Origin of the sequence: Embleya sp. NPDC050493, from assembly GCF_044458105.1 — a bacterium.
GTDB lineage: Bacteria > Actinomycetota > Actinomycetes > Streptomycetales > Streptomycetaceae > Embleya.
Genome location: NZ_JBITHP010000002.1, coordinates 162,548 through 203,956 on the forward strand (window position 1 = coordinate 162,548; position 41,409 = coordinate 203,956).

The window sequence follows — 41,409 nt, forward strand, 5'->3', positions numbered from 1 at the left end:
CCCGCCCCCCCCGCGCCCGGGGCGCGCCCCGCCCGCACCCCCCCCGCGTCCGCGTCCGGCGGCCCGGGCGGGGGGGGGCCCCCCGCCCCGCCCCCCCCCCCCCCCCCCCCCACACACGTGTTCGGTCGGCCGTCGCGGCCGGTTCGTCCGACCCGGCGCTCGGCCGGGCGGAGCGCGCGGCGGCGGAAGCCGTTCGCCACCGATCGTGCGTGTCCGCCGACATGGTTCCGGCCGGGAACCTTGCGCCCGTAATGACCACTTGAGGCCGTCATATGTACGCAACCTGATCGAAACGGGGAAAGGTCAGGATGCAGGACAGGTAATGGAGGAGGTGTCGCGTGTTGTACCGACTGAGGGTGTCGCTGCCCGATCGGCCCGGATCGCTCGCGCGGGTCACGCAGTTGCTGGGTGCGGCGGGCGCCGACGTGATGCAGATGACCGTGCTCGAACAGCTCGGCGGCCGTGCGGTCGACGAGTTCACGCTCTCCTGGGATGGCGAGCGGGACATCGCCGCGCTGGTCGCGGCCATGCAGCGCTCCGTGGGGGTTCGCGTCGAGGGCTGCTGGGCGGCCGGCGAGGTGCCGGGATCCGCGCCGGAGCTGGACGTGCTGGGTCAGGTGGCGCGCGATCCGGGACGGGCGGTGGCCACCCTGATCGACGCGGCGCCCACGCTCTTCCACGCCGACTGGGCGGTCGCCACGCGCGGCGGACGGGGCCGGCAGTTGGTACACCAGAGTTGGCGGGCCCCGGAGGCGCCTGCGCTGCCCGCGCTCACCCCGATGCGGCCGCTGGCCTTCGCCTATGAGGGTGACGCGATCGGTCACGGCGCGGCGGCGCCGATCGGCGCGTCCTGGCTGACCCTGTACGTGGTCCGGCACGAGGGCCCCGCCTTCCACCGCACCGAACTCGAACGCCTGGGTCGCATCGTGGACGTCGCCCTGGGCGTGCTCGGCGAACGCGGCGCGGCGAAGGCCGCGGGCGGCACCGGGTAGGAGCCCGGTCGGGCGTGTCCCGTGCCGCCTGCATGCCCATGCCCGGCACCATGTCCGACGCCCCCTTCCGCGCCGCCCTCGCGGGTTTTGGGATGCCCGGGATGGGAACCATTCGCTGCTATTCGGCGTGTAACGATCGGAACAACTATGATTGTGTAATTGTGCGCGCACTTCGGGCATCGAGCCGAGCGCACATCGAGCGCGGGGGCCCGACGAAGGCGACGACGACGTGCAGGACAAGGATGGGACGTCCCCGGCGGCCGACGCCGTCCCGGGGGCGTCGGGCGGGGAGCCGGGGCCGGGAGGTCCGGGTCGGATAGAACGGCGCGTCCGGGATCGGCGGCGTCGTCGCCGTCGCATCCTCGCGTGGACCGCCGCGGGGCTCGTCACCGTACTGCTTGCCGCCGGGGGCTTCGGCTGGTGGTTGTACGACCGTCTCAACGGCAACATCCGCACCCAGGACTTCGCCGATCAGCTGACCGATCGACCGCCGCCCACCGGCGGGATGAACGTGCTGCTCGTGGGCTCCGACTCGCGCGCCGGCGACAACGCCGAGTACGGCCGGGACGAGGGCGGCACCCAGCGCTCGGACACCACGATCCTGCTGCACGTGCCGGAGGGGCGGAAGACCGCGATCGCGGTCAGCTTCCCGCGTGACCTGATGGTGAACGTGCCCGCCTGTCGGACCACGGCGGGCGGCACCCAGCGCGCCTACTTCGGCCAGTTCAACAGCGCGATGGAGGTCGGTGGCGTGCCGTGTGTGGCGGCCACCGTGGAACGGCTCACCGGCGCCCGCATCGACCACCAGATCACCGTCGACTTCACCGGCTTCAAGAAGGTCGTGGACGCGCTCGGCGGTGTGCCGATGCACATCGACCAGCCGATCGACGACAGGGCCGCACATCTGCAACTGCCCGCGGGCGACGTCAATCTCGACGGCGAGCAGGCGCTCGGCTTCGTGCGGGTGCGCAAGAGCATGGGCGACGGCAGCGACATCCAGCGCATCGCCCGTCAGCAGGAGTTCCTCAAGGCCCTGATCAAGAAGGTCCAGGACGAGAACCTGCTGACCAACCCGGCCAGGGCGTACAACGTGATGGATGCCGCCACCAAGGCGATCACCACCGACTCCGGGATCAACTCGCTGGTCAGCCTGTACGACTTCGCCAACGGCCTGCGCAGCATCCCGTTGGACCGGATCGAGTTCACCACCACACCGCTGGTCGACTACGCGCCGGATCCCAACCGGGTCGCGCTCAAGCAGCCCGACGGGGCTCAGTTGTTCACCCGGCTTCGCGACGGTGCGCCGGCGCCCATTCCGCCGGCGCCCGGAACTGCCGCGCCGGGTAGCACGAATCCGGGCACTGCGGGACGTTAACCGTCACCCGGCCGTGACCCCTGGTCGTTGAACTGTACGGTGCAGGGGTCCACCGACGACGCAGCGTCCGGGCCCTCGGGGCAGACCCGGTAATGGGGCCGCCCGCGACGCTTTACGGTGGACTCGCGAGGGTGCTGGGTGCGGACCGAGGGGCTGGTGGCAGGGGCGCCATGACGGGTCGGGTTCTTCAGGTGGTGCAGGGCACTCGTTGGCGACGGCGCGCGGGTGAGTACACCTCGATCGGGGCCGCGGTCGGTGCCGCGGCGGCGGGCGACTCGATCCTGGTCGCGCCCGGGACATACCGCGAGGACGTGTCGATCGCCGTCCCGGTGACGGTGGTCGGCTCGGACGGTCCAGGGACGGTGGTGCTGACCGCAGCCGACGGCGTCGCGCTGACGATCACGTCGGACGCGGCCGTGCACGGTCTGGTCGTCGAGGGCGGCGCCGGCGTGTTGTCGCCGGCCATCGTGATCGAGGGCTGCGCGCCGATACTGGAGGAGTGCGTGGTCCGCGCCGCCTCGGTGGTCGGCGTCGAACTGCGCGCGGGAGCCGACCCGATGGTGCGCCGCTGCCGGGTGAGCAACCCGCAGGGGGTGGGCATCGGGGTGACCGGCCGCTCGCGCGGCACCTTCGAGGACTGCGAGATCGGCGACACCGGTCGCGAGGGCTTCGACGTGCGCGAGGGCAGCGCGCCGATCCTGCGTCGCGGGCGGGTGCGCGACGCGTCCGGGCACGGGCTGCGATTCACCGGCCCGGGGACCACCGGCAGCGTGCAGGAGTGCGAGATCCACGACGGCTCCGACGCGGAGCCCGCGGTGTTCGTCGGCGACCAGGCCTCGCCGCACCTGACCGGCCTGCACATCCACGACGTGGGCGGCGGCGGCATCTGCGTCGCCGGCGGCGCCGCGCCGATCATCGCCGACTCGCGGATCGAGCGGGTCGGCTGGGCGGGCATCTCGGTCGGCGGGCAGGGCAGCGCCGGATCGCTCTCGCGTACCGAGATCACCTCGGTCAAGGGCACCGGCGTCCAAGCCGACGACCTGGCCACGTTCTCGCTCGACGACTGCACGATCCGTGATGCCGAGGGCAACGGCGTATCGGTCGACCGCGGCGCCAACCTGACCCTGGTCGGTTGTCGGCTGCGCGACATGGGCCGCAACGGCGTCGACGTGCACGGCCACTCCGAGGTCACCCTCAGCGGCTGCACGATCCGCAGCTTCGGCCGCAACGGCCTCTCCCTCGCCGACCACGGCGCCCGCGCGTCCGCGATCGACTGCGAGTTCCACGACTCCACGGGCGGCAAGCCGGCCGTGTGGGTGGCCGACGGTGCCGACGCCGCGCTGGGCGAGTGCCGCATCCACGACGTGCTGGACGGGGTCAAGGTGGCCGGCTCCGGCACCGGCCTGTCCATGCACGACTGCGAGATCCACGACGTGGACGAGACCGGCATCGGGATCGGCGCGGGCGCGGTGGTCTCGGTCAAGTCCTGCAAGGTCCGCAAGGCCACCACCGGAGTGTGGTTCATGGAGTCGGACTGCGGCGGCATCATCGCCGACTGCACGATCGAGGACACCACCGACGGCGTCTCGGTCACCGGCGCGGCCGGTCCCACCGTGCGCCGGGTCCGGGTGGACCGGGCGACCGGTGAGGGCATTCGCATCTCCGGCGGCGGGCGCGGCGACTTCGAGGACTGCGAGGTGCTCGGCGGGCGCGGCTACGGCGTCAACGTGCGCGAGGGCTGCCACCCGGTGTTCACCCGCTGCACCACGCGCGACAACGCCAAGGGCGGCTTCGAGTTCGCCGGCCCGGGCCCGGTGGCGGTCGAGTGCACGTCGCAGGGGGACGGGGCGAGCGGCGCCGAGACACCGGCCGCCGGCGGGATTCTGGGTACGCCGAGCCCGGTCGCGGCGGCCGGCGCGCAGCCGCAGGGCGTGGCCAGGCTCACCGCCACACTGCCGATCCCGGGCGCGCGCGACGGCGTGGCCGCCGACGAACACGTCGCCCAGACGTCCGGGCGCACCGTGGACGAATTGCTCGCCGAATTGGACGGCCTGGTCGGGCTGGCCGGCGTCAAGACCGAGGTGCGCAACCTGATCGACCTGATCTCGGTCGGCCGGCGGCGCGAGGAGGCCGGCCTCAAGGCGCCGACGCTGCGCCGGCACCTGGTCTTCACCGGTTCCCCGGGCACCGGCAAGACCACGGTGGCCCGGTTGTACGGCGAGATCGCGCAGGCGCTCGGCGTGTTGCGGATGGGCCACCTGGTCGAGGTCTCCCGGGTCGACCTGGTCGGCGAACACATCGGCTCGACCGCGCCGCGCACCAAGGAGGTCTTCGACCGGGCCCGCGGTGGCGTGCTGTTCATCGACGAGGCCTACAGCCTGGCTCCGCCGGATCCCTCGCGCGACTTCGGCCGGGAGGCGATCGACACGCTGGTGAAGATGATGGAGGACCACCGCGACGACGTCGTGGTGATCGTGGCCGGCTACACCGACGAGATGGAACGCTTCCTGGGCGCCAACCCCGGCTTCGGGTCCCGGTTCTCGCGCACCATCACCTTCCAGGACTACTCGGCCGACGAACTGGTCGAGATCACCCGCAAGCAGGTGAGCGAGCACGAGTACGTGCTCACCGACGACGCCTGCGACGCGCTGCTCGGCTACTTCCGCCGGCTTCCGCGCGGTGCCGCGTTCGGCAACGCGCGTGAGGCGCGACGTACGTTCGAGGCGATGATCGAGCGGCATGCGACCCGGTTGGCCCAACTGCCGGGCGCGGGCATGGAGGAGTTGCGCACGTTGCATCCGGAGGATCTCCCCGAGTTGCGGTGAATCGGCCCGCGTGGGCGGGGTAACGGCCGATGAGTGCGGTCGTCCCGCGCCGCAGGGGGATGGTGCGCAAGGTTGTGGATGGTTTGCGACGGCGAAGGAGCCTCACGTGCCGGTCATGGGCATCGACATCGGCGGGACCGGGATCAAGGGCGCGCCGGTGGACACCGACGCGGGACGGCTGACCCACGAGCGGGTGCGGCTGCTCACGCCCGAACCGTCCGAGCCGCAGGCGGTGATCGGTGTGGTCCGCGAGGTGCTGGAGCAGTTCGCCGACACCGACGGGCCGGTCGGCATCACCTTCCCGGGCGTGGTCCGGGACGGCATCGTGCGCACCGCGGCGAACGTGGACAAGTCGTGGATCGACCTGGACGCCGACGCGCTGTTCACCGCGACGCTGGGCCGACCGGTATCGATGGTCAACGACGCGGACGCGGCCGGGGTGGCCGAGATGCGCTTCGGCGCGGGCGCGGGGAAGCGCGGCACGGTGCTGATGCTGACCTTCGGCACCGGCATCGGCAGCGCGCTGTTCGTGGACGGCAGGCTGGTGCCCAACACCGAGCTGGGCCACCTGGAGCTGGGCGGCCACGAGGCCGAGCACCGGGCCTCGGCGGTGGTCCGGGAGACGCACGATCTGTCCTGGGAGAAGTGGGCCGGGCGGGTACAGGACTACCTGCGGCACGTGGAGATGCTCTTCTCCCCGTCGTTGATCATCATCGGCGGCGGGATCAGCAAGAAGCCGGAGAAGTTCCTGCCGTACATCAAGGTCCGCGCCGACCTGGTGCCCGCGAAGCTGCACAACGACGCGGGCATCGTGGGCGCGGCGATGCTGGTGACCGGCGACTGACGACCGACGCCGAGGCCTTGCGCGCCGACGCACTCAGAGTGGATCGCCGTGGGTCTGCTCGCCCGCCAGGAAGGTGGCGAGCACGTCGAGGTCGGTGATCGCGCTCGGCGCGACCGTGTACGGGTCGGCGGACAGCACCACCAGGTCGGCGTACTTGCCCGGGGTGATCGAGCCCGCGATGTCGTCGGCGAAGAGTTGGTAGGCCGCGTCCAGGGTCTGCGCGCGGATCGCCTGGGCCACCGTCAGCCGCTCCTCGGGGGCGAGCACCCTGCCCCGGCGCGAGCGTCGGGTGGTGGCGACGGTGATGTTGTGCAGCGGGTTCTCCGGCGTGCTGGGCGGGTCGTTGTGCAGCGAGATCCGCATGCCGGCGGCCACCGCGGACCCGGCCGCCGCCCAGCGGGCGCCGTACTTGGGGCCGAACAGCTCGTCGGTGAGCACCTCGCCCCAGAAGTAGACGTGGTCCATGAACACGCTCGCGGTCACCCCGAGGGCCGCCGCGCGGGTGAACTGGTCCGGGCGCATCGCGCCGACGTGCTCGATCCGCAGCCGGTGGTCCGGGCGCGGGTAGCGGGTGAGCACGCTCTCGTACACGTCCAGGATCATGTCGATGGCGAGGTCGCCGTGTGCGTGGCAGGCGAGTTGCCAGCCGTGCGGGAAGTACGCCTCGACCACTTCGGCGAGTTGGTCCCACGTGTAATTGGTGCTCGCGTGCGGGCGTTCGCCGCCGCCGAGTCGGTGGGTCAGCTCGGTGTCCAGGTACGGGAAGGACACCGCGATCGTGCCCGCCCAGGGCGAGCCGTCGACCCACACCTTGATGCCGTTCTGCCGGATCAGGTCGTCGCCGGCGTCGGGTCGGCCGGTGCTGCGCAGGGCGGCGGAGGCCGGTTCGTACAGGCGCAGTCGGGTGCTCGGCGCGGGCCTGCGGGCGGGGTCGAGCAGCGCGTCGCGCCACGGCGCCAGACAGGCCATCTCGCCGGCCATGGTCAGGCCGACGGCGCTCATCCGGGCCAGGGTGTCGGCCAGGCCGGGCGGCAGCACGTCGCGGCGGCCGGGGAGCGGTCCGGTGGGCGTGGTGATCTCGGCGATCGCCTCGATGCCGTAGGCCGAGCCGTCCGGCTCGCCGTGCGGGTCGCGCCCGTATCGGCCGCCGGGTGGGTCCGGGCTGTTCCGGTCGATGCCGTGTCGACGGCCGGATTCGCGGTTGTACCAGGCCAGATGTCCCGAGTGGTGCACCACCACCAGCGGGCGATCGGGGGCGAGTCGGTCCAGGAAGTCCTGGTCGGCGAGCGGCAGATCGGGAAACGAGAGCGGGTCCCAGCCGTACATCAGCTCGTGCCCGTTCGCGACGCCCGCCCGGATCGTGGCGAGCACGGCCTCGGCGGAGTCCATCGACGCGGCCCGGATGTCCGCGACGGATCCCTTGCCGAACAGCAGTGCCTCGGCCACCGCGTGGCCGTGCGCCTCGACGAATCCGGGGAGCACGCAGCGCTCGCCCAGCTCGACCACGCGGGTGGCGGGCCCGATCGGCATGTCGGCGGCGTCTCCGACGGCCAGGATGCGACCCGCGCCGATCGCCACGGCCTCGGCGCGGGGTCGGTCCTCGTCCACCGTGATCACGGTTCCGATCAGGACCAGGTCGGCGCTCGGGGTGTCCTGGGCCATGGTGCGGCTGCTCCTGTCGGGACTTTCGGAACTTTCGAGATCCCGGGCGATCCTGGGGATGTGTGGGATCTGCGGGATCTGCGTGGGCTCGGCCGTGGTCGGTGCGCCGGGGTCGTGGGCCCGATGGGGCGGGTGTGGTCTACGGGGCGGATGGTGCCACCGATCGGGTACCCGGTCGATCCCGGCGCGAAGCACGCAGTATGCCGCCCAGCAGCTCGGCGATGTTCCACGCGTCGTCGATGCCTCGGTGGTGGGTGCCCTCCAGCGGGAGGCCGGCGTGCTCCAGGGCGGCGGCCATGCCGAGTTCGCGGTCCAGGCCGTGCGCGAGCGAGTACAGCGACTTGGCGTTGAGGTGGCGGGTGCCGAACGGGTACGGGACGCCCTCGGCGGCGCACTGGCGCTCGAACTGCTGCCGGTCGTAGTCGCCCCAGCTCGCCCAGACGCGCTGGTGGGTCCTGAACTCGCCGCGCAGCAGGGCGCATGCGTCGGCGAAGGTGTGACCGGTCGCCACATCCGCCTGGGTCAGCGTGGTCAGCTCGGTGCAGAACGCGCCGACGGTGGAGTGGGTGGGGCGAACCAGGATGCCGTGCCGGTCGACGCGCTCACCGGTGGCGATGTCGAGGGTGGCGAGGCCGATCTCGATGATCTCGTTGCGTTGCCCCTCCGGGGTCGGGCCGTCCCAGCAGGTCGCCTCGACATCGATCACCAGCAGCAGGTCCATCAGTCGTTTTGCCATGCCGGTCAGCACAACACCTCGGTGGGCGTGCTACCACTGGTTTTGTTCTGACGGTACGTCAGATGTTTGGTCCACCCGTCCACGGAGGAGTTCGAAATGGGTACGCACAAGACATCACCCGAGACCGGCGTCGTGATCACCGGCGGTGCCTCGGGCATCGGGCGGGCCACCGCGCGGGCGCTGGCGGCGACCGGCCGACCCGTCGCGCTGTGGGACATCGCGGCGGGCCCGGTCGAGGAGGCGGCCAAGGAGATCGAGGCCGAGCACGGGGTGCCGGCGCTCGGTCTGGCCCTGGACGTCACCGACACCGAGGCCCATCCGGCCGCGATCCACGCCTCGGCCGAGGCGCTGGGCACGATCGGCGGCTTCGTGCACGCGGCGGGCATCGTCGACTCGACCCCGATCACCGAGGTCACCGCGGAGAACTGGGACCGCGTCCTGGACGTCAACCTGCGCTCGTTCGCGCTGCTGGTCCAGGCCCTGACCCCGCACCTGCGCGAACACGCCGGGTCCGCGATCGTCGGCATCGCCTCGCTGAACGCGATCGTCGGCAACGCGCTCAACCCGTCCTACTGCGCATCCAAGTCGGGCATGCTCGGCCTGAACCGCTCGATCGCCGCCAAGCTCGCCGAGTACCACATCCGCAGCAACGTGGTCTGCCCCGGCTACATCGAGACCCCGATGCTCGCCCGCTCCTTCGCCCGCCCCGGCACCCGGGAGCGGATGGAGAACAGCTCCCCGCTGCGCAGGCTGGGCCGCCCGGAGGAAATCGCCGGCGCGGTCCGCTTCCTCCTCAGCGACGAGGCCTCCTTCGTGACCGGCACCCACCTGATGGTCGACGGAGGCATGACGGAGACCGTCTGAGCTCACGTCTCCCGGCGGTCGCGGCGCCCCCTCAAGGCCCCACGACCGCCGGGAGGCGTAGCTCGGACGGGTGAGCCGAGGAGCGACGAGCCGACGCGGGCAGGTGGCGCTGCCAGAATTACGGTGAACCGGCGAGGGAGCCGACGTCCTCGGGAGTGCGCGCCGAGCCGGGCACTGTGACCATGCTGCCGGCGTTCGCGCCGATCGTGCTCGACCCGGGCACGTTGCTGCGGATGCGGTGACGGGGCGCCGATCAGGGTTCGGTTTCGGTCCGTCTACTTCGGGTGGAGTTCCACCATCGTGACCTCCGGGGGAGCGCCGATGCGGACCGGTGGGCCCCAGAAGCCGGCGCCTCTGGTGATGTAGAGCATCGTGTCGTCGACCCTGTGCAGGCCGGCGACGGCCGGCTGGTCGAGCTTGACCAGGAGTTGGACCGGGAACATCTGGCCGCCGTGGGTGTGGCCGGAGAGTTGTACGTCGACGTCGTACTTGGCGGCGTCGTCCACCTGGACCGGCTGGTGGGCGAGCAGCACCACCGGGCGGGACGGGTCGCGATTGCCCAGTGCCTTGGCGAAGTTCGGGCCGTCGTGGTGGGACTTGCCGGTGACATCGTTGACCCCGGCCAGGTCGAAGGCGGCGCCGCCCCGGGCGATCTCCAGCCGGTCGTTGGCCAGCGTGCGTACGTTCAACTCGGCGAGTTCGGCGACCCAGTCCGCCGCACCGGACATGTAGTCGTGGTTGCCGGTGACGAAGAAGCTGCCGTATCGGCTGGTCAGCCGGCGCAACGGTGCGGCGTCGCCGCCCAGTTGCCCGGCCGTGCCGTCGGCCAGGTCGCCGACGATGGCGACCAGGTCCGGATTGGTCCGGTTGATCGTCTCCACCACCCGCGTGGTGTGCGCGCGCCCGAGCAGCGGACCCAGGTGGATGTCGCCGACCACCGCGATCCGGAACCCGGCCAGGCGCGGATCCAGCCGCGCGACCGGTATGCGCACCCGCACCGTGCGCGGCGCGCCCAGAGCCTGGGTCATCCCGTAGCCGACGGTGCCCAGCGAGGTGCCCGCCGCCAACAGCGCGACCGACCGGCTCAGCACCAGGCGGCGATCCGGCCCCAGGGGCGTGCCGGAAGCGGCGGCCGGGGGCGCGGGGGCCGGTGGGGCGGGCTCCCCGCGGTCCGGATCCGGCCCGTCCGCGCCGACGGGCACCGCGACCGGCAGGTCGGCCGACGCCTGCTCGGCCGTCGCGCGCCGCCGCAGCGCCCGCAGCGCGAGCACCCGGGGCACCTCCAGCACCCCGAGCGCGAGCACCACGTACAACAGCAGGGCCATCCAGACGAAGCCCGGCCACGCGATCCACTCCGTGCCGCGCGGGCCGAACGCCTTGGGCAGGACCAGCGCACCCACCATCGACAGTCCGAGCGCGATCACCGCGCCCGCGCCGATCCGCCGCACGAGCCCCGACCGGGTGGTGTCGCGCACGAGCCGCCGCCACACGTAGAGGTGCACGCCGACCAGCAGCGCGAGCACGGCCACGGCCGCGACGATCACCAGGACAACGGTCAAGGCAGGACTCCCGGACGAATGGACGTTTCCCGGGAAGCGTGTCACGCCCGCGCCGGCACCGGCATCCGGCCCGCGGAGTATCCGAACCTGCTCCCGTGGGAGCAATGCTCACCCGGCCGGGCATCCGGCGAGGGCGCGGTGGCCGGGTCCCCGGTCGCGTACAAGCTCGCGGGTCTGCTCCGACGGCGGGTCCTATGCTCGGTGCCATGGTGCGTGTACGAACGTCGCTGGGCGGCCTGATCGGCGAGGAGTCGGACGGTGTTCGGATCTTTCGGGGGGTGCCCTTCGCCGCGCCGCCGCTGGGACCGGCCCGGTTTCGGCCGGCCGGGCCGCCCGCGGCCTGGGACGGGGATCGGGACGCCCGCGAGTTCGCCCGCGCGGCGCCGCAGCCGATGGGCCAGTACGGGGCCGCCCCGGTGGCCGTCGACGAGGACTGCCTGTACCTGAACATCCACGCGCCCGCCGAACCCGGCCCGCATCCGGTGCTCGTGTGGGTGCACGGCGGCGGATACACCGGCGGCGCGTCGTTCGAGGGCATCTACGACGGCAGCGGGTTCGCCCGGCGCGGCGTGGTGGTGGTCACGCTCGCCTACCGGCTCGGCGTACTGGGGCTGTTGCACCTGCGGCACCTGTTGGGCGACGAGTACGCCGCCTCCTCGGCCAATGCGCTCCTGGACGTGGTGCAAGGGCTGCGCTGGGTGCGCGAGCACATCGGCGCATTCGGCGGGGATCCCCGCCGGGTCACCCTCGGCGGGGTCTCGGCCGGGGCCAAGCTCACCGCCAACCTGCTCGCGCTGCCCGCCGCGCGCGGGCTCTTCCGGCGGGCGATCGTGCAGAGCGGCGGGGCGCAGACGTTGCGCAGCGTGCCCGAGGCCGAGCAGGCCACCGGTGACGTGCTGGCCGCGCTCGGGATCACCCCGGACCGGGCCGCGGAGCTGATCGAGGTGCCCGTGGCCGACCTGCTCGACGCACAGGCCGAGGCGATCGGGCGCGGCACGGCGCGGTTCGTGTTCCGGCCGGTGGTCGACCCGGCCGGGCCGCTGCCGGTGGCCCCGCTGCGGGCGATCCGGGGCGACGTGCCGATCCTGCTCGGGTCCAACCAGGACGAGGAGCAGATGTTCGTGGTCACGGAGGGCACGGACGCACGCGAGCCGGTACCCGCCGACCTGGCCAACCTGCGCCGTCCGGACGTGCTGGCCGACCTGGTGCGCACGTACGCAAAGCTCTACCCGGAGCTGAACGGACGCTCGCGGCGGATCCGGCTGCTCACCGCCGAGTCCTACGGGATACCGACCGTCCGGCTCGCCGAGGCGCAGCTCGCGGCCGGCGGCACGGCCTACATGTACCGCTTCCGCTGGGCGCCCAGGGCGCATCCGCAACGACTCGGGTCGCCGCACGCGATCGACATCCCGTTCGTGTTCGGCACGCTCGACACGCCACTCGGCCGCTGGCTGACCGGGGGTGTGCCGCCCGCGGCACGGGAGTTGTCCGACCGGATCCAGCAGGCGTGGGCCGCGTTCGTCCGGGGCGGGCCGCCGGTGGCCGACGGGCTGCCGGAGTGGCCCGAGTACGACCCGATCGAGCGGCACACGATGCTGCTCGACGTGCCGGCGACGGTGGCCGGGGATCCGGATCGGGAGGAGCGGCGGGTGTGGGACCACGCGATGTGAGCCCGGTCGGGACGGCCGCGCTCGCCGACCTGATGCCGTGGGGGACGAGCGGGATCGGCACGGGACGGACCTGGGTGTACGCGCCCGAACGGGAGACGCTGCGTCGGCGCTGGGCCCGGTTGGCCGCCGCCGAGGACCGGAACGCCCTTTTGCAGCCGACCCGTTCGCGGAACGAGACGTCCCGGCCCGCGCCGTTGCCCGGGTGTGACGCGCCGGCCGGGCCGCTGGCGCGTGAGGTCGGTGCGACGCCTCGGCTGGTGCGGGTCGCCCGGCGGCCGTTCGATCGGCAGTGGTTGGTCGCCGACCACCGTGTGGTGGACTTCGCCCGGCCCGAGTTGTGGCGGGTGCGCGGGGATCGGCAGGTCTACCTGACGCAACGTCAAGCGGGGGACCCCTGGCCGCTGTTGTGCAGTGCCCTGCTGCCGGATGCGGCCCACCACGGCGGTCGCGGCGGGCGGGTCGCGCCGCTGTATCGGGACCCGGCGGGCCGAGAGCCCAACCTGGCGCCCGGACTGGTCGAACTGCTCGCGGCCCGGCTCGCGGTCCCGGTCGCGGCCGAGGACCTGTTCGCCTGGATCGTGGCCGTGACGGTGGACCCGGCGCGGGTGCCGCTGACCGCCGACCCGCGACTGTGGGCGGCGGGCGTCGAGCTCGGCCGTCGACTGATCGCCCTGTACACGTTCGGCGCGCGGTTCGGCCGCCCCGGCGAGGGCAAACCCCGACTGCCGGGCGGCCGGCGCCCGTTCGTGCGCGAACCGGTGCCGGCCCGGCCGATCGGCGCGACCTACGACGAGGAGAGCCGTTCGCTGCTGCTGGGCACCGGCCGGATCGGGCCCGTCCCGCGCGAGGTGTGGGACCTGGGCATCCTCGAACCGTGGATCGCGGCCCGCACCGAGCCCCCGGGCGAGGGCCTGGAACGCATCCGCGAGCGCACCTGGTCGACCGATCTGACCAGCGAACTGATCGACCTGCTGCACGTGTTGGGCCTGCTCGCCGACCTGACCGAGGAGCAGACCACGCTCCGCACCCGGGCCGCCGAAGCCCCCACCCTCGACCCCTGCGCCCTGCTCCCGCCCGCCCCCGCGACCCGCCGCCCACCGACGGTCCTCGACATCACCGAGGAGGGCCCGGGCGGCCAGGCCGTCCTGGTCTGACCACCCGGCGCGTTCAGCGAGAGAAGATCGACGTGTCCAGGACTGCGTCGAAGGGGTCGGGCGCGGGAATGCGGCCACCGAAGGGGACGGTGTGCCGCTCCTGGTACTTGCCGTCCGAAGGGGATGCCAACCACTTTCCCGATATGTGACAAACCGGGAAGATGTTCCGTTGCGTGGGGGTGCCGGGCTCAGATCGGACGCGGGGTGTTCAGTTCCCTGGCGTTTTCGCCCATGATCATGGCTTTGGTGCGTTCGTCGAAGGGTTCGAGTTCGCTTTCGTAGTCCCTCGGGTCGGGGAGGCCCTCGATGTGCGGCCAGTCGGAGCCGAAGACGACGCGACCGGGGCCCATCAGGTCGACCACCTCGGTGAGGTCGTCCTCCCAGAACGGGTTGATCCAGACGTGTCGCCTGAAGGTCTCCACCGGGTCCTCGGGAAACAGACCGGGGATCTTGCGGCCGACCGAGCGCAGCTTGCGGAAGAGGTCGCCGAGGAACTCGGAGCCGTTCTCCACCGAGACGACGCGCACGTTCGGGAAGCGCTGGAACAGGCGATCCAGGATCAGCGACGCGAGGAAGTCGAAGATCGGCCGCTCCATCGTCCACAGCATGGTCACCGACGGACCGCCTCCCCCCTTGAAGTCGGTGCGCAGGCCCTGTTTGCGGCTGTATCCGTTGGCCGAGTAGCCGCTGTCGCCCGCGTGCACGATCACCGGCACGCCGGCCTCGTTCACCCGGGCCCAGAACGGGTCGAAGACCGGGTGCCCGGGCGGGTACGGGCCGTCCGCCGTGTTCGGCGCGGCCGGGCGCATGCACACGATCCGGGCGCCGCCCGCCAGCGCGCGATCCAGGTCGGCGAGGGCGGTCTGCGGGTCGGCGAGCGCGATGTAGGGCGCGGCGAAGATCCGGTCCCGGTAGGCGTACCCCCAGTCCTCCTCCAGCCAGCGGTTGAACGACGAGTACAACTGCCCGACCGCCGCCGGATCGTGCGCGAGCGCCGCCTCGTAGACCATCCCCAGCGTCGGGAACAGCCAGATCCCGTCCAGCCCCTGACTGTCCATCACCGCCAGCCGGGCGTCCCGGTCGCGGTATTCGGGGCGGATCGGCTCACGCTCGCGCAGGTACTCCAGCGGGTTGCGCCCGGAGGGGTTGCCCCGGAAGTACTCGGCCATCGCGCCGGCCTTGGCGATCGGGTCGAAGGTCGGGTTGACCACGGCGTGGTTCACCGTGCCGCCGATCACGTGGTACTTGCGGCCGTTGATCTCGCACCACTGGATGACCTGCTCGCCCAGCCTCGGATCCAGGTGTCGGGTGAAGGCGTCGATGGCCTCGTAGTAGTGGTTGTCGGCGTCGAAGACGCGCATGGCGAAGACCCCCTCGGAGCGGCACGAATCCGGACGCGGTCCGGACGCGGTTCCGGATCGGGGTTCGGCTCCGGCTCCGGTCCCGGTGTCCCGGGATTGTCGCTCGAATCGTGACGCCGGTACAAGGTAAGGAAGGCTGTCTTTTTTGGGATGTCGATCAGTTCGCCGTCCGGTGGTCCCGTGCGGTTGGGCACCGAACGTGCACCGGGCCGCCGGGGACCGTCGCGTGGTCCGCCCGGCGGGCACGTGTTCGGCCAACCACGTACGCGGCGCGTGCTCGATCCGGGCCCGGGCGGTCCGCGCGTCACCCGGGGCCCGGTGGGGTGCGCGCCGCGCGCCCGAAGTTCGGCCCCGGCAAGATGATTGCCGTCGAGCGCGGCCACGCAGCGAGTTTCCCGAACGGGTGATCGGTGGCTTCGCGCCACGGGTGGCCACGGGTCGTCGGCCGCCGACGCACGCCGGTGTCGCGGTGCGGGACTTCCCGTGTGGGTGAGGGCTGCTGGGCCGAACGAGGGAACGGTTCGCGCGGCGAGCGTCGGGGACGGGCCGGGCGACCTAGCGTGGTTGGGTGAGCAGACACGGAAACCGTCGGGCGGCGTCGTTGGTGGTCGCGCTCGGCGTGACCGTGCTCGGCGCGGTCGCGGTTCCGGTCGGTGCCGCGGTGCCGCTCACCGGATCCTCGCCCGCGGTCGGCCGCAGTTCGGCCGAGGCGCTTCGCCGGCCGATCCCGCCCCCGTTGCCGTCGCTGCCACCGTTGCCGTCGAGCCGGCCGTTCCGGCCGGGCGTGCGGCTGCCCGGGATGGACGCGATCCCCGCGGAGCCCTGTCCCGACCCGAGGTTTTCGAGCGCGACGGATCCGGACGAGGCGGACTTCACCTCGCTCCTGCGCGACCACACCCGCACCCTCGGCGGCGCTCCGAGCCGGCCGGACTGCCCCGGCCTGCCGGATGCCGCCCGCAGCGCCGAGCCGGGCGCCGCGCCGGCGGTGTCGCCCGGCGCCCCGACCCGGCCCGAGGCCGATCGGGTCGGAGCCGGACCGCATCGACGGCGGGCGGACGGTCGCGCGCCGTCGGTCCCCGGCAAGCTCCCGCGTCGGCCAGGCTCTCCCGGCCCGCGCGACGCCGTGGCCAAGGACCGCGGCGCCGCCGCCAAGCGGGCGGTCCACGACGGGCCCGCCGTGATCGCCCGCCGAGCCATCACCGACCACGTCGCGAACACCGGCTCGGCCCCGCTGCTGCCGCTGAGCCTGGCGGCGGGTGCCCTACTGCTCGTCGGCGGCCTGACCCTCGCCGCCGGCCGCCGCGACCGCCGCTGAGGCGAGCGCTCGCCGCTCCCGAGCGCACGGCCCCCGCCCGTCGGGTTGCGCGGCGAAGCAGCTCGTGTGTCCCGCCGCTCACCGTGCCTCGCGGCGCCGCGTCCCGCCCCGTCCGGCCGCGACCCGCCCCGCTCGCGCGCCCCTACCGCTCCAGGCACTCCCGTACCGCGTCGATCAGGCCGAGCGCCCGTACGTCCGTATGTAGGGGGGACTGGCCGTTCGCCACGTATGCGAAGGCCAGCCCCGATGCCGGGTCGGCGAAGGCCAACGGGCCGCCGCTGCCCGGGTGGCCGAATGCGGCGGAGTCGGTGGAGACGGCGAAGAACGCGGTCTCCGGCTTCATGAACCCGAGGCTGAACGCGGTGTGTTCGCCCAGGATCCGATCCGGACCCTCGACCACCGTGCGGGTCACCTCGGTGACGGTCGCGGGCGAGAGCAGTCGCACACCGTCCAGCGTGCCGCCCCCGGCGAGCATCGCGTACACCCGGGCCAGCGCCCGGGCGTTGGTGACACCGAGCCCGGAGGGCACCTCCCACGCGAGTACGTCCGGGTCGTGATCCGCGCCGGGAGCGGCGAGTTCGGGCAGCGCGAGCATCGCCCGTCCGAGGTCGGAGTCGAGGTCGAGCAGCGCGGGATCCGTCGGTGCGAGAGTGGTCAGGTGCGCGAGCCTGGGCACCACGGTCGCGGGCAGGCCGATGTGCGCGTCCACGCCGAGCGGTCCGGCCACCTCCTCGGCCAGGAACGTGCCCACCGTGCGACCGTCCACCCGGCGGATCAGCTCGCTCGCGTAGAAGCCCCAGGTCACCGCGTGATAGCCGTGCGCCGAACCGGGTTCCCAGGCGGGTCGCTGGGCGGCCAACGCATCCGCCAGCGCGTCCGGAACGGCCACCTGGGCGAGTGTGATCGGCTCATCCAGGAACGGCAACCCGGCCTGATGCGAGAGCAGTTGGGCCACCGTCACGTCGCGCTTGCCGGCCGCCGCGAACTCCGGCCAGTAGCGGCACACCGGCAACGCGGGATCGAGCAGCCCCCGGTCGATCAGCACCGCCAGGCAGGTCGCCACCAGGCCCTTGGTGACCGACCAGACCACCTGTACGGTGTCCGGCTCCCAACTGCGCCCCGCGTCCGGTTCGGCCAATCCGCCCCACAGGTCCACCACGGGCGCCCCGTGCAGGTGGACCGCCAGCGCGGCGCCCACCTCGCCGCGGAGTGCGAAGTTCTCCTCGAACGCGGCCTGTACGGGCGCGAATCCGGGCGCGACGAAACCGTCGACGTGCATCGTGTGGTCCTTTCGCGAGCGCTCGAAGTACCCCACCCCCGCCGGCGTGGCCGGCGGCCTTCGCCTCGTCAGTTGCGGGGGGTGACGCCTTCCAGTACGAGCGCCGTGAATTGGGCTTCCAATTCGGGCAGAGTGCGGTCGACGCCGGACTTCCAGCCGGCGGTCAGCCACAGCGGATAGGCGAGATAGCGGTAGACCAGCTCCGGGTCCAGATCGGCGCGGAACTCCCCGGACTCGATCCCCTCCCGGAGGGTGTTCAGCCACAGGTCGCGGACGCGCATACCGTCCATCGCCAGATGCGCGAAGCGCGGCAGCGTGGCCAGGTACGCGTAGTCCCGGACGTACATCGTCGCCGCGTCGGGGTGGTGCTCGATGGTGCGGAACGCGGCATGCACGAGCCCGCGCAGCCGGTCGCTCGACGTCTGCGCATCGGCGAACGCCTCGTCGTACCAGGTGGACAGGTCGCGCATCGCGGCGGTGAGGATCTCGTCGACCAAGTCCTCTTTGGAACCGAACCAGTGATAGATGCTGCCCGCGAGGATGCCCGACGCGTCGGCGATCTCACGGACCGTCGACGCGACAACGCCCTTGCGGGCGAACAGCGTTGCGGCCTCGGACAGGATCACCTCCCGGCGCGGAAGTGCTTCGGGTTCCGTCTTCCTGCGTGCCATGAGCGCCCGTTCTCGGTCCGGCGGGTGGATGAGGCTGCCTTGGTGCTGTGCAGCCTAACCGCAGGTGGAGCGGTTGCCGTTGATCTGTGGGGGATTGCCTTCAGGGAGAGCCTAAGGAAGAACCTGACTGCCTATCTAACATTTGTTAGATTGTGCTGAACCTTCTACGCCAGTTCCCGAAGCGCTGTCAAGTCCCTTGCCGGCGCAGGGGGTTGCGGTCTAGCTTGAGCCGCATCCGGGACTCCGTGGGGGATGGCCGGGCGGGGAGACGACGCGAGAGGCGTTGGCTCCCATGGCTCGTTGGACGACACACACGGCGCATGCCGTGGGCACGACATGCACCGCGAGAGCAGGGCGAACCAGTCGGCGACCCGTCGGGGGCGATCCCCGTACGGGCGGCTCGATCCGGTCCGCCCGCACCGCGCCGTCGATCGGCGCCCGCTGCAGCGCATCGGCCGAACTCCCGGCGTCCGCACCCGGCGTGTCCTGAATCATGGCCCGCCTCGTCGCGCCGCTTGCCGCCGTCGCCCACCCGGCGATCGGCTGCCCGGTCACCGGTCCGGGGGAACTCCCGTGGACCGGCCGCCGGTTGCGTGACACCCCGGGGATGTTGACGCGTCCGGTTCCGATTCCCGTGTTCGTGGTGCGCCCGCAGGGGCTGTTCCCGACTCGGGCGACCGGATCGGGCGGTACGAGATGAACCAAATCGGTACAGAAATCGTGTCGTGGCCGGGAGGTGACGCCGGGTCAGGAGGGGAGTCGGCGTCCGACCGGGGCGCGGGGGCCGCCCCGGATACATCCGGGTCGTGGTCGGACGGGGCGGGGGAGCCCTGTTCGCCCATCGATCCGGCTTCCGGTTCGGCCCCCGATACGGGTGGTGCGCGGGCGGGGGGTGACGCCGTGTCAGGTATGGCGTCCGGTCCCGCGCGCCGCCCGGGGGAAGGGTCCGAGGCCGGGGCGCGCCCGCATGCGCGCCCCGGCTCGGGGCCCGGACGGCCGTGCGGTCGGCGGCCCGAGGCAAGGCTCGCCGCGGCTGCTGTCGCGGCGGCGTACGCGGAACCGCTCGGGGAAGCGGTGTCCGCAGGTTCGAGCGACCCGGCCACGCGTGCGCGAACGGCCGTCGTGCACGCGCGCGAGCCGGGTCATTCGAAGGAGGGCGACCATGCCTGACCCGGTGCGGCTGTACGCGTCCGGACCCGAACCGATCCCGGCCACCGCTTCCGATCAGGTCCGCCAACCCGTCCTGCGGGCCCGGGACATCCGGGTGGACTTCGCCGGGGTCCGCGCCGTGGACGAGGTGTCCGTGCGGGTGGATCGCGGCGAGGCGGTCGGCGTGATCGGCCCGCACGGCAGCGGCAAGACCACCCTGCTGAACGCGATCACCGGAGTGGTGCCGGCCACCGGCGACCTGTTCGTGGCCGGGCTGCCGGTCCGCCTGGGCAGCCCCGAACGCTCGCGCCGGGCCGGCCTGGTCCGGATGTTCCAGACGCCGCAACCGGTTCGTGCGCTCTCCGGCGCGGACAACGTGGTGCTCGCCGGCTCGGACATCCGGCATCGAGGGCTGCTCGCGGCCTGGTTGTCCCGCCCGCTGATGGCGCGGGTCGAGCGGGAGCGGCAGTTCGGTACCCGGGTCACCCCGGATCGGGCCGGCGCGCGGGGTCGATCCGAACGCGGCGCGGACGTACTGACCTACGGCGAACGGCGGTTGCTGGACATCGCGCGCGGGATGGTGGCGGTGCCTCGGGTGCTGATCCTGGACGAGCCGAGCGCCGGGTTGAACGAGCGCGAGACGGACGCCCTGCTGCTGCTTCTGCGCGGCGTCGCGGCGGACGGTGTGGGGCTGTTGGTGGTGGACCACAAGATCGACTTCGTCGACGCATTGTGCGATCGGGTCACCGTGTTGGAATCCGGCCGCGTGGTTGCGGAGGGCACGCCGGCCGAGGTGCGGCGGGACCGCCGCGCCGTGGACGCATGTTCCGGGGGAGTACGCGATGCCTGAGATCGAAATGCCACACGTCGACGTCGACCACGTCACCGAAATCGCCGGGATCGGCAGGATCCCGGAGCAGCGGGTGGGCACACCGGACCCGGCCGAGGGCCGCCGGATCGGCGCGCTCGCCGAGACCGCCGCGACCGGTGCGGCCCGGGAGCGGCGGGCCGGCACACCGGAGCCGATCGAAGGCGCCCGGTCCGCAGTCGACGGGCTGCCCGGCGACCTCGGCGCCCTGCCGTACGAACCCGACGCCCCGCGCACCCAGACGCGACTCGTGGTCGCGGTCGGCGCGAAGCCGGGCGGACCCGAGCCGCGCGCCGCGCACGGGATCGGTCGGGCACGGCGCTGGATCCGGCTGCGTCGGTCGTAGCGGCGCCGGGCGGAACATCGAAGACCCGCCGCACGGCCTCGAAGACCCGCCCTACAGACCCGGCGCGCCCGGCGGGTACTTGATCGCGTTCTTGACCATCTTGTCCCGCAGCGCCTGCGCCGGGTCGATGCCGAGTCGGTCCGCGAGCCCGAGCAGGTAGGCCAGTACGTCCGCGATCTCCTCCCGGACGTGCTCGCCGCGCGCCGGGTCCGACATCACGTCGGCGGCCTGCTCCGGGGTCAGCCACTGGAAGATCTCCACCAACTCCGCCGCCTCCACGCTCAGCGCCATCACCAGGTTCTTCGGCGTGTGGAAGGGCTGCCAGTGCCGCTCCGCGGAGAACGCGACGAGCGCGGCGGTCAGGTCGGCGAGGTCGGAACGGGCCGGGGGAGTGGTGTCCATCCCCCATGCCTACCGCATCCGACGCGCCCGGCGCGCACCGGTCGTGTCACCCCGACGAGAGAGAATGACCGTGGACGCGTCCGGTCGATCCGGCGGGTCCGAAAGCCGTCGTCCGCTCTGGAAGGTTCGCATGAGGGTCGCCACCTGGAACATCAACTCGATCGGGGCCCGGCTGCCCAAGCTCCTCGAGTGGCTGGAGCGGGCCGCGCCCGACGTGGTGTGCCTACAGGAGCTCAAGTCCACCCCCGAGGCATACCCGACCAAGGAGCTTCAGGAGATCGGCTACGAGTCGGCCGTCAACGCCGGCGGGCGCTGGAACGGCGTCGCGGTGTTGTCCAAGGTCGGCCTCGCGGACGTCACCCTCGGCCTGGAGGCGGGGCCGGGCTTCCCGGAGGTCGACGGGCCGCACGAGGCCCGGGCGGTCTCCGCGACCTGCGGCGGCGTGCGCGTGTGGTCGGTCTACGTGCCCAACGGTCGCGAGGTGGACAACCCGCACTACGCCTACAAGCTGAAGTGGCTGACCGCGCTGCGCGCCGCGGTCGCCGCGGATGCGGCGGGCCCGCGACCCTTCGCCGTGCTCGGCGACTTCAACGTCGCGCCCACCGACCGGGACGTGTGGGACATCTCGCTGTTCGGCGAGAACTCCACGCACGTGACGCAGGCCGAGCGGGACGCGGTCACCGCGCTGGAGGGGGTCGGGCTGCGCGAGGTGATGCCCCGGGCGCTCAAGTACGACGTCCCGTTCACCTACTGGGACTACCGCGAACTGGGCTTCCCGAAGAACAAGGGCATGCGGATCGACCTGGTCTACGGCAACACGCCGTTCACGACCTCGGTCACCGACGCGTACGTCGACCGCGAGGCCCGCAAGGGCAAGGGCACCAGCGACCACGCGCCGGTCGTGGTGGACCTGGACGTCTAGGCCGGCCTGGGGCCTCGCCCGCTCTCGGAGGCCGTCGGCCGGCTCCGAGAGCGGGTGCGTTCGGGCGCGTTGCGCCGCGGGTCGGGCGCACGTCGGGTCGGGCGGGCTACAGATACAACCCCTCGCCGCCGTGTTGCGGTCGTTCGACCTCCACCGGTGCCGCGCCGTTGCGCAGCGCGTACAGCTCGGCGAGGGTGGCCTGGGTGCCGATGCCGTCGGCCGTGCCGAGCCACTCGCGCGCCTCGGCGAAGTCCAGCGGGCCGACGTCGATCTGGGCCAGGCACCGACCCGGGCGGACCACCGCCGGATGCAACCGGCCGAGGTTCTCGTTGGTGGTGATCGCGACCATCACGTTGCGGCCCTGCCCGAGCAGCCCGTCGGTCAGGTTCAACAACCGGGACAACGCCTGACCGGCCGAGCGCTTGGCCTCGCCCCGGATCAGTTCGTCGCAGTCCTCCAGGACCAGCAGCCGCCACCGCTGCTTCTTGGACTTGTCGTGCGACTCCTCGTCCTCGTCGCCGCGCCCGATCGCGACGTCCATCAGATAGCCGGTGTCGCCGAACAGCGCCTCCGGGTCGAGCACGCAGTCCATCCGGCACCAGTCCTGCCACGAGCGGGCCAGCGCGCGCAGCGCCGTGGTCTTGCCGGTGCCGGGCGGGCCGTGCAGCAGGATCAGCCGGCCGGACACGTCGTCCGGGGTGACCTTCATCAGCCGATCGAAGGCGCCGGCGGTCGGCGCGGTGTAGTTGCGGCGGATGTCCTCCCACGGCGCGGCGGTGATCGCCCTGGTGGTGCGGTACGGCCCGCGCCGGGCGGAGAAGTACCAGAAGCCCATCGCGACGGCCTCGTCCTTGGGCGGCGGATCGGCCACCGCACCCTTGACCGCCTTCTTCAGCACCGCGCGGCCGACCTTCTCGTCGACGGCGGTCACGGTCACCTCGCCGCCGCCGCTGCGCCAGCGGACCGAGCGCAGGGTCCAGCCGTCGCCGACGGCGAGTTGGGAGGAGCGGTCGTCCTCCTCGACGGCGCGCACCACCTTGGCACCGCGGGGCACGAGTCGGGCGCCGGGTTTGACCCGGTCCAGGCGGGTGGTCCGGGCCCACGGCTGGGCGCCGGTCAGGAAGGCGGCGAGAGCGAGTCCGTCCACGGCGTCGTACGGGGTGTCCGCGTCATCGAGCCCGAACACGAAGGGCAGCAGCGTTGAGGGGTCGTCACCGGCTGAACTCGGCGCCCCATCCGCTGGGCGGGGCGTCTGGCGAGGCATCGACATGATTTCGATGATCCGGTGCCCCGGGCCGTCCGTACAGGGGTTTTCGGGTAGCGGTTTCCCGGCCCGACCGGTGCCGGCCGGCGACATACGGTGACGGTTCCGGGTCGCCGCGCGGAGGCGGGCGCCCGGGTGGGACAGGCGTTCGAGGGCTCGACCCGGGCCCGGTTCGGCGGCCCGACCAAGATCCGCCGGACGCGGCCTAGCCGTCGTAGACCGCGTCGAATGCGTCGAGTGCGGTCGTGATCGCCTCGTCGCGGGTCAGGCCGAGCCGGTGCGCGCGGTGCGCGTATTCGAGGGCGGCCTCGCTCGCGGCACGCCGTGTGGTGTCGCCGACGGCGGCGACGAAGCTCCCGGACCGACCCCGGGTCTCGATCACACCGTCCGCCTCCAACTCGCGGTAGGCGCGGGCGACGGTGTTGGGTGCGAGTCCGAGTTCGCCGGCCAGCCCGCGCACGGTGGGCAGCCGGGTGCCGGCAGGCAGCGCGCCGGCCCGGGCCTGATCGGCCAACTGGGTCCGGATCTGTTCGAACGGCGCGACGGCGGAGGTCGGATCGATGCTGATCACCATGCCCGCGAGCGTAGTGCCGGGGGCGCCGCCGACACCGGTTTGCGCACCGGGAGGGTCGCGCGGTGGGCGTCGGTCCACCGGCCGCCCTGTCGGTTTTCGGATCCGGGAATCGCCGGACGCTCGCAAGCCGGTCCGGCAGGGTGGGAGGACGGCGACGGACGGGGGGCTTGGCGTGGCGGCGGAGACGTACGACGAGCGGTTGGGCGCGGAGGACGTGGCCGAGTGGCGGCGGATCGGCCGGGTTCGGCGATACACGGACGGCGACCGGCTGATGCGCGAGGGTGAGCACGCCACCGAGGCGCTGTTCCTGGTGGCCGGGCGGGTCAAGGTGGTCAGCAGCTCGGAGGACGGCCGGGAGGTCGTGCTCGCGTATCGCCGACCCGGCGAGGTGTTCGGCGAGATCGCCGCGCTGGACCGGGGTCCGCACTCGGCCACGGTGATCGCCATCGGCGACGTACTGGCCTGGTCGCTGACCACGGATCAGTTCCTGCTCTTCCTGAACCGGCGGCCCGGGGTGGCCATCGGCCTGCTGATGGTGATGACCCGTCGGCTGCGCCAGGCCGACGCGCAGCGGCTGAACTACCGGGCCAGGAACGTGCTGGAGCGGATGGCCGAGCGCCTGCTCACGCTCGCCGAGCAATGCGGTGAAGAGGTCGGCGACGGTCGCCGTCGGGTGGCGATCCGGGTCACCATGCCCGAGCTCGGCGCTTCGGTCGCGGCCGGGCGCGAGTCGGCGGTCAAGGCCTTCGCCCGGCTGCGCGAGATGGGCGCGGTCTCCGTCGATGCCGAGCGCCGATTCGTCATCGAGGATGCCGAAGCACTCGCCCGCCTCGCGGCGGGTCGAGCTCGCGAATCCTGAGCGGAGGGTAAAAGTACGCGGCGCCGAGCGCACGGCTGCGGCACGGTGGACCCGTCGAACCCAGCGTGGTCACACGCTCAGCGAAGGGGGAATCCGTGTCCGATATGCCATCGATCCGGGCATTGTTCGCCGTGGACGCCGAGAAGTTCACGCACAACCGGGACGTACTGCTGCCCAAGGTTCGCGAGGCCATCGGCACGGTGGTCCGGGAGGCATTCGCAAGGGCCGGTCTGGACTGGGACGAGCAGGTGGCCCACGTCGACGACACCGGCGACGGGCTGATCCTGACCATGGCCGACGACCGCACACATCAACTGGTCGACGCGGTCTACTGGTTGGATCGCGGGCTGCGCAGCCGAGCGCGCCTGCACGAGGGCCCGTCGCTGCGGATGCGAGCCGCCGTGCACGTGGGTCCGATCCACGTGTCCGACGGTTCGGGGGCGGCCAAGAACGAGCTCTGTCGACTGCTGGACGACGCCTTCGTGCGCGCCGCGCTGCGGTCGACCAAGGGCCATGTCGCCGCGATCGTCTCGGACATCGTGTACCGCACCGCCGTGCTGGGCGGGTACACCGAGGCGGTCGAACCGGCCTGGTTCCGCCGAGTCGAGTCGCACGTCAAGGACACCCGGCAACTCGCGTGGGTACACGCGCCGGCGAACGATCTGCCGGCGGCGCTGGACCCGGCGCCACCGGCCGAACCCGAGCAACGGCCGGAACCGGTGGCCGTATCCGCCCGGCCTGCGGCCGGCGCGCCGCGTCCGGAACCGGGCGCGGGCGGGCAGCAGTTCCACATCGGCGGCAACCTGCACGGGAACAACGTGCTGGGCAGCACCCACCACGGCGACATGAACTTCGGCACCGACGGCCGGAACCACTACCGGGACCCGGACGACGAGCCGCACTTCGGCGGCCCGGCCCGAGGCGTCTGAGATGACCGTCCCGGACACGCGACCGCTCGACCCGGTCGCCTCGGCCGACGGCGGACCACCGCAGGAGGATGTCGACGAAGTCGGCGGGGACCGGCCGCGGTTCGACCCGGAACAGAGCGACGAAGCGTGGGCCGACGAGGAGTTCGCGCTCCTCGACGCGGCCACGACGGTGATCGTCAACTTCAACGGCACGACCGGGAACCACGTCTTCGGATCGCGGATGTTCGGGGACATGACCGCCGCCGGCGGCCCCGGCACCGCGAGCCGGCCGCGGCAGGCGCGGGAGGGCCCGATCTGGAAGGAGGAGAGCGATCTCGTCTGCCGCACGTTCGTGCCGCCGAAGGGATACCTGCGGGCCCGCGGCATGATGGCGCGGCATCTGATCCTGCTGACCGGCGAGGCGGAGTCGGGAAAGCGCACGCTGGCCCTGCACCTGATGCAGGACCAGTACGTCGAGAAGGTGATCGCGCTCGACCCCGAAGAAGACCTGATGACCCGCCGGATCCAGCGCGGCCGAGGCTACGTGATCGACTCCGCGGCCGCGGACCTGCTGGCCGGCTACACCCGCCACGACCTCGAAATGTTGCGCCGCCGGCTGGCCGAGCGGGACAGCGTGCTGGTGGTGACGGCGGTCGCCACCGCGCCGGTGCTCGCGCTCTGGGCGCCCTGGCACGTGCCGTGCGAACGGCCCGATCCGCTCCAGGTGCTGCACAGCCACCTCGCCTACCACCTGGGTCGGGATTGGGAGCGCCGGCATCTGGACCTGGTCGACGAGGACATCGCCGAACTGGTGCGTGCCGACGGCGGCCGGCCGGATCGGGCCGCGACCATCGCCGGCGACCTGGCCGATCTGGCCGACGGCAGGTTCACCAGGACCGAGGTGTTGACCGCGCTGCGCGATCGCGACCATGCCGCCGTGGACGGCTGGCTGCGCGCCAATCCCGGGCGCGCGGACTGGGCGCTGATGATCGCGGCGGCGGTCTTCGAGGGGCAGGACTACGGCATCGTCACCGAGCGGGCGACGGCGCTGCGCGAGACGTTGGCCGAGCACCTGCCGATCGCGACCGGCGAACCGCTCGACGGCTGGCCGCCCCGGGCCCGCGCGGCCCGGCTGGAGTCGATCAACGCGACCTCGGTGGCCGCCGACGCGACCCGGGGTGGCGCCCGCTATCGGCTCGACGTGGTCGGCTTCAACCGGCCGCACTGGGCGGCGTCGGTGCGGGCGCACATCTGGGACGTGTATCCGGACCTGCGCGACCCGCTCCTGGACTGGTTGGCCGCGACCCCACGGCACCCGCTGGACGTCTACCGGGTCGCCGCCCGGGCCGCCGGCGACTTCATCGCCACCGGCCGCGGGCACCGGCCGTTGGCGCCGGTGCTGCGCTGGGCCCGGGACGACGACGCCAAGCGCGCGATGGCGGTGCTGGCGTTGAAGACGGCGGCCCAGGACGCGGTCGTGGCCACCCAGGTGCGGCACCTGCTGACGAGTTGGAGCCGGGACACCACCCGCTCGGGGCTGCGACTGATGGCGGCCCGGGCGTACCCGGGGCTGGCGTCGGTCTATCCCGGCCGCACGTTGACCGACCTGCTCCGCCTCGCCCGGACCGGGGACCGCTCGGTGGCGGCGGCGGCTCGGGAGGGAATCGTGGCGCTGTGCCGGGACGGCATGCGCGCGGAGTCGGTGCTGGAGCGGGTGGAGGACTGGGAGGAGGCGACGGCCGCCGCCGAGATGGCGGCCGCGCTGGTCGGCGAGGACGCCGGCGGCGAACTGCTGACCGGTGAGCGGTTCCTCGCGGTGATCCGGCTCGCGGTCCGCGATCGGGACGGATACGCCGTCGTGGCCCGGATGTTCACCACGCTGCTCGGCTCCACCCGCGGTGACCGCGAGCGCGCCGCAGCCCTGCGGGAGACCTTCGCGCTGCTGTTCCGGCCCGGGCGCGGCTACGGCCTGGAACGCCTCGCGTACGACCTGACCCGGCTGGCCTACGAGGGCCTGCCCAACGGCGACGTGATCGACATCGCGGTGCTCGAACCCGCCATCAACGCGTTCGAGGAGCCGCCGGTCCCAACGAACGGGGGAGCAAGCACATGACCGACCACCACACCTTCCTGGTCCGGCCCGCCACCGGCTCGCGCGGCCTGACCTGGCTTCGCCATCGGCTGGGGCTGCACGCCGATCACGTGCTGGTGGTGCCGTCGAGCGCGCGCCCGACGCCGACCTTCGCGGAGGTGCGCAGGGCTCCCGAGTTGTGGTGGGTGGCGGCGCGCGAGTTCGCCGACATCCGTGACTTCGAACTGCGGGTCGGACCGGACGGGGAGCGTGTCTGTCGAGTGCAGGTACAGCTGCACTGGTGGGTACACGACGCCAGGACGGTCGCGCTGCATCGCCCCGTCGACGCCTTCTCCTTCATTTGCCGCGACGTGGAGAATCGCATCCGCAAAGCGACGGCCGGGGTGCACGACGCCGACGAGGGTCGACTCCAGGACGAACTCGACGCCGCATTGGCCCACCCGATGGCGCTGGCGGAATATGGGCTCAGCTATCGCCCGGTGGGCGCATTCCTGCACGCCGAGGGAATTCCGGACGGTGTCCGCGCGGCGCTGGACCAGGCGCGCTGGGCGGTACCGCTGGAAAGGGAGGAACAGCGGCTCACCCGGGTGCGGTTGGAGTTTCACCGGACGCTCATTCGAGAGGGCCCGGAGGCGCTGGTCGCGTACTGGCTGACCCGATTTCCCGATCAGATCAAGGCGGTGGTGGATCATCTCGATCGCCACGACTCGGCCGCGAGTGCGGATCTCACGTTGAGCACGGAATTGCTTGCCTTGCTCGGCAGCGCCGACGACTTCGAGCGCAATCAACTGCGGAAGTCGATCGTCGCCGGCCTTGCCGCCTCCGGGCCGCGGGGGGTGGAGCTGCTGCGCACCCTGGGCCTGTGGGACGGCCTGGTGGAAGGCGGTCCGGACCCGAGGGGCGAACCGGGGACGCGCGGGTAGCGAATCGGGCACGGCCAGGGGCCGCGTACCATTTTCGGTGCGCGGCCCCGGTGGTTCGGGCGGTTCGGCGGTTCCGACGGCGGCGTGTCCGTCGCGTTTCACGGGCGCCCTATTGCCCGTCCGCCTCCCGGTCCATCGTTCGGGCGGCTGGGTTCATCGGTCCGCTTGTCGGCCGCTTCTCGGTCCGCTTATCGTTCCTCGCGGAAGAGCACGTGCTTTCCGGCGGCCGGGTCGTACTTGCGCAGCGTCATCCGGTCCGGATCGTTGCGCCGGTTCTTTCTGGTCACATAGGTGAAACCGGTCCCGGCCGTGGACCGAAGCTTCACGATCGGACGAAGCTCGTTGCGAGCCATGCACGCCTCCCGGAGTTTCGAAGTCTTGTCCCGATGCTGCTTCAAGGCGTCCGGGTGTCCGGATATTCCGTCGCCCCGGACCCGGCCGATTCGACACCCGACGGGGCGTGCCCGGCGTTTCCCGGGGATCGGCGAGCCGGTCCCGCCCCGTGATCGACGGGCCCGGAAACTCCGGGCGCGGCACGGGTCCCCGATGGGATGCTGACCGGGTGAATCGATCGGATGTGCTGCTTCAGATCCCCGCCGAGTTGCAACAGTTCCTGCCGCCGAGGCTGCGCGGGCTGCCGGTGAGCATCCCCGCCGACGGTGATTCGACGATCGGACACCTGGTGGAGTCGGCCGGACCGCCGCTGCCCGAGGTCGGCGGCCTGCTGGTGAACGGCCGGGAGGTCGGGCCGGGACACCGACCGGTCGGCGGCGAGGTGGTGGACGTGCTGCCGATCCGGCGCCCGCAGGCCATCCCGGAGTACGCCGACACGCCGCCGCGTTTCCTGCTCGACGTGCACCTGGGCGCGCTGGCCCGCCGGATGCGCCTGGTCGGGATCGATACGGCCTACCACAACGACTGCGACGACCCGACCCTGGTGATCCAGGCCAACGCCGAACGTCGGGTGCTGCTCACCCAGGACCGCGGCCTGCTCCGGCGCAAGAACCTGTGGTTCGGCGCATACGTCTACGGGATCCGCGCGGACGGCCAACTCGACGACCTGCTGCGCCGGTTCGCGCTGCCGCTCGCGCCCTGGACGCGCTGTACGGCGTGCAACGGCGAGCTGCGGGCGGCGACGCGCGAGGAGGTCGAGTCCGAGGTCGAGGCGGGCACGCTGGACAAGGTGGACTCGTTCGCCCGGTGCCGCGCGTGCGACCGGGTGTACTGGCACGGCGCACACGGGGGTCACCTCGACGCGATCGTGGAGGCGGCCCGGCGTACTGTCGCGAGCATCCGCTGATGGTTACGGTCGGGGCATGGACGCTCGCACCGGCAGGCGCTGCCACAACGTACTGAACCCGCTGCATTCGCTCGTCTACTTCGCACCGGAAGGCGACGTCGAGTTCGCCGCCATCGGGCTGAAGAAGGGGCGGATGGGCTACTTCGCGTCCCGGGCCGCGCCGATGGGAGCGGTCGGCGCGGCCGTCGTTCGGGCGACCTTCTACAACTTCGGCCCGGACCTGATCGGCAAGCACATCCCGGCCGCCTGGGACCTGGCCGCCCCGGAGGCGGTGCACGCGGCCCGGATGCGCGTGGTCGACCGGGCGCTGCGTCGAATCCTGGGCGAGGACGTGATCCGCTCGGCGGAATTGCGCGAGGCGGCCGACCTGGCCCTGTCCTGCGCGCGGGCGGGCGGGCCGGAGGGCCGGGCGCTGTACGCGGCGTACGCCGAACTCGACCCGCCCGACCCGGCGGAACAGCCGCACCTGGCGCTGTGGCACGCCGCCACGCTGATTCGCGAATATCGCGGCGACGGGCATCTGACGGCCCTGGTCGAGGCCGAACTGGACGGCATCGAGGCGCTGTTCACGCACACCGCGACCGGGCGCGGGTTCGTCCCGGAGTTCGCGGTGGGCAGCCGCGGCTGGACGGCCGAGCAGTGGGTGGCGGCCCGCGACCGGCTGGCCGGCCGCGGCCTGGTCGACCCGACCGGCGCCCTCACCGACGCGGGCCGGGCGCTGCGGCGCTCCGTCGAGGAACGCACCGACCGCCTCGGCCGCGCCCCGTTCGACCACCTCGGCGACACCGCCACGGCCCGCCTCACCGACCTGGCCGCGATGTTGACCGGTACGGCCCTGGCCAACGGCGCGTTCCCGGCGGGGGTGTTTGCCACGCCGACGGGCTGATCCGGGTGGGCGGAGCGGCCCGGAGGGTCGGCCGGGGGCGGGGTCGGCCCGCACGAGTGCCGATCTCGCGATCTCGCGATCGAGGTCCGGCCTCGGCCTCGGCCTCCGCTTCGGCTCGGTGCGCCCGGTCCGCCCCGCCCTCGACTCAGCGCACCCGGCCCCGGGCCCGCAGGGGTACGGACGGCAATGCCGGCGCTTCCATCCGAGGCCCGTCGTAGCCGGTCACCGTGCCGAAGTCGGACGCATCCGCCCACGCCGTGCGCGCGGCGGTGATCTCCTCGCCGGTGCGCGCGACGAAGTTCCACCACATCACTATCTCCTCGGCGAACGGCTCGCCGCCGAGCAGCATCAGATCGGCCCCGTTCGCCGACCGGATCGACAGCGAGGTCCGCCCGCAGCCCAGATACAGCAACCCGCCGGGGGTGAGCGGCACACCGTCCACCTCGGCCTCGCCCGACATCGACATCACCGCGTACTCGAAGTCCGGCTCCAGCGGCGGCCGGACATCGGCGCCCGGCGCCAGGGTCAGATCCGCGCCGACGAGTGGGCTGTAGGTGGTGCCGGGCGAGGTGGACCCGTCCAGGGTGCCCATGATCACCGTCGCGGTCAGTCCGCCGCCGGTGACCAAGGGCAGTTCGGCGTGGTGCTCGAAGTGCGGGTCCACGTGCCGATGCGCGTCCGGCAGCGCGACCCACAACTGCGCGCCGTGCAACAACCGGGCGTGCTCGCGCGGCGACTCCTCGGAGTGCGAGATCGCCCGGCCCGAGGTCATCAGCCCCAGTTCGCCGGGTCGCACGGTGGCGAGGCTGCCCAGGCTGTCCCGGTGGAGCACGCTGCCCTCGCGCAGCCAACTCACCGTCTGGAGTCCCAGGTGCGGATGCGGCGGCACCTGCATGCCGGGCTCGTCCGCGATGTCGTCCGGCCCGTAGTGGTCCACGAAGCACCACGCGCCGATCATCCGTCGACCCAGGCTCGGCAACAACCGGCGGACCATGGTGCTCTCGCCCAGCTGTACATCGCGCGACTTCAACAACTCGCGGACGGGTTCGCCGGGCACATCGGCCCGGCCTCCACACGTGGTCAGGGTCGGTCGGGTATCGAGATTGCTCATGGCGCCAACGGTACGCGGACCGGGAGAGGGCGCATTCGGCGCTGCGTGACCCGGGCTGCGCGTCCGAACCTGCGGATCCGGCGCTGCCCGGCCGGGTCGTGTGTCCGGGGCCGTGCGTCCGGCCCCGCGCGGGCCGGTCCGGGCGCGGCACTAGGATTGGCAGGAAACGGACGATCCCGCGAATTCCTCCGGGACTTCTCCCGGCCCGGAGGGACGACACGCGTGCGGCTCGGCTTCCTCACCCATGTGGCCGGCGCCGGAGACGCCCGTACGGTCTACCGCGAGACCATCGAACTCGCGGTGGCCGCCGAGGAGTTCGGCTACGACTCGTTCTGGGTCGCACAGCACCACCTGGGTGCGCAGGGCGCGTTGTCGCCGTCACCGTTCGTACTGCTCGCCGCGATCGCCGAACGCACCACCCGGATCCGCCTGGGCACGGCGGTCGTGGTGGGCCCGACCGAGCACCCGATCCGGCTCGCCGAGGACGCCGCCGTACTGGACACGCTCAGCGGCGGCCGGCTCGAACTGGGCCTGGGCGCGGGCTCCGACCCGGCCACATCCGAACGGTTCGGCATCGCGCACGAGAACCGCCACGCCCGCCTCCGGGAGACCGTGGACAGCGTGCTCGACCTGTTGACCGGCGCGGACCTGGTCCCACCCGCACCCACGCTGCGCGACCGGATATGGCTCGGCACCGGCAGCCCGGACGGCATCGCCTGGGCGGTCGACCGCCGGCTCGGCATCCTCTCCGGCCGCCGCTCCAGTGGCCCGGCCGGCCCGCTGCCGGGCGACCGCGAGGCGGCGGAACACCTGGCCCGGCACACCCCGGGCAGGGTGGCGCTGTCCCGCCCGGTCCACCCCGGCCCGCCGGACGCCCTGGCCGAGCACCTGCTCCCCTGGATCACCCGAGCCCACGCCGCCGGCCGCTTCCCGGTCGATTTCACGCCGACCGACTACCTGGCAATCGGCAACATGTACACCGGTACCCCGGAATCCGTGGCCCGTTCCCTGATGGCCGACCCCGGCTACCCCCACGCCACCGACCTCCTCTGCCACACCCAACCGGCCCGCCTCCCGCCGGCCGCCCTGCTCCCCGCGATGCGCCGCACGGCCCGAGAGGTCCGACCGCTCCTGGCCGCGGGATAGCCCGCGTCAGGCCGCCGGCCCGTTCTGGCTCAGCGCGAAGGCGGTGGCCTGGAGGGCGACGGCGGCGAGGACCAGGGGGAGGGTGATCGTGGCGCGGCGTCCGCCGGGTCGGCGTGAGGGCCGTACCAGCGCGATCAGGGCGGTCACGAAGCTGATCGCGAACAGGCCGAAGACCCAGGGCAGTCGGGTTTCGTACCAGTCGCGGCACGCCTGGTTGGCGCAGGACTCGGTGGCGCCGCCGAAGCCGATCAGGACGAACAGGTCGGTCATGGCGACCACGACGAAGGCGAACAGGCCGACGACGAACGCCGCCGCACGGGCGAAGCCGTCGCCGTTGCCACCCGGGGTAGGCGTGTAGGTCATGCGGGTCACGCTAGGCGGCGGGTCCGACGCGGGCATCCGTACAAGTACTCACTTCCCGCACTTGCGCATCCGCCCATCGGAGCGGTGCCGAGGCGGCACCGGTGCGTACCCCGGGCACCCGCTCGATGCGCATGTCCCTACAGCACCACCACCAACGGCGTCCCCGTCCGCGGGTGCGTCCGGATCTCCGTGTCGATGCGGTACACCCGCTCGATCGTCGGCGCCGTCAGGACTTCCGCCGGTGTGCCGGTCGCCACCTGCCGGCCGTCGGCCAGCAGGCAGATCCGGTCGCAGAACATCGCCGCCAGGTTGAGGTCGTGCAGTGCCACCAGCACACTCACGCCCAGTCGGCGGATCAACCGCAACAATCCGAGCTGGTGGTGGATGTCGAGGTGGTTGGTCGGCTCGTCCATCACCAGCAGGCCCGGCTGCTGCACCAACGCCCTTGCCACCAAAGCCCGTTGCCGCTCGCCGCCGGAGAGCAGCGGGAACGCCCGCTCGGTCAGGTCGGCGAGTTCGAGCAGCTCGACCGCCGCCGTCACGATCGCCCGGTCGGCCGCGTCGTCCGGATCGAGCAGGCCCTTGTGTGCCGAGCGGCCCATCGCGACCACGTCCCGCACGGTCAGCGGGAAGTCGGTCGGCATGTCCTGGAGCACCGTGCCGATCCGCCGCGCGGCCCAGCGCGCCGAATGGGTCCACACGTCCTCGTCGTCCAGGAGCACCCGGCCCGAGGTCGGTCGGTTCACCCGGTACACGCTGCGCAGCAGGGTCGATTTGCCACTGCCGTTGGGACCGAGCAGGCCGACCACCTCGCCGGGCCGCACGGTCAGCGACACCGCGTCCACCAGAGCCCGGTCGCCGACGGCGAAGGTGACCTCGTCCAGGACCAGACGCGCCGCGGGTCCGCTCATCGCGCGCCCGCTTCCCGGCGCGCGTCCCGGCGCAGCAGCCAGACGAAGAACGGGCCGCCCACCAGCGAGGTCACGATGCCCACCGGCAACTCCTGCGGGGCGAGCACCGTACGCGCCACCAGGTCCGCGCAGATCGCGAACACCGCGCCGAGCAGCGCGGCCACCGGCAGCGCCCGCCGATGGTCGGCGCCGACCAGCAGCCGGACCACGTGCGGCAACATCAGGCCGACGAAGCCGATCACCCCGCTGACCGCGACCACGACCCCGGTGAGCACCGCGGCGAGCAGGAACATCCCCTGCCGGAACCGCTGGACGTCCAGGCCGAGCGCCGCGGCGCTCTCCTCGCCGGCCAGGAGCAGGTTGAGGTTGCGCGCCTGGAGGAGCAGTACGACCAGGCCGAGCGCGAGCGCGAGGGCCGGTACGAGCAGCAGCGTCCAGCGGGCCGAGCCGAAGCCGCCCAGCGTCCAGAACAGCACCTGGGCGGCGAGTTGCGGATCCGGTGAGGTGAGCACGAGCAGGCTGGTCAGCGAGGACAACACGGCGCTGACCGCGACCCCGGCCAGGACCAGCCGTACCGCGGTGACCCGGCCGCCGGAGCGGGCCACCGAGAACACCACGAGCAGGGTGATCAGGCCGCCGCCGAACGCGGCCGCGTTGAGAGTGAGTGCGCCGAGCGACAGGCCGCCGACCGACGCCACGCCCCAGCGCATCACCAGGACCGCGCCGCCGGCCGCGCCGGCGGAGACGCCGAGTACGTCCGGCCCGGCCAGCGGGTTGCGCACGATCGCCTGGATCACCATGCCCACCACGGCCAGCGTCGCGCCGACGACCGCCGCGAGCAGCACCCTGGGCAGTCGGGTGTCGGCGATGATCAGGTCGTGGGCGCGGCTCCAGGACGGTTGCACCCACGCGTCGCCGCCGATCCGATGCGCGAGGATGCGCCACGTCTCCGACCACGGCACGGGCACCGATCCCACCAGCAGCCCGGCCGTCGCCGCCGCGAACAGCGCCACGAGCAGGGCACCGACCACCAGCGGGAGCCGTACCCGGCGGCCCGGCACGTCGACCGGGCGGCCCGGGCCCGGCACCGCCGGCGGGCCGCCGCCGCGCAGGATGGCGACCCGTGCCGCCGTCGGGTCCCGATCGATCGTCATGACCGGTCGGGGTGCAGCTGCTTCGCGAGTTCCTCGACCGCGTCCACGGAGCGCGGTCCGGGCTGGGCGACGGACAGCGAGATCACCGGGAAGGCGTTCGCGCGCAGTGCGGGTACGTCGGCGAGTACGGGAACGGCCCTGAGCGTGCTGATCTTGGCGTCCACCGAGGGCGTCACGTAGTCGTAGATCAGCACCACGTCCGGCTTGCGTTCGGCCACCTGTTCCCAGGAGACCTTGGTCCAGCGCTCGTTCAGATCGGCGAACACGTTGGTGCCGCCGGCGCGGGTGATGATCTCGTCGAGCATCGAGTTGCCGCCCGTGGTCTGCGCGGCGTCGGCGCCCGAGTTGTACACGAACACCTTGACCGGGGTCGTGCCCGCGAGCCGCGCGGTGACCGCGTCCAGCCGTCGGCGCAGTTCGGCGACCGAGTGTTCGGCACGCTCGGGGACGCCGAAGATGCCGCCGATGGAGCGGAGTTCGTCGTAGAGCCGGTCGAAGGTGACCGGCGCCTTGGCGCAGCCCTCGGGGTTGAGGTGGGTCCTGACGTTCAGCTCGCCGAGCCGGGCGCGGGTGTGCCCGGACGACTCCGAGAAGCCGTCGGGGTAGCCCGAGTAGACGAAGTCCGGCGTGGCTTCGAGCAGTTTCTCCAGTGAGGGCTGCGCGTCGGCGAGCACCGGGATGCGCGCGTACGCCTCCTTGTACCTGTCGCCGATGGTGCGGCCCTTGAGGTACGCGGTGCCCACCATCCGGTCGGCCAGGCCCAGTTCGAGCATCAGCTCGGTGGCGTTGGAGGTCAGCGTGGCGGCGCGTTGCGGCGGCCGGTCGTAGGTCGTGGTGACGCCGCAGTTGTCGGCGTCGGTGTACGGCTTGTAGGCGACGGGCGCGGGCGCGCTCGGCTTCTTGTCCTGCACCGCACCGCCGCATGCGGTGGCGAACAGCGCGAGCGTGGCGACCGCGGCGGCCCACGGGCGGGTGCGGGCCATCGGCGTCGGTATCCGCCCGGGCATCGGCGTCCGTATCCGCCCAGGTGTCCGCCTCGGAATCGGCGTCCGTATCCGCCCCGGTATCGGCGTCCGTGTCAACATTCGTGTCGGCATCGTCGAAGCTCTCCCTTGCGAGTCCTCGTCGGGGAACTCGGGAGGGAGCGCGGCGGCGGACACCGTGCGGCGCCGTCGTCCGACGGACCCGCCCGCGAGGTCCCGGAAGTCCGCGTGCGCGAGGCGAACGCGGGCGACGGCAGGTCTTCGGACTCGTGGGCGGGTTCCGATCGCCACGGGTGTGGCCGGACTTCCTACCGGTCGCCGCTTCCCGGATCCCGTATCACCGGGCCCAGTGCGTGATGGCGACTTTCGTTCCCACTTACCGCTGCGGGGCAGTTCCGGATTCGCACCGGATTCCCTCTTGCGACACCCGGAATCGGTCGAAGCCGGGTGAACCGTTCGCAAGGGCAGCCTAACCATGGTCGATTCGGCGGCCGAGCGAGGGGGCCGCGCGGGTCGCCGCAAGCAGGGGTACCCGGGCATGGATCGGCCCGACCCGGATCGGCGGTCGAGGCGGTCCGGGAGCGGGCCGATCCGCGCGAGGTCGGCCCGGCCGAGTGGCCCGGGGCCCGTGGCGCCGCCCGTTGCCTCGGCCGCTACTCGGCGACCAGGATCTCCAGTCCCACGTCGCGCAGCGCGTCGAGCGTGTCCGGGTCGGCCGGTCCGCTGGTGATCAGCAGGTCGATGTCCGCCAGCGGGCAGACCTCGGCGAGTTCGACCCGGCCCAGCTTCGACCCGTCGGCGACCACGACCCGACGCCCGGCCGCCCGCAACATCGCCCGCTTGGCCTCGGCCTCGGGCAGGTTCACGTTGGTGATGCCGCCCGTGGGGTGCACGCCGTTGCAGCCGAGGAAGACCGTGTCGGCGTGGATGCGCTCCAGGATGTGGTCGCCGAGCGGATTGATCAGGGAGTGCTGCAACGGCCGCAGGGTGCCGCCGGTGACCACGACCGAGAACCGCGGGATGGCCCGCTCCAGTTCCAGGGCGATGGTCAGCCCGTTGGTGAACACCACGAGGTCGCGCAGGTCGTCACGGTCCACCAGGGCCCGGGCCACGAACGTGGTGGTCGTACCCACGTCCAGGACCACGCTCTCGGACGGCGACACCAGTGCCGCGGCGGCCCGACCGATCAGCGTCTTCGCGGGTGATGCCGAGGTCAGCGCCTCCTCGAAGGACGGCTCGACCCGGGGATCGCGGCCGGTGAACATGGCGCCGCCGCGGACTCGGCGCAGCCGGCCCTGGCGCTCCAGCACCTCCAGGTCGGCCCGGACCGTCACGCGCGAGATGCCGAACGCCTCGGCCAGGTCGGTGACCTTGGCGAAGCCTCGATCCGCGATCGTCGCGGCCATCCGGGCGCGGCGGCCCTCGGCGGGCAGACCGTCGGTGTCGTCGTCAGGCATGGGCGCCATCTTGCGGACACCTTCCGAAACTTGTCAAACCGCAGGTGGGCCTGGGCGGGTGGCGGCGGGGATGGCCGAAATGGCAAGCATCCTGGGCGTCATGGCTTTCTGATTGACAAGTTTTGGAAAGCTTCGCAAGATTGAATACATGAAGAAGACGCAGGCCGTCATGGCCGACGGTCGCGAGATCGTCTACTACGACACGCGGGACGACGCGGTCCGCACCGCCGTCGATCCGCGTGATCTCGCCCCCGTGGTCAGTGGCTCCGAGATGCGCTACGACCGACTGCTCGACGAGTGGGTCGTGGTCGCTTCGCACCGGCAGACCAGGACCCACCTGCCCGCCGCCGACGCGTGCCCGCTGTGCCCGTCCACGCCCGAGCGGGCCACCGAGGTCGCCGAGGCCGACTACGAGGTCGTCGTCTTCGAGAACCGCTTCCCGTCGATGTCCGGGTCCTCGACCTCCGGCCGGGCAGGCCGGGACTCCTCGGTACCCGTCGCCGGCGGCGCCGCGGCCGGGCAGCCCGAGTCCGGCTGGGACCAAGACCCGTTCCCGAGCCGGCCGTCCGGCGGACGGTGCGAGGTGATGTGCTTCACCCCCGAGCACGACGCGTCCTTCAAGGACCTCACCCCCGAGCGGGTGCGCCTGGTACTGGACGCGTGGACCGACCGCACCGCCGAATTGTCCGCGCTGCCCGGCGTCGAGCAGGTGTACTGCTTCGAGAACCGCGGCCGGGAGATCGGCGTCACGCTGCCGCATTCGCACGGGCAGATCTACGCCTACCCGTTCGTCACCCCGCGCACGGCCACGATGATCGCGAGCACGGCCGCGCACCGGCACCGCACCGGTCGCAACCTGTTCGAGGACGTGCTCGCCGCGGAGCGGGCCGACGGATCGCGGATCGTGGCCGAGGGCGAGCACTGGACCGCGTTCGTGCCCGCCGCCGCGCGCTGGCCGTACGAGGTGCACCTGTACCCGAACCGCCGGGTGCCGGACCTGCTCGCGCTGGAGGAGGCCGCGCGCGCCGAGTTCGGCCCGATGTACCTGGATCTGCTCGGCCGCTTCGACCGCCTCTTCGACGGCGAGCCCGCGCCGTACATCGCCGCCTGGCAGCAGGCGCCGGTCCGCTCGGGCCGGGTCGACTTCGCACTCCACCTGGAGCTTTTCTCGATTCGACGGGCACCGGGCAAGCTGAAGTACCTTGCCGGGAGCGAATCGGGGATGGGTGTGTTCATCAGCGACGTTCCGCCGGAGACCGCGGCGGCACGACTGCGGGAGGTCGGCGAATGAGGCTCATGGTCACCGGCGGCGCGGGCTACGTGGGCAGCGTCGTCGCCGCCCACCTGGTCGCGGCCGGGCACGACGTGGTGGTGCTCGACGACCTGTCCACCGGGCATCGCGACGCGGTCCCGGACAAGGCGGAGTTCGTCGAGGGCCGGGTCCAGGACGCCGCCCGGCACCTGGACCCGTCGTTCGACGCGGTCCTGCACTTCGCCGCGTCCTCCCTGGTCGGCGAGTCCGTCACCGGGCCGGCCGGGTACTGGCACAACAACGTGGGCGGCTCGCTCGCGCTGTTGGACGCGCTGCGTACGCACGGCATCACCCGCTTCGTGTTCTCCTCCACCGCGGCCGTCTACGGCGCCCCCGAGGTCTCACCGATCACCGAGGACGCGCCGTGCGCGCCGACGAACCCGTACGGCGCCTCGAAGCTGACGGTCGATCACGTGATCACCTCGTACTGCGCCGCGTACGGCCTGCGGGCGGTGAGTCTGCGCTACTTCAACGTCGCGGGCGCGTACGGCCGGTACGGCGAGCGGCATGCGACCGAGACCCACCTGATCCCGCTGGCCCTCCAGGTGCCCAATGGCACCCGCGGCTCGGTCGCGCTGTACGGCACCGACTACCCGACGCCGGACGGGACGTGCGTGCGCGACTACATCCACGTCGCCGACCTGGCCGACGCGCACCTGCTCGCGCTCGCCGCGACCGGCGAGGGCGGCGCCGCGACCGGGCACCTGATCTGCAACCTCGGCAACGGGACCGGCTTCTCGGTCCGGGACGTGGTGGACGCGGTCCGCACGGTGACCGGCTGCGCGGTACCGGCGCACGAGGCGCCGCGCCGGGCGGGCGATCCGCCGGTGCTGGTGGCCGCCGCCGACCGGGCACGCGACGTACTGGGCTGGCGGCCGACCCGGACCTCGCTGGAGGACATCGTGGCGGACGCGTGGACGTTCCTGCGGGACGGCGAGGCGGCGTGGTGAGCGAGTTCCGCGTCGAAGGCGTCTGGGCGGCGCCGGGCCGGGTCAACGTGATCGGCGAACACACCGACTACAACAACGGGTTCGTACTGCCGATCGCGATCCCGCACACCGCGCGTGCCGCCGTCGGACGGCGTACGGACGGCCGGCTGCGGCTGGCATCCGGGCACGCCGGGAGCGAATCGGTCGACCTGGCGATCGCCGACCTGGCGCCCGGCGCACTGGACGGATGGGCCGCGTACCCGGCGGGCGTGGTGTGGGCGCTGCGCGCGGCGGGGCACGAGGTCGGCGGCGCCGACATCAGGATCGACAGCGACGTGCCGGTGGGAGCGGGGTTGTCCTCGTCGGCGGCACTGTCCTGCGCGGTCGTGCTGGCGCTCGACGACCTGTACGAACTGGGCCTGGATCGCGTCGAGTCGGCCCGGGTCGCGCAGCGCGTGGAGACCGACTTCGTGGGCGTTCCGGTCGGCATGCTGGACCAGATGGCCTCGCTCGGCTGCGTCGCGGGCCATGCGTTCTTCCTCGACTGCCGCGATCTGACCGGCAGACACGTCCCGTTCGACTGTGCGAGCGCGGGGTTGCGGCTACTGGTGATCGACACCCGGGCCCGGCACGCGCTCGTGGACGGCGGGTACGCGGAGCGCCGGGCCTCCTGCGAGGAGGCGGCGCGACTGCTCGGGGTGCCGTCGCTGCGCGAGGTGGCCGATCCGGACGCGGCCCTCGCGGCGCTGCCGGACGGGCCGTTGCGCCGTCGGGTGCGGCACGTGCTCACCGAGAACGCGCGGGTGCTGCGTGTGGTCGAGGCGCTGGAGGCCGGCGATGTCCGGGCGATCGGGCCCGAGTTGACCGCGTCGCACGCGTCGATGCGGGACGACTACACGATCTCCTGCGCCGAACTGGACACCGCCGTGGACACCGCGCTGGCGACGGGCGCGCTGGGCGCCCGGCTGGTCGGCGGCGGCTTCGGCGGCTCGGCCATCGCACTGGTCGACGCGGACCGCTGCGCGGCGGTCGAGGAGGCGGTCGAAAAGGCCTTCGCGACCCGCGGCTTCACCGCACCGCGGTTCTTCCAGGCGGTGCCGTCGGCGGGCGCACGCCGCGAATCCTGACCGACCCCGGGCCCGACTCCACGTCGGGCCCGGCTCCACCACCTCGGGGGGGCGGGGGGCCCACCCGGCCGCCCCGGCCCCCCCCCCCCCCACCCGGGCCCGAAAGCCGCCGCCCG

The 41,409-nt window shown here is 72.6% G+C and carries 37 protein-coding genes and 1 riboswitch; of the genes, 21 read left to right on the plus strand and 16 right to left on the minus strand.

Annotated features, from left to right (window positions below):
* Positions 1–338: 338 nt before the first annotated feature.
* The 4 genes from ACIBM5_RS04060 to ppgK all read left to right on the plus strand — a co-directional run bounded on the left by ACIBM5_RS04060 (position 339) and on the right by ppgK (position 6,036).
* Entirely contained in the window at positions 339–992 is a 654-nt protein-coding gene (locus ACIBM5_RS04060) for an ACT domain-containing protein (RefSeq protein ID WP_396005232.1), read from the plus strand.
* Between the two features lie 229 nt (positions 993–1,221).
* Positions 1,222–2,367, plus strand: a complete 1,146-nt coding sequence (locus ACIBM5_RS04065; protein ID WP_396005233.1) for an LCP family protein — start codon at positions 1,222–1,224, stop codon at positions 2,365–2,367.
* 170 nt (positions 2,368–2,537) lie between these two features.
* A complete protein-coding gene (locus ACIBM5_RS04070) occupies positions 2,538–5,192 on the plus strand; it encodes a right-handed parallel beta-helix repeat-containing protein (protein WP_396005234.1) in 2,655 nt (884 codons plus the stop codon).
* 106 nt (positions 5,193–5,298) lie between these two features.
* Positions 5,299–6,036 (plus strand): polyphosphate--glucose phosphotransferase, encoded by a 738-nt coding sequence (gene ppgK, locus ACIBM5_RS04075; RefSeq protein WP_396005236.1) that lies wholly within the window; start codon positions 5,299–5,301, stop codon positions 6,034–6,036.
* A gap of 33 nt (positions 6,037–6,069) precedes the next feature.
* Here the strand turns inward: ppgK and ACIBM5_RS04080 are convergent, their stop codons facing one another.
* Both ACIBM5_RS04080 and ACIBM5_RS04085 read right to left on the minus strand, forming a co-directional pair.
* The gene (locus tag ACIBM5_RS04080) at positions 6,070–7,698 is read right to left on the minus strand and encodes an amidohydrolase (RefSeq protein ID WP_396005237.1); all 1,629 of its coding nucleotides are present in this window, start codon (positions 7,696–7,698) and stop codon (positions 6,070–6,072) included.
* 139 nt (positions 7,699–7,837) lie between these two features.
* Complete coding sequence (locus ACIBM5_RS04085) at positions 7,838–8,434, minus strand: exonuclease domain-containing protein (RefSeq protein WP_396005239.1); 597 nt, start codon at positions 8,432–8,434, stop codon at positions 7,838–7,840.
* A 96-nt stretch (positions 8,435–8,530) separates the two neighbouring features.
* Between ACIBM5_RS04085 and ACIBM5_RS04090 the strand changes: the two genes are divergently transcribed.
* Positions 8,531–9,298: an SDR family NAD(P)-dependent oxidoreductase gene (locus ACIBM5_RS04090; protein ID WP_391582975.1), complete on the plus strand. Its 768-nt coding sequence runs from the start codon at positions 8,531–8,533 to the stop codon at positions 9,296–9,298.
* A gap of 275 nt (positions 9,299–9,573) precedes the next feature.
* Here ACIBM5_RS04090 and ACIBM5_RS04095 read toward each other — a convergent pair whose 3' ends face one another.
* Positions 9,574–10,857, minus strand: coding sequence for a metallophosphoesterase (locus ACIBM5_RS04095; protein ID WP_396005241.1), 1,284 nt, complete (start codon positions 10,855–10,857; stop codon positions 9,574–9,576).
* Between the two features lie 206 nt (positions 10,858–11,063).
* Between ACIBM5_RS04095 and ACIBM5_RS04100 the strand changes: the two genes are divergently transcribed.
* Both ACIBM5_RS04100 and ACIBM5_RS04105 read left to right on the plus strand, forming a co-directional pair.
* A complete protein-coding gene (locus tag ACIBM5_RS04100; protein WP_396005242.1) occupies positions 11,064–12,527 on the plus strand; it encodes a carboxylesterase/lipase family protein in 1,464 nt (487 codons plus the stop codon).
* Positions 12,509–13,681, plus strand: a complete 1,173-nt coding sequence (locus tag ACIBM5_RS04105; RefSeq protein ID WP_396005244.1) for a type ISP restriction/modification enzyme — start codon at positions 12,509–12,511, stop codon at positions 13,679–13,681. Before ACIBM5_RS04100 ends, ACIBM5_RS04105 begins: the two co-directional genes overlap by 19 nt.
* A gap of 188 nt (positions 13,682–13,869) precedes the next feature.
* Here ACIBM5_RS04105 and ACIBM5_RS04110 read toward each other — a convergent pair whose 3' ends face one another.
* On the minus strand, positions 13,870–15,042 hold the full coding sequence (locus ACIBM5_RS04110; protein WP_396005246.1) for an amidohydrolase family protein: 1,173 nt from the start codon (positions 15,040–15,042) through the stop codon (positions 13,870–13,872).
* A 568-nt stretch (positions 15,043–15,610) separates the two neighbouring features.
* Between ACIBM5_RS04110 and ACIBM5_RS04115 the strand changes: the two genes are divergently transcribed.
* The gene (locus ACIBM5_RS04115; protein WP_396005247.1) at positions 15,611–16,357 is read left to right on the plus strand and encodes a hypothetical protein; all 747 of its coding nucleotides are present in this window, start codon (positions 15,611–15,613) and stop codon (positions 16,355–16,357) included.
* A gap of 142 nt (positions 16,358–16,499) precedes the next feature.
* Here ACIBM5_RS04115 and ACIBM5_RS04120 read toward each other — a convergent pair whose 3' ends face one another.
* Together ACIBM5_RS04120 and ACIBM5_RS04125 are read right to left on the minus strand one after the other, a co-directional pair.
* Positions 16,500–17,636 (minus strand): serine hydrolase domain-containing protein, encoded by a 1,137-nt coding sequence (locus ACIBM5_RS04120; protein WP_396005249.1) that lies wholly within the window; start codon positions 17,634–17,636, stop codon positions 16,500–16,502.
* Positions 17,637–17,704: 68 nt separating this feature from the next.
* Positions 17,705–18,307, minus strand: coding sequence for a TetR/AcrR family transcriptional regulator (locus ACIBM5_RS04125; RefSeq protein ID WP_391582966.1), 603 nt, complete (start codon positions 18,305–18,307; stop codon positions 17,705–17,707).
* Positions 18,308–19,469: 1,162 nt separating this feature from the next.
* Between ACIBM5_RS04125 and ACIBM5_RS04130 the strand changes: the two genes are divergently transcribed.
* The gene (locus ACIBM5_RS04130) at positions 19,470–20,306 is read left to right on the plus strand and encodes an ABC transporter ATP-binding protein (protein WP_391582965.1); all 837 of its coding nucleotides are present in this window, start codon (positions 19,470–19,472) and stop codon (positions 20,304–20,306) included.
* A complete protein-coding gene (locus ACIBM5_RS04135) occupies positions 20,299–20,670 on the plus strand; it encodes a hypothetical protein (protein WP_396005252.1) in 372 nt (123 codons plus the stop codon). The genes ACIBM5_RS04130 and ACIBM5_RS04135 overlap by 8 nt, the downstream gene beginning before the upstream one ends.
* Before the next feature lie 51 nt (positions 20,671–20,721).
* Here ACIBM5_RS04135 and ACIBM5_RS04140 read toward each other — a convergent pair whose 3' ends face one another.
* A complete protein-coding gene (locus ACIBM5_RS04140; RefSeq protein WP_391582963.1) occupies positions 20,722–21,072 on the minus strand; it encodes a nucleotide pyrophosphohydrolase in 351 nt (116 codons plus the stop codon).
* A gap of 130 nt (positions 21,073–21,202) precedes the next feature.
* Here ACIBM5_RS04140 and ACIBM5_RS04145 point away from each other — a divergent pair, with 130 nt between their 5' ends.
* Positions 21,203–21,994: an exodeoxyribonuclease III gene (locus ACIBM5_RS04145; protein ID WP_391582962.1), complete on the plus strand. Its 792-nt coding sequence runs from the start codon at positions 21,203–21,205 to the stop codon at positions 21,992–21,994.
* 106 nt (positions 21,995–22,100) lie between these two features.
* On the opposite strand, the gene ACIBM5_RS04150 is transcribed toward ACIBM5_RS04145, so the two are convergent.
* A complete protein-coding gene (locus tag ACIBM5_RS04150) occupies positions 22,101–23,258 on the minus strand; it encodes a DUF5925 domain-containing protein (protein WP_396005727.1) in 1,158 nt (385 codons plus the stop codon).
* A gap of 205 nt (positions 23,259–23,463) precedes the next feature.
* Entirely contained in the window at positions 23,464–23,832 is a 369-nt protein-coding gene (locus tag ACIBM5_RS04155) for a GntR family transcriptional regulator (RefSeq protein WP_396005254.1), read from the minus strand.
* 172 nt (positions 23,833–24,004) lie between these two features.
* Here ACIBM5_RS04155 and ACIBM5_RS04160 point away from each other — a divergent pair, with 172 nt between their 5' ends.
* The 4 genes from ACIBM5_RS04160 (at position 24,005) to ACIBM5_RS04175 (ending at position 28,614) form a co-directional block, all read left to right on the plus strand.
* Positions 24,005–24,691 carry a Crp/Fnr family transcriptional regulator gene (locus ACIBM5_RS04160; protein ID WP_396005255.1) on the plus strand — a complete coding sequence of 229 codons (687 nt, stop codon included), beginning with the start codon at positions 24,005–24,007 and terminating at the stop codon, positions 24,689–24,691.
* Positions 24,692–24,786: 95 nt separating this feature from the next.
* Complete coding sequence (locus ACIBM5_RS04165) at positions 24,787–25,620, plus strand: hypothetical protein (RefSeq protein WP_396005256.1); 834 nt, start codon at positions 24,787–24,789, stop codon at positions 25,618–25,620.
* 1 nt (position 25,621) lies between these two features.
* Complete coding sequence (locus tag ACIBM5_RS04170; RefSeq protein ID WP_396005258.1) at positions 25,622–27,712, plus strand: hypothetical protein; 2,091 nt, start codon at positions 25,622–25,624, stop codon at positions 27,710–27,712.
* The gene (locus ACIBM5_RS04175) at positions 27,709–28,614 is read left to right on the plus strand and encodes a hypothetical protein (protein WP_396005260.1); all 906 of its coding nucleotides are present in this window, start codon (positions 27,709–27,711) and stop codon (positions 28,612–28,614) included. The genes ACIBM5_RS04170 and ACIBM5_RS04175 overlap by 4 nt, the downstream gene beginning before the upstream one ends.
* A 188-nt stretch (positions 28,615–28,802) precedes the next feature.
* Here ACIBM5_RS04175 and rpmG read toward each other — a convergent pair whose 3' ends face one another.
* The gene (gene rpmG / locus ACIBM5_RS04180) at positions 28,803–28,967 is read right to left on the minus strand and encodes a 50S ribosomal protein L33 (protein WP_020550670.1); all 165 of its coding nucleotides are present in this window, start codon (positions 28,965–28,967) and stop codon (positions 28,803–28,805) included.
* A 209-nt stretch (positions 28,968–29,176) separates the two neighbouring features.
* On the opposite strand from rpmG, the gene ACIBM5_RS04185 reads away from it, so the two are divergent.
* Complete coding sequence (locus ACIBM5_RS04185; protein ID WP_396005261.1) at positions 29,177–29,914, plus strand: Mut7-C RNAse domain-containing protein; 738 nt, start codon at positions 29,177–29,179, stop codon at positions 29,912–29,914.
* Between the two features lie 16 nt (positions 29,915–29,930).
* Positions 29,931–30,800: a hypothetical protein gene (locus ACIBM5_RS04190; protein ID WP_396005263.1), complete on the plus strand. Its 870-nt coding sequence runs from the start codon at positions 29,931–29,933 to the stop codon at positions 30,798–30,800.
* Positions 30,801–30,945: 145 nt separating this feature from the next.
* On the opposite strand, the gene ACIBM5_RS04195 is transcribed toward ACIBM5_RS04190, so the two are convergent.
* Entirely contained in the window at positions 30,946–31,911 is a 966-nt protein-coding gene (locus tag ACIBM5_RS04195; RefSeq protein ID WP_396005265.1) for a pirin family protein, read from the minus strand.
* A gap of 222 nt (positions 31,912–32,133) precedes the next feature.
* On the opposite strand from ACIBM5_RS04195, the gene ACIBM5_RS04200 reads away from it, so the two are divergent.
* Complete coding sequence (locus ACIBM5_RS04200) at positions 32,134–33,057, plus strand: LLM class flavin-dependent oxidoreductase (protein WP_396005267.1); 924 nt, start codon at positions 32,134–32,136, stop codon at positions 33,055–33,057.
* A 6-nt stretch (positions 33,058–33,063) separates the two neighbouring features.
* On the opposite strand, the gene ACIBM5_RS04205 is transcribed toward ACIBM5_RS04200, so the two are convergent.
* The 5 genes from ACIBM5_RS04205 to ACIBM5_RS04225 form a co-directional block, all read right to left on the minus strand.
* Positions 33,064–33,420 (minus strand): hypothetical protein, encoded by a 357-nt coding sequence (locus tag ACIBM5_RS04205; RefSeq protein ID WP_396005269.1) that lies wholly within the window; start codon positions 33,418–33,420, stop codon positions 33,064–33,066.
* Between the two features lie 137 nt (positions 33,421–33,557).
* Positions 33,558–34,331 carry an ABC transporter ATP-binding protein gene (locus tag ACIBM5_RS04210; RefSeq protein WP_396005271.1) on the minus strand — a complete coding sequence of 258 codons (774 nt, stop codon included), beginning with the start codon at positions 34,329–34,331 and terminating at the stop codon, positions 33,558–33,560.
* Positions 34,328–35,485: a FecCD family ABC transporter permease gene (locus ACIBM5_RS04215; RefSeq protein WP_396005273.1), complete on the minus strand. Its 1,158-nt coding sequence runs from the start codon at positions 35,483–35,485 to the stop codon at positions 34,328–34,330. The genes ACIBM5_RS04210 and ACIBM5_RS04215 overlap by 4 nt, the downstream gene beginning before the upstream one ends.
* On the minus strand, positions 35,482–36,468 hold the full coding sequence (locus ACIBM5_RS04220) for an ABC transporter substrate-binding protein (RefSeq protein ID WP_396005275.1): 987 nt from the start codon (positions 36,466–36,468) through the stop codon (positions 35,482–35,484). The genes ACIBM5_RS04215 and ACIBM5_RS04220 overlap by 4 nt, the downstream gene beginning before the upstream one ends.
* A 234-nt stretch (positions 36,469–36,702) precedes the next feature.
* A riboswitch (cobalamin riboswitch) is annotated at positions 36,703–36,940 on the minus strand.
* Between the two features lie 181 nt (positions 36,941–37,121).
* Entirely contained in the window at positions 37,122–37,925 is an 804-nt protein-coding gene (locus ACIBM5_RS04225) for a DeoR/GlpR family DNA-binding transcription regulator (protein WP_396005277.1), read from the minus strand.
* 148 nt (positions 37,926–38,073) lie between these two features.
* On the opposite strand from ACIBM5_RS04225, the gene galT reads away from it, so the two are divergent.
* From galT to galK, 3 genes are read left to right on the plus strand one after another with little or no spacing between them, the layout of a single operon-like run.
* Positions 38,074–39,216 (plus strand): galactose-1-phosphate uridylyltransferase, encoded by a 1,143-nt coding sequence (gene galT, locus ACIBM5_RS04230; protein WP_396005279.1) that lies wholly within the window; start codon positions 38,074–38,076, stop codon positions 39,214–39,216.
* Between the two features lie 5 nt (positions 39,217–39,221).
* Positions 39,222–40,187: a UDP-glucose 4-epimerase GalE gene (gene galE / locus ACIBM5_RS04235; RefSeq protein ID WP_396005728.1), complete on the plus strand. Its 966-nt coding sequence runs from the start codon at positions 39,222–39,224 to the stop codon at positions 40,185–40,187.
* Complete coding sequence (galK, locus tag ACIBM5_RS04240) at positions 40,181–41,293, plus strand: galactokinase (RefSeq protein ID WP_396005730.1); 1,113 nt, start codon at positions 40,181–40,183, stop codon at positions 41,291–41,293. Before galE ends, galK begins: the two co-directional genes overlap by 7 nt.
* Positions 41,294–41,409: the final 116 nt, after the last annotated feature.

Excerpts from the sequence above, each read along its gene's own strand:
- ACIBM5_RS04125 (WP_391582966.1), bottom strand. The coding sequence starts at position 18,307 with ATGGCACGCAGGAAGACGGAACCCGAAGCACTTCCGCGCCGGGAGGTG.
- ACIBM5_RS04085 (WP_396005239.1), bottom strand. The coding sequence starts at position 8,434 with ATGGCAAAACGACTGATGGACCTGCTGCTGGTGATCGATGTCGAGGCG.
- ACIBM5_RS04205 (WP_396005269.1), bottom strand. The coding sequence starts at position 33,420 with ATGACCTACACGCCTACCCCGGGTGGCAACGGCGACGGCTTCGCCCGT.
- ACIBM5_RS04080 (WP_396005237.1), bottom strand. The coding sequence starts at position 7,698 with ATGGCCCAGGACACCCCGAGCGCCGACCTGGTCCTGATCGGAACCGTG.
- ACIBM5_RS04225 (WP_396005277.1), bottom strand. The coding sequence starts at position 37,925 with ATGCCTGACGACGACACCGACGGTCTGCCCGCCGAGGGCCGCCGCGCC.
- ACIBM5_RS04195 (WP_396005265.1), bottom strand. The coding sequence starts at position 31,911 with ATGAGCAATCTCGATACCCGACCGACCCTGACCACGTGTGGAGGCCGG.
- ACIBM5_RS04135 (WP_396005252.1), top strand. The coding sequence starts at position 20,299 with ATGCCTGAGATCGAAATGCCACACGTCGACGTCGACCACGTCACCGAA.
- ACIBM5_RS04155 (WP_396005254.1), bottom strand. The coding sequence starts at position 23,832 with ATGGTGATCAGCATCGATCCGACCTCCGCCGTCGCGCCGTTCGAACAG.
- ACIBM5_RS04120 (WP_396005249.1), bottom strand. The coding sequence starts at position 17,636 with ATGCACGTCGACGGTTTCGTCGCGCCCGGATTCGCGCCCGTACAGGCC.
- ACIBM5_RS04215 (WP_396005273.1), bottom strand. The coding sequence starts at position 35,485 with ATGACGATCGATCGGGACCCGACGGCGGCACGGGTCGCCATCCTGCGC.
- ACIBM5_RS04210 (WP_396005271.1), bottom strand. The coding sequence starts at position 34,331 with ATGAGCGGACCCGCGGCGCGTCTGGTCCTGGACGAGGTCACCTTCGCC.
- ACIBM5_RS04090 (WP_391582975.1), top strand. The coding sequence starts at position 8,531 with ATGGGTACGCACAAGACATCACCCGAGACCGGCGTCGTGATCACCGGC.
- ACIBM5_RS04130 (WP_391582965.1), top strand. The coding sequence starts at position 19,470 with ATGCCTGACCCGGTGCGGCTGTACGCGTCCGGACCCGAACCGATCCCG.
- galT (WP_396005279.1), top strand. The coding sequence starts at position 38,074 with ATGAAGAAGACGCAGGCCGTCATGGCCGACGGTCGCGAGATCGTCTAC.
- ACIBM5_RS04070 (WP_396005234.1), top strand. The coding sequence starts at position 2,538 with ATGACGGGTCGGGTTCTTCAGGTGGTGCAGGGCACTCGTTGGCGACGG.
- ACIBM5_RS04100 (WP_396005242.1), top strand. The coding sequence starts at position 11,064 with ATGGTGCGTGTACGAACGTCGCTGGGCGGCCTGATCGGCGAGGAGTCG.
- ACIBM5_RS04150 (WP_396005727.1), bottom strand. The coding sequence starts at position 23,258 with ATGCCTCGCCAGACGCCCCGCCCAGCGGATGGGGCGCCGAGTTCAGCC.
- ACIBM5_RS04140 (WP_391582963.1), bottom strand. The coding sequence starts at position 21,072 with ATGGACACCACTCCCCCGGCCCGTTCCGACCTCGCCGACCTGACCGCC.
- ACIBM5_RS04110 (WP_396005246.1), bottom strand. The coding sequence starts at position 15,042 with ATGCGCGTCTTCGACGCCGACAACCACTACTACGAGGCCATCGACGCC.
- galE (WP_396005728.1), top strand. The coding sequence starts at position 39,222 with ATGGTCACCGGCGGCGCGGGCTACGTGGGCAGCGTCGTCGCCGCCCAC.
- ACIBM5_RS04190 (WP_396005263.1), top strand. The coding sequence starts at position 29,931 with ATGGACGCTCGCACCGGCAGGCGCTGCCACAACGTACTGAACCCGCTG.
- rpmG (WP_020550670.1), bottom strand. The coding sequence starts at position 28,967 with ATGGCTCGCAACGAGCTTCGTCCGATCGTGAAGCTTCGGTCCACGGCC.
- ACIBM5_RS04145 (WP_391582962.1), top strand. The coding sequence starts at position 21,203 with ATGAGGGTCGCCACCTGGAACATCAACTCGATCGGGGCCCGGCTGCCC.
- ACIBM5_RS04175 (WP_396005260.1), top strand. The coding sequence starts at position 27,709 with ATGACCGACCACCACACCTTCCTGGTCCGGCCCGCCACCGGCTCGCGC.
- ACIBM5_RS04220 (WP_396005275.1), bottom strand. The coding sequence starts at position 36,468 with ATGGCCCGCACCCGCCCGTGGGCCGCCGCGGTCGCCACGCTCGCGCTG.
- ACIBM5_RS04170 (WP_396005258.1), top strand. The coding sequence starts at position 25,622 with ATGACCGTCCCGGACACGCGACCGCTCGACCCGGTCGCCTCGGCCGAC.